The organism is Mesorhizobium mediterraneum (genome assembly GCF_002284565.1).
GTDB classification, from domain to species: domain Bacteria; phylum Pseudomonadota; class Alphaproteobacteria; order Rhizobiales; family Rhizobiaceae; genus Mesorhizobium; species Mesorhizobium mediterraneum.
The window spans coordinates 1-55836 of record NZ_NPKI01000039.1 but is presented as its reverse complement, the minus strand read 5'-3'; the positions used below and the strand labels follow the sequence as shown (position 1 = coordinate 55836).

Below are 55836 nucleotides of genomic sequence, written 5' to 3'. Positions count from 1 at the left end.
GCGGGTCGCGGTCCGGTGGCGAGGAGACGAGGTGCCACCCTTCGTCGCCGCGCTTGGCAGGCTGGGCTACGAGGCGCATCTGTTCACACCCGAGGTCGATGACAAGGACAAGACGCTTGCCGAACTGATCCGCGCCGTCGCTGTTGCCGGCTTTGCGGCGGGCAACATCATGCTGCTTTCGGTCTCTGTCTGGTCCGGCGCCGAAGGTGCTACCCGCGACCTGTTTCACTGGGTCTCGGCGCTGATCGCCATTCCTGCCCTCGCCTTCGCCGGCGGAATCTTCTTCCGTTCGGCCTGGAATGCTTTGCGCCATGGTCGCATGAATATGGACGTGCCCATCGCGGTCGGTGTTTCGCTCGCCTATGCCATGAGCCTCTATGAGACGATCAATCATGGCGACCACGCCTATTTCGACGCGTCGGTATCGCTGCTGTTCTTCCTTTTGATCGGGCGCACGCTGGATCATGTGATGCGGGAGCGTGCCCGGACTGCCGTGAAGGGCCTGTCTCAGCTGGCCGCGCGTGGCGCCATGGTGATGCGCGGCGACGGCGCGCGCGACTATCTGCCGGTCGGCGAGATCGAACCAGGCATGCGGTTGTTGATCGCGGCCGGTGAGAGGATCCCCGTCGACGGCAAGATCATCCAGGGAACGTCGGATCTCGACTGCTCGCTGGCCTCAGGCGAAAGCACGCCGAAAAACGTGGCGCCGGGCGAAGCAGTACAGGCCGGCGTGCTCAACCTTACCGGCCCGCTGACGATTGAGGCGACAGCCGCCGCAAAGGATTCGTTCCTCGCGGAAATGGTCCGGTTGATGGAGGCCGCCGAGGGCGGCCGCGCGCACTATCGCCGTATCGCCGACCGCGTTTCAGCGCTTTATGCCCCAGTGGTCCATCTCACCGCCTTTGTGACATTCCTGGGCTGGATGGCGGCGACCGGCGACTGGCATCGGGCGATGACGATCGCCATCGCCGTTCTCATCATCACATGCCCGTGCGCGCTTGGCCTCGCGGTGCCGATCGTGCAGGTGGTCGCGGCGCGGCGGCTTTTCGAGAGCGGCATCATGGTCAAGGACGGTTCGGCCATGGAGCGCCTCGCGGCGATCGATACTGCCGTGTTCGACAAGACCGGCACGCTCACGCTCGGCCAGCCCCGGCTGGTCAATGCGGACTCGATTGATCCGGCGATGCTGGCAATCGCCGCCGACATGGCTGCGCATTCCCGCCATCCGTTTTCAAAGGCCATAGCCGGTTTTGCCGCTCCTGGCGGGCAGCACAAATTCGATACTGTGACCGAGCATCCCGGGTTTGGAATCGAAGCCACTGACGCGGGAAGCACCTGGCGACTGGGTCGACGCGGATGGGCCGGCTGGAAGGCTCGAACTGGCGGTGAAGGCAAACACGGCTACGGCGGAACGGTCCTGACGAGAAACGGGATGATTGCCGCATCCTTCGTTTTCGAGGATGCGTTGCGCGCCGACGCTGGAGCGGGCATCCAACAGTTGAACGGTGACGGGGTGTCGATCGAAATGCTGTCGGGCGATACCGCCGCAGCCTGCGCCGAAGTGGCAAAGCTGCTGGATATCGACGACTTCGTTCCGTGCCTGCTGCCATCGGGCAAGGTCGAGCGCATCGAGACCCTCGCGAAAGTTGGGCACAAGGTTCTGATGGTTGGCGACGGCCTCAACGATACGCCGGCGCTGAGCGTGGCGCATGTCTCGATCGCACCGGCCACCGCCGTCGACATTGGCCGCAACGCGGCAGACTTCGTCTTCCTGCGCGAAAGCCTCCTGGCGGTGCCGCTCGCCCTGGGCGTCTCGCGCAAGGCAGGACACCTGATCCGGCAGAACATCGCAATCGCAATCGTCTACAATGCGGTGGCAGTACCAATCGCCATCCTCGGGCACGTCACGCCCTTGATAGCGGCGATTGCCATGTCTGCCTCATCGCTGCTTGTTATTGGAAACGCATTGCGCTTGCACGGCTTCATGGCGAATGCGACGGTGCAAGTTATTCAAAAAGTCAGACGCTCCGCAGTCAGCTATTCGGCACAATCCTCGTGACGACCTTACTCTATCTCATACCCGTGGCCCTTTTTCTGGGTGCATTGGGCCTGTCCGGCTTCGTCTGGGCATTGCGAAGCGGTCAATACGAAGATCTCGACGGAGCCGCCGAGCGGATACTAATTGATCGGGACGACAAACCGGAACGCTGATTTCAATCCGCTGTGCATAAGATGCGCGGATCGCGCTCGTCAGTCGAGCCGGCTCGGTCGGGAACAAGCTGTCCATGCTCCATGACCACCTTGACCTAAGCTGCGCACTACATCGATTTGTGAAAAGCCTCTGTCGTGCGAAGGACTGCCTCCCATTGCACCAATATGAGGCGGCTGATGCCACGAAAGTACCTCGCGTGGCCGACGAGAGCTTGGCAATGTGCGCACGGGTTCCAAAGTGGAACGTCGCGATCGATCACCCGACCGAGAACCGACAGTGCCGGTTGGTCATGTCTGGCTGATCCAGATCAGGGTCATACTCATCGGTGTGGTCTATAGACCAGTCTTCGAGGGAGAAATGCATGACTCACGGAAAGTTTGGTCGTCATTATCAGCACCTTCACGGTGCCGGGTTTTTCTGTCGTGTGGTCGGCTATGCCTTGTGCTTACGGCGCAGCCATTTACCTGACCAGGGTCGTGTGTATCTCGCTTGCTGGCTGGCCATCAGCGTGGCTGCGCGGAAACGGGGGCCGATCAACAGCTTTCGCCTTTGATGGGTTGTGTGCGTCGTTCCCGATCCATCCGGATTCCCGGCCCGCGCCTTGAGGCTATGCGACGGCACCGGAACTCAGCGTACGTCACGCGGTTCCGGGCGCGTGGTGTCCGCTCGTCACGACGATCAACGAACAAACGGCTGGAGTGCCATGAAAACCGTTCACATCATCGACTGCCACTACGCGAAAGACTACTACCACGACAAGCACGAGGGACCGATCCTGCAGCAGTTGTTAAAGGCTTTCAACATCCACTCGGACTATCGCATTACTTTGGACCGAAAGCATTTTCGTGAGGCTGTAGTCCAAGCGAACAAGGCGAAGTGCGACGTGCTTCACATCGCTGGGCACGGCAATGGAGACGGGATCGCTTCATCCAGTGGGCGAGGTAGCCTACTTTGGGCTGACTTCGTAGAAATGTTCCAGGGCTCGGATCCAGCGCCGAAGATCCTCGTGATGTCAACGTGCTGCGGAGCATCATCGGGGTTGGGACGTGCGTTTTCGAGATCGACCAACCGTCCGAAGTTGATCATTGGTTCGAGTGACGCGCGCTATTTCGACGACTATGTCGCCGCGTGGGCTTTGCTCTATCGGCGACTGAATTGCAAGGACATCGACATCGAAGCCATGCAGCAGGTTCTTGCGAAGATATGCGCGGTCGTGCATAAAAGTTTCCGCTACCTTGGCTGGGATGACGAGAGAGAGCGCTACGTTCGATACCCTAGCAAGAGAACCCGCTTCGACGTCGTGGAGCGTGAGTAGCTATGCGCACGGGTTCCAAGTCGAATGTGGCCATCGATGCGGCGCGGCCGTGGCTGACCAGCGTCGCGAGTGTCTCGCTTGCTGGCGGCGATCTGCGCGGCTGCGCGGCGAAAGGGCGGGTTCGGTTAGCCGCATCCACCTCTGAGCGGGTTGCGTGCTTCGTTGCCGATCCATGCGAATCCCGCGGCCCAGCGCCTTTAGGCAATGCGGCGGGCACGGAGCTCAGCGGAGGTCACTCGGCTCAGTTCCACCGTTACACGAGGATAGCCGACGGGATGGCGGCACGCTGATGGGCTCTGACGAGAATTTTGACATCGTTGTCGTTGGAGCCGGGCCGGTCGGCCTTTCGTTCGCTGCGTCGCTTGCCCAAAGCGAACTCAAGGTGGCAGTTGTTGAACAGAACACATTCTATAGTCTGGCGAATCCGGCTTTCGATGGTCGCGAAATCGCGCTGACCAACGCTTCGATCAGAACCCTTCGCGAGCTCGGCGCCTGGGATGTCATCCCGGCTTCGGACAAATCAGCACTTCAAGGCGCGCGCGTGCTCAACGGCTCGAGCGCATTCGCTCTTCGTTTCGATCCTCCCAGCAACTCTGGAGAACCGCTGGGGGTTTTGGTTCCAAATTGCCGGATCCGCGAGGCGCTGTTCAAAATCGTCCGCTTGCAGGATCGCGCCCGGCTGTTGTGCGGCCACTCGGTCGTCGATGCAACAAACAGCCAAGAAGGAGCAGTCGTAACGCTCTCTAATGGCGCGCGTTTAACTGCTCGGCTTGTTGTTGCCGCGGATTCGCGTTTGTCCGCCACGCGTGATCTGCTGGGCATCGGCGCCGATATCAACCGGCTTGGCCACTCGATGCTGATTTGCCGAGTGAGGCACGAGCGCGCCCACCACCAGATCGCCATCGAATGGTTCGATCACCATCAGACGATAGCGATATTGCCCCTCGCGGAAGGCGTGTCGTCGCTGCTGCTCACATTGCGCTCAAACGAGGCCTATAGACTGCTTGCCTTCGATGACGATTTGTTCCTGTCGGAGTTGACGAAACGGTGTCGAGGGCGCCTTGGAAAAATGACCTTGGCAAGCAAGCGCCATACCTATCCGCTGGTCACGACGTGGGCGCACAAATTCCGGGCCCCGAGCGCCGCACTCATCGGCGACGCTGCCATCGGCATGCACCCGGTGACCGCTCACGGATTCAACATCGGCCTCAGCAGCCAGAAGCAGCTCGCCCGTGGAATCATGACTGCGTGCCGCGACGGCCGCAATGTTGGCGACCCCGACATGCTGCACATATACGAAAGGCGGCTGCGCCTGTCGGCGGCGCCGCTCTACCATGCAACGAACATACTGGTTGGACTCTACTCCAGAGACCACCTGGCGGCACGGCTTGCAAGGCATCTGGGGCTTCGCTTTGCCCAACATGTTCCCCTTGTCCGGCATGGGATTTCGGCGGAGCTCCAGCGGTGATACTGCACCAGCAGTTGCATTTTTGCGCGATGTGCTGGGCGAGCGATGCGAGAGAGTGCATCATGCGCCGGAGTAATCCTGCTCCCGACGCTGATCTCCGATTGAAGAATTAACCCGTCCTTCAGGGGGGCTGCGTAGGCTGCGGACAAGCAGGAGTAAGCAAGCTGACCCGTCCAGCCCTGGAAAAAGAAGATCCGCTGGAGGCGAGAATCCTTCAGGACCAGCTCGCTGATCTGAGGGCAGGCCTTTTCGTCTCAATGCCGATAAGCATTGTGCTGTCCGGGCTGATTTTGACCGTGCAGGCCCTTTCCGGGAACGGTCTTGCTGGCGCGGCCTGGTTTTCGGTCGTTAATGCGATAAATGCCGCCCGCCTTGCACTCGCCCGTCATCAGCTGAAGGAACCCGGAGTCCAGGATGATCTGACACGGGTTTGGCTGCGGCTTCGCTGGTTTGGCAGGCTTGCTCTTCTGGCGGGATTCACCTGGTCATTCCTTGCCGTCCTAACGGCTGGGTACACTACGTCTCAAGCATCGCTGCATCTAATAATTCTGGCGGGCATTTCAGCTGGCGCGGTCACGTACGGCAGCTCATATGCTGCGGCAGCGATATACTTCATCACACCGCCACTCCTCATTGCCGCCGCATGCTTGCTGACGAAGGGAACCCTGGAAAACTACATTCTGGCTTTTGCCGTCCTGCTTTTCGAGGGCGGCCTGGTTCGAGCCTCGTTCGTTGGACAAGCGCGCTTCCGTGACGCGAGCCGCCTGAGACATCAAGCCGAGCGGCTTGCCGCGGAAATGGAGCGCAATTCCAGGGAGGACCATCTTACCGCGCTCCTCAACAGGCGCGGCCTCGAACATGCAATCGATCAGTTTGAGAACACTGATGGGCCCTTTGTCGCCATGCTGATTGATCTGGATGGGTTCAAATCTGTCAACGATACCTACGGTCACAGAACGGGTGACGAGCTGCTTGTCAGGATCGCCCGCCGAATAGAGGAAGAAGCACCGGAGGGCTCAACGCTCGCCCGCATCGGTGGGGATGAATTCGTGCTGATTTTTTCTTCGCGAAAGAATTCTCCTTCTCCCACCAATCTCGCGTCCAATCTCATAGCCAAGCTTGCTCGCCCCTATCCTGGGATCGCATCGGTCCGCATTGGAGCGTCTATAGGAATCTACTTGGCTGAAAACCCCGGACTAACGGAAATGTTGTTGCGGGCCGACATCGCCCTTTACACAGCTAAGCGCCGCGGCAGGAATGAATTTTGTCTGTTCGATGCCGAGCTAGCCCGGGAACTGCAACGCCGCCAGTCAATCGAACGCGATCTTCATTCGGCGATAACGATGAGAAGCTTGGTCCCTTGGTTCCAGCCAATCGTAAGACTCGAAACTGAAGCCGTCGTCGGTTTTGAAGCCTTGCTAAGGTGGTCTCACCCGCTTCACGGTCCCATTTCTCCGCCCGAGATCATGACAGCGGCACGCGAAACTGGAATGCTTCAGCTGCTAACTCAAACGGTATTCGCCGACTGTTGCGCTCTTATCGAGGGCTTGGTCAAAGCTGACTGTCGTGATGTTCGTGTGGCGATGAATGTTTCACCGCGCGAATTGGAAGCTGGCGATATTGACGACATGATTCTTAATGGTCTGGCGGCAAAAGACCTCCCTGCAACGATGTTCGATATCGAGATTACCGAAGAAGGCCCAGTGGATCCGGACAGAGTGGATGAAAAGCTCGGCCGGCTTTCACATGCTGGCATTTCTATCGCGCTCGATGACTTCGGCACCGGTTTTTCGACGTTGGCATCGCTCAAGGACAGTCGGATCAGGAAGGTGAAAATAGACCAGGGCTTCATTCGCGGCTTAGCCAAGTCCCGGGAGGATCGGCTGCTTGTCAAAGCGGTGATTGATCTTGGTAGGACGCTCGGGATCGAGGTCATGGCCGAGGGCGTTGAAACAGAGGCAGATCGGCAAACTCTGTACAAGCTTGGCTGCAGAACCGCGCAGGGCTTCCTGTTCTCTAAGGCAGTGCCTCTCCATCTGGCACTTGATTCGGTAGTAAAAGAGCACGCGAAGGAGTTGTGACCGGCCTCTCCGTCCGTGCTGCTCGCGGAACTTTCATGTGGGGTGGACCTGGCGCGCGAAAGCCGTTTCGGACGGTAGAGTTATTGCGGGGGCGGAACTGAGCACGTGGTTTGGATGCAGCAATCCGGTCCACCGGCGCACACGCAGCGGCTTGATACAAGCGTTCAAGTTGCGAGATGAGCTTGAGTGAACGACGTCGGAGAATTGCGTCCCTTGGACGCTCGTTTCGCGGTTCCCGTAGGATTCGAATACAGGCAAGCGTTCTTGGCCGCTTCTCGGCTCAGCGCTCATCCGGATGAACAACGTACCCGCGGTCAAGGTCTTCGCGACCTCAACGCAGTCACCATCCCGCAACTTCACGTCCAGAACAGCAGCGGCCGGGGGCTGTCCTTGATCAAGCGCTCAGCCTCAGCACAGGGGCTGGAGCAACGGTATAGCCGGCTTCGCAAAGAGCGCACTCTTGATCGAGTGGGATCAAAGCTTCGTCCGTCGACAACGAGAACCAGAGGCTTCTCAAACCCTGCCACGAGATCAATTGGCGCAGCGGTCACGACCGTCTCACGCCTGACGAATTGAAGAGCGCGGAAAACGTGTATCGGAATGCGCTGGCTCACCATAGCAAGCTGCCACGGCATGTCGAATGTCCGCAAGCGGTCGGACCGTTCCCTTGCATTTGTGTCGATGACGGGATCTCAAAGCTAAAGCCAGGGGAGCTCTATAAAATCGCACCCGATCGGGCTGCGCAACCACGACCAGCTGAGGCCCGATCGGGTGCTAAGGTCGTGCCAAAAAGACGCGTCACTGTCGCATTTCTAACTGGCTTGCGGTGTCGCGCCTCTAAATCGCTTTGACACACAGCGACCGGCTAAGGCTGGATGTGCGGTCGAACATATGGACGCCAGCGTAGCCATATCGCGTTTTCATCCCTTGACCGTACCCAATTCTATCCGCTCCTCGCAATTAGAGATTGCCTGTCGGCTACTCATATCGAGCGATGTTTGTCGCCTCGATTGCCTCGCCAATGCCGATCATGCAGCCTGCCGGATGAACGGACGAACATCCTCGAGTCGAATAAATGGACCAGACCGACGAGAGTTCAGAGTGGGGCGACAAGCGACGCGCTAGAGTTCTTCGGACGTCATCTCTTGGCGATCATGCCCCTTCTCTCAAGTGCGCTTAGCGGCGCCGATGGCGAATAGCGCAAGCTTTTCCATCCGTTTCTACTCCACTACCGAGACTCGTCACCAACCTCCTTTTATTCGCTTCCATATGGCCCATCCTGTTTCCAATCGAGGAGGAACGCGAACATGAGCCAAGCCGTAGAACGTCTCAGTCTCGGGAATTCTTCTGCTCGCCAAACTGCCGTTGTCGCCGGCACCAGGTTTGGCACGGTGACAGTGCACGACAAGATATCAGGCGTTCCTGTCTGGGCTGAACTTTTGAATTCGAGCCGGAGGGACGGGTGTTTCAAAATTTTTGTCGGTTTTAGGCAGAGCGGAATTGTCCCTCCGATGGCCTGCGCACCGGTCAAGCTTCGTGAGCACTTCAGGTTCGTCGATCAGGCATAGGTTTCTGTCACGATGCCACGTGCTGGCCGTTTGCCTAGTTCGGAAGCTTTCGAGAGGCGTTGCGCGCCTTGCTATGGCGTCGCCCCTTTTTCCGGTCCATCGGCCACGGAGCTCGAATGCTGTCTAGCTGTTGCGGCCTACTTGGTCATCCGTCATGGAGATGCCTATACACCGACCTTCGAAAGGCTGGAATACGAGGTCGAACAAATGCGGCGGAAGCTCGGAAATCGCGAGCGAGCGCAGCGCGTGCTGGCCACGCTCAACCTAAATGGCTCGGACAGCTGGAGCCGTGAGGTTGGTTCTCACGGCCTGGATGGCGCAATCACATTCGCCCGGGCGGGGTAAAAGCGATTTTTTGGAGCCACTCGCGCTTTTGCGCTAACGAAGGTCCCGCGCCGTATTTCGGCCGGATCCATTTGTGGCCCATCAGAGAGGCAATTACCTTCTCCGGCGCCTCAACTGCCGTCAGCCGGTCCTCGAAAGTGTGACGCAGGCTATAAAGACTATGCTCGGAAGTCGGCAGAAGTTCCTTGCTGGCGAGCACCTTGTTGACGAGCGCTGAAAGTGAGGCGGCCTTGTCGCGATAGCGAGGAAAGCCGCCCGGATGGAGCTTGATGGCTGCAAGTGCGCCGCCAACCAAGGGAATGTCACGGGCTGAATGACCGGTCTTCAAGCGACGGCCATTGGGGCGCACCCGCACATGCGGGATTTCTTGATCGAGGTGGATTGTTTCGGTGGTGAGGTTTGCCGCTTCAGAAAGCCTGAGTCCGGTATCGGCAATTACATAGATTAGATGGCGGGCTTCGTCATTGAGTCCGTCGAGCGCGCCTTCAGCGAGTATCTTCTCCTGAATGAACTCCGCTGGGAACGCAGCGCGTTGCCCGGGGACGGCGCCGGAAAGACGGAGGTTGCGAAAAACCGGCTCCAGCTTGAGCTGGTGAGTCAGATCGACGACGCGCAGCATTTTCGAAACATGGCCGATGTCCTTGTTGGCCGTACCGATATCAAGTCCGTCCTCAACGATCCGCTTTTGCCACCACTCGCGGAACGCGACTGCGTCGTCCCGAGTGAGGCTTGCGATCTCCTTGTCGCCAATGACTCCAACCAGATTGGCAACTGCGCGCTTTTTGGGGTTACGCCATTTCTTGATTTGGTTGGGCGACATAGTCAGCAAGTTCTGTTGCTCGATCGTCTCGAATTCCTTGATAAGACCGCTCAGGCGGACCGCTGGCCGCTTCTCCCCACCCATCACCGCCGAGACGTCCTCCGCGTCCTCGATCGATTTTTTGTCGAGAAGCAGCTTGATGCGGGCCATGAGTTCGTCGAGCGGCCCCGCTGCTAGTTCCTCGTTAGTGCGATAGGCCAATCCAAATGACCGCGCGCGCTTCCTCGCGGCTTCGAAACGCAGCCCCGCCTCGGCGGATTGGCCTTCCCGCAGTCTACGCCAATACGCCTCCAGCCCTGCGCCGAGGCTTTGCACTGCATCTCGCGCCCGTACACCGCGGGGATCGTCAGCCACGGCGACCCCCGTGGAAATGCGTACCAGGCAGCGGCGATCAAACGCCGCGAATTCCTTCGGCACCCTGCGAACGAGATACCAGATGCCTTCACGTTTATGCGGCCTTGGCGCTGCGGAACGTCGCATTATCTTTCTCTAATGTTACACAGTTTGTTACACAGTCTGAGATAGGTTTCGCTTCGCACTGGTCAAGCGCAACAAGGAAGTTTTTGAAAAGAAAGGATTTTTATGGAAGCTGGATGGCGGAGAGAGCGGGATTCGAACCCGCGTTACGGTTTCCCGTAAACACACTTTCCAGGCGTGCGCCTTCAACCACTCGGCCACCTCTCCGTCTTGGCATTTCGCGTCGGCCGGTTTCGCCGCGCGGGTTGGGGAGATGCGTCTCCCTTGGGGGATTCCGGCCCGGAACTCGGTACCGTGGGCGCCGTCAACCAACGGACACCCTTTCCCCGCACCTGAGCCGTCAAAGCAACAGGCGCGGGGCTCATCTAGTCGATCCGGCATCGAATGCCAAGCCATAACGGCACTCTATTCGCTTTGCCGGGTACAGATGGTTTTGTCGTGCTACCGACGCAATGCTCCCGATGCGGCGACTGTCGAACGACGTGCACGGGAAATGCCGAAAAAAACCTGCCGCGCTTGACTTCGCTGTTGGCCGCCTATCGAGTGTCCGTCAGCTTTGCGGGGGCGGCATGACATCGAGCAACGAGCAGCCGGCCAGCGGACGGCCGGCCAGGCGACCGGACAGCGGGCTGTCCTACATCCCGCCTGCCTGGCTCGCCTTGGTCATGGCCTGGTCTGTTTACGGCATGATCTCGGGATGGCCGCTGACCAGCGACTACGGCCTGCCGGACAGCGTTTACTATCTCATCTATGGCAGCCTCGCCGCCAGCATCGTCATCTTTCTGTGGGGGCTTTTTGTCCTCGGTCTCGCCTTCAACCGCTCGGGCGCGTTTTCCCAGGCATTTCACGCTTTGGCAGGTCGCCACCATACTGTGGCTGCTGGCGAGGCAGTGCTACATCCTGGTCACGCCGGACTTCGTTTTCTCGGCCAGAGGGCTGGCCATCACCGGCGCTGAAATCGCCATCGGCTTGCTCTGCATCTACCTTCTGCGCCGCGGCTCGGGCGCCGATGCAGTCTATGCCAATCCGGGAACCGAACGCCCGCTGGTGCTGGCCTCGATCATCGCCACCTTGCTCGGGGTCATTCTCGGCGCCGCGCTCGGCGCCTGCGCCGGGTTTTTCGGCGGCTTGATGGTCGCGAATCTCACCGACATGAGCTGCTTCGAGGGTGCCTGCGCCTATTTTGCCCTGTTCGTCGGGCTGGCCGGGCTGGTTGTCGGCGCGGTGGCGGGCGGTGTGCTCGCTGTCTGGCGCGTCAATCGGCGAAAGCTGAAACCGGCAGCGTAGCTTCAAATTCGCGTGTCGCGATTGCGAACAAAGCGCGCGCACACTATCTCTCTGTTCGAAACAGACGTTGCAGTCTGTCTGCTAAAGTCCTGGGGAGGAAAGGTCTGCATGTTTCGCTTTCTTTTCCGTCTCGCGGCAATGGTTGCGCTTTCGGTTTCCGTCATCATGGCGGTGCTCGATACGACACGCTCGGTGGCGGCCTCGGCGCTGGTCATGACCCCGCTCAACACAAGCTGGCTCGCCGTCTCGCCGGATACGCGAAGCGCCTTCGAAAGCTTCGTCCGCGACAAGGTCAGTCCGCTGCTGTGGGACGGCGCCGTCGCCTGGGTGCTCAACCAGCCCGGCTTCGCCGTGTTCGCGGTGCTTGCCTTCATTCTCTACATGATCGGCTACAGGCGGAAGCGGCCGACAGGGCGGTTCGCCCGGACTTGATGACTTGTTGCTGATGGCCTTCAGGCGTCCCCAAACGAAGAGAAATCCCAAATCAAAGAGAATCCCAAATCAAAGAGAAAGGGAGACCGCGCATGTTTTTTCTCAGCGACATGCTGAACAAGAAGCTCAATCTGCCGAAGCCTGCCGAGGCGCTGCCGGGTCGTGCCAAGCCTATCCCGACGGCATCCAAGCACTTTGTCTCGAAGCGGCCGCTCAAGGGGCCTTATCCCGAGGGGCTGGAGACAGCGATGTTCGGACTGGGCTGCTTCTGGGGCGCCGAGCGTATGTTCTGGCAGGTCGAGGGCGTATGGGTCACGGCTGTCGGTTATGCGGGTGGCGTCACCCCCAACCCGACCTACCAGGAAACCTGCACCGGCCTGACCGGCCACGCCGAAGTCGTGCTCGTCGTCTACGACCCGAAGATCGTGTCCTATGCACAGCTTCTGAAGCTGTTCTGGGAAAGCCATGACCCGACGCAGGGCATGCGCCAGGGCAACGATGTCGGCACCACCTACCGCTCGGCGATCTACACGTTCGGCGATGCGCAATACCAGGCGGCGATCGCCTCGCGCGACGCCTATGAAGCCTCGTTGCGCGGTGCCGGCCGCGGCAAGATCACCACCGAGATCGCGCCGGCGCCAGAATTCTACTTCGCCGAGGAAGACCACCAGCAATATCTGGCGAAGAATCCCTACGGCTATTGCAATCTGCAGGGCACCGGCGTTGCCTGCGCCATCCCGGCTGCCGTCTCCGCCTGAGGCCGTTGTCGAGGCGATGATCCGTGGCGCCGGGATGCGGCGCCACGCTTTTCCAAAAGGTCAAAATTCCGCGTGAATTTTGTTTCGGGCCGTGCCAGATTGGCCCGAAGCGGGAGGAAGACACTCCTGTCTGATGTCGCATGCCTGCCGGAGAACCGGGCGGGCAGGCGGTGCGTAACGGAAAAAATAACCGACAGGGTGTGGATCACATGAAACGTATCGTTCTCGGCCTCCTGGCCGCAACTGCGATGGTTCTTCCGGCCTTCGCCGCGGACATTCAGCCCGCGCTTCTCTACGATCTCGGCGGCAAATTCGACAAGTCGTTCAACGAAGCGTCCTTCAATGGCGCCGAAAAGTTCAAGGCCGAAACCGGTATCGCTTATGTGGAATTCGAGGTCAGCAACGCGACCCAGCGCGAGCAGGCGCTGCGCCGTTTCGCCGAGGATGGCCGCAATCCGATCGCCATGGCGGGCTTCTCCTGGGCGGATGCGCTGGAGAAGATCGCCGTCGAGTTTCCCGACACCAAATTCGCCATCATCGACATGGTCGTCGACAAGCCCAATGTCCGCTCCGTCGTCTACAAGGAGCAGGAAGGCTCCTACCTCGTCGGCGTGATGGCGGCGATGGCCTCGAAGTCGAAGAAGGTCGGCTTCATCGGCGGCATGGACATTCCGCTGATCCGCAGATTCGGCTGCGGCTATGTCGGCGGCGCCAAGGCAGCCGGCGCGACCGATGTCATCCAGAACATGACCGGCGATACGCCGGCAGCCTGGAACGATCCGGCCAAGGGCGGCGAGATCGCCAAGACGCAGATCGACCAGGGCGCCGACGTGATCTATGCGGCGGCAGGCGGAACCGGTGTTGGCGTGCTGCAGGCAGCGGCGGATGCCGGAAAGCTCGGCATCGGCGTCGATTCCAACCAGAACGGACTGCAGCCCGGCAAGGTGCTGACCTCCATGGTCAAGCGCGTCGACGTTGCCGTCTACAACACCTTCATGGACGCCAAGAACGACAAGTTCACCGGCGGCATCAACGACCTCGGCCTCAAGGAAGGCGGTGTCGACTACGCCATGGACGACAACAACAAGGCGCTTGTCGATGACGCGATGAAGGCGGCGGTCGAAAAGGCCAAGGCCGACATCATCGCCGGCACCGTCAAGGTGCACGACTACATGTCGGACAACGCCTGCCCTTATTGATCGACCGACATCGCGGATCTGATCAAAGCCGCCGGGGTGAAAACCCGGCGGTTTTGCGTTATGGATGGCGGACCGCAAAAATAATATCCGGCAAGAGGAGGTAACGGCCGATGGCAACGGTGACGGGAATAGGCGGCTTCTTCTTTCGCGCCAGCGACCCGCAAGCGCTGACCGCCTGGTACGAGAAGCATCTGGGCATTGTCGACATCGCCAAGACCGTCTGGAAACAGGAGGCTGGCCCGACCGTCTTCGCACCGTTCCGTCGAGAGAGCGACTATTTCGGTCGCATGGATCAGCAGTGGATGATCAATTTCCGCGTCGATGACATCGATGCGACCGTGGCCGATCTCAAGGCGGCGGGCATCGCCGTCGAAACTCGCGCCGAATGGGATTCAGAGGCCGGCCGCTTCTGCCGCATTCATGATCCCGAAGGCAATCCGATCGAACTTTGGCAGCCGTCGAAAGCCGCTGCCTGACCTGAGAACCGCGTGGGCCGGCTGCACGTATTCGCGGCCGTCCGGCTATGCGGTCGCTTTCACCGGCCACGCTCGTTGCTCTTCCTCAGTCGCTCACCAATGCGGCGGCTTGGTCACCGGCACGTCCGGTGCGGCCTGTTCCTCCAACGCCAGGAAGCGGTCGGTGAGCGCATCGAGCTTGCGCTGCATGCGCTCGATCACCTTCCACTGCTCGGCGATCTGGCCGGACAGTTCCTCGATGGTCTTCTCCTGCTCGGCGGCGCGTATTTCCAGCGTTGTCAGCCGGTCGGCGGGCATGGTCATTTGAAAAACCTCGGGTTCTTGCTGCGCAACTCCCAAGAGATGCGAATTTTCTGGGTCTGCCACATTAGAGCGACGGGCGTCCAATTGGACGCACAAACTACGCTCTGACACTTACAATCTTCGCATCGTGCTTTCCGAAAATCGAATCCGGTTTTCCGGCCGATGCGACAGCGAATGTGAAGGCTGCGGCCACGTTCGAAATTGACAAGCGCGCGGGGATTTGTCGAGAGTGAACGCTGCTCCGGCCAATTGGCACAGACGGGGCGTCATGCTAGGCGTTTTGACCAAGCGATAAAAAAATAAGAGTGGGACAGGCTGCATGGCGCAAGCCGCAATCGAGCTGATCGGCATCAACAAGAGTTTTGGCGCCGTGCGCGCCAACCGCGACATCAATCTGGAGATCGTGCGCGGCACCATCCACGGCATTGTCGGCGAGAACGGCGCCGGCAAGTCGACACTGATGTCGATCCTCTATGGCTTCTACCAGGCCGACAGCGGTGAGATCCGCGTCGGCGGCCAGCCGGCGTCGATCAAGTCGCCAAACGACGCCATCGCGCTCGGCATCGGCATGGTGCATCAGCACTTCATGCTGGTCGACAATTTCACGGTGCTGGAAAACGTCATTCTCGGCGCCGAAAGCGATGCGCTGCTGAAGAAGAGCATCGCCAAGGCGCGGTCCGAACTGGAACGGCTCGAGCGCGAATACGGGCTGGAAGTCGATCCCGATGCGATCATCGAAGAGTTGCCGGTCGGCCTGCAGCAGCGTGTCGAAATCCTCAAGGCGCTGTATCGCGGCGCCGAGATCCTGATCCTCGACGAGCCGACGGGCGTGCTGACGCCCGCAGAAGCCGACCATCTGTTCCGCATCCTCAAGCAGCTGAAGGAGCAGGGCAAGACGATCCTGCTGATCACCCATAAGCTGCGCGAGATCATGGCGATCACCGACACGGTCTCGGTCATGCGCCAGGGCACGATGGTGGCGACCAGGGAGACCAAGAAGACGACAGTCGAGGAGCTGGCCGAGCTGATGGTCGGGCGCCGTGTGCTGCTCAGGGTCGAGAAGGGCGAGGCGGAAGCCGGCGGCGTCAAGCTCGCGGTCAAGAACCTGACGGTGAAGGATTCCCGCGGCGTCACCATGGTCGACGACATCTCCTTCGATGTGCGCGCCGGCGAGATCGTCGGCATCGCCGGCGTCGCCGGCAACGGGCAATCCGAAATGCTCGAGGCGATTTCCGGCATCAGGCGCGCCGTCTCGGGCTCCGTCATGCTCGACGGCAAGCCGATCGATCTCACCGGGGCCGCCGATCCCGGCGAGCTGCGCGACCGCGGTCTCGCCCATGTGCCGGAAGACCGTCATCATGTCGGGCTGGTGCTGGCCTTCGAGGAGAACGAGAATTCGATCCTCGGCTATCACGACGATCCGCGCTACCTGAAGGGGCCGTTCCTCAACATCGACGCCATCCGCGACGACGCCAAGGACAGAATAGCCAAATACGACATCCGCCCGGCGGACTGCCGGCTCAAGACCGCCAATTTCTCCGGCGGCAACCAGCAGAAGATCGTGCTGGCGCGGGAAATGGAACAAGACCCAGGCGTGCTCATCGTCGGCCAGCCGACGCGCGGCGTCGATGTCGGCGCCATCGAATTCATCCACAAGCGCCTCATCGCCATGCGCGACCAGGGCAAGGCGGTGCTGGTGGTGTCGGTCGAACTCGACGAGATCCGTTCGCTGTCCGACCGCATCCTAGTGATGTTTGCCGGCCGCATCGTCGGCGAGCGCGGCCCGGAGGCGACCGAGGGCGAGCTCGGCCTGCTGATGGCCGGCGTCGAGCGTCAGGAGGCGGCGGAATGAGCACTCCCTACGCCAAGCTGCCGGCCTGGGCCGATTACGGGCTGATTCCGGTGATCAATCTCGCCGTTGCCTTCGTCGTCGCCGGCTTCGTCGTGCTTCTGGTTGGCGAAAATCCGTTCCGCGCGGCCGCCGTCCTGGTCGAGGGCGCCTTCGGCCGTGGGCAAGGCATTGCGTTCACGCTTTTCTACGCCACCACCTTCATCTTCAGCGGGCTTTCGGTGGCGGTTGCGGCGCATTGCGGCCTGTTCAACATCGGTGGCGAGGGCCAGGGCTATATCGCCGGTCTCGGCATCGGCATCGTCTGCCTGGCCTTCGACAGCGTGCTGCCATGGTGGCTCACCTTCCCGCTGGCGATCATCGCCGCCGCGGCAATGGGGGCGCTGTGGGCGCTGATCCCGGCCTATCTGCAGGCCAAGCGCGGTTCGCACATCGTCATCACCACCATCATGTTCAATTTCATCGCCGCCAGCGTCATGGTCTACGCACTGGTCGGATTCTTGAAGCCGGCCAATTCGATGGCGCCGCAGACACGCACCTTCCTCGACGGCGCGCAACTGCCGAAGCTCAACTGGGTCATCGAGCTGTTCGGCGCCAAGATACGCTCGGCGCCGTTCAACATCAGCTTCCTGCTGGCGCTGGCCATGGCCTTTCTGGTCTGGGTGCTGATCTGGCGCACCAAGCTCGGTTACGAGATGCGCACCTACGGCCACAGCCCGAAAGCGGCGCGCTATGCCGGCATTTCGGAGACCCGCATCATCATCGTCGCCATGATGATCTCGGGCGCGCTGGCCGGCATGATGGCGCTTAATCCGACGATGGGCGACCAGCACAATGTCGCGCTCGAATTCGTTTCGGGCGCCGGTTTCGTGGGCATCGCCGTGGCGCTGATGGGGCGCCTGCACCCGGTCGGCATCGTGCTCGCCGCAATACTATTCGGCATGCTCTACCAGGGCGGCGCCGAGCTCGCCTTCGAGATGCCGGCCATCAGCCGCGATATGATCGTCATCATCCAGGGCCTGGTCATCCTGTTCGCCGGCGCGCTCGAGCACATGTTCCGGCCCTATGTCCAGGCGCTGTTCGCCTCGTTCAGCCCGAGATCCGTCGGCATGGAAGCGATCAAGGGGAAGGGCGCCTGAGATGGATTTGTTCAACGCCATCGTCCAGGTTCTGGACTCGACCATCCGCCTGTCGGTGCCCTTGCTGCTCGCTTGCCTCGCCGGCCTCTATTCGGAGCGGGCCGGCATTTTCGATATCGGGCTCGAGGGCAAGATGCTGGTCGGCGCCTTCGCCGGTGCCGCCGCAGCCTCCGTCTTCCACTCCGCCTATCTCGGCCTCGGCATGGCCATCCTGATCTCGGTCGCCTTCGCCATGATCCACGGCTTTGCCTCGATCACTCATCGCGGCAACCAGATCGTCTCCGGCGTCGCGATCAATTTCATCGCCGCGGGATCGACGATCATGCTTGGCCAGGCCTGGTTCCAGCAAGGTGGGCGCACTCCGGCACTTGCGCCCGGCGAGCGGTTCGGGGCGATCATCTGGCCTGGCGCGGACGCGCTCAGGGGCGTGCCGATCCTCGGTCCGATATATTCGGAACTCATCTCCGGCCATTCCGTGCTGGTCTATATCGCGTTCCTCGCCGTGCCGTTCACCTGGTGGGTGCTGTTCCGCACCCGTTTCGGCTTGCGGATGCGCGCGGTCGGCGAGAATCCGGCCGCGGTCGACACGGCCGGCATCTCGGTCGCCTGGCTGCGCTACCGGGCGCTGATCTGCACCGGGGTGCTCACCGGCATTGCCGGCGCCTACCTGTCGATGGTGCAGAACGGCGGCTTCGTAAAGGACATGACCGCCGGCAAGGGTTATATCGCGCTGGCCGCGCTGATCTTCGCCAAGTGGAAGCCGGTCAACGCCATGTTCGCCTGCCTGTTGTTCGGCTTCCTCGACGCGCTGTCGATCCGCCTGCAGGGCACGCCGCTGCCAGTGATCGGCAAGGTGCCGGTGCAACTCATGCAGGCGCTGCCCTATATCCTCACCGTCATCCTTCTCGCCGGCTTCATCGGCAAGGCGATCCCGCCGCGCGCCGGCGGCGTGCCCTATGTCAAGGAACGCTGAGCATGGCCCCAAAAAGTGGAAGCCGGTTTTCGGACCGGCCATGCGAAAAGGAAAATATGAGCATGGCCCCGAAAAGTGGAAGCCGGTTTTCGGACCGGGCCATGCGAAAAGGAAAATATGAGCATGGCCGCGAAAAAGTGGAAGCCGGTTTTCGGACAGATCATTCTAGGGAAAAACTAAATGTCGCATGACCTGTTCGAAGCGGCCAAGGCCGCCATGGCCAAGGCCTATGCGCCCTATTCGAAATTCCCGGTCGGGGCGGCACTGCGCACCGAGGACGGCCGCGTCTTTGCCGGCGCCAACATCGAGGTCGCGTCCTATCCGGAAGGCTGGTGCGCCGAAACCACCGCGCTCGGCCACTACATCATGGGCGGCGGCGGCAGGATCACGGAGATCGCCGTGATTGCCGAGCGCATGGCGAAATGCTCGCCCTGTGGTGGCTGCCGGCAGCGGCTGGCCGAATTCTGTCGGCCGGAAACCAAGCTTTATCTCTGCGACAATGGCGGTGTGGTCGAGACTGTGACCATGGGCGAGATGCTGCCCTACGGCTTCCAGGGCGATATTTTGAAATGAAGGAAGCGCTCGATCATCTCGTCGAAAGGCTGGACGGGCTGGCGCCCGCCACCGCGCTCGTGCTGGGTTCGGGCCTCGGCGGGCTGGTCGACCAGGTCGAGGACGCCGTCCGCATTTCCTATGCCGAATTGCCGGGCTTTCCCAGAAGCGGCGTCACCGGCCATGCCGGCGAGGTGGTGGCGGGACGTTTTGCCAGCACACCAGTGCTGATGCTGTCCGGCCGCGCGCATTATTACGAGCACGGCAACGCGGCGGCGATGCGGCCGGCGCTGGAGGTGCTCGCCGGCCTCGGCATCTCGAAACTGATCCTCACCAATGCCGCCGGCTCGGTCGACCCGGACATGGGGCCGGGCTCGGTGATGCTGATCACCGACCACATCAACTTCTCGGGCTCCAACCCGCTGATCGGCGAGCCAAGCGACCGCCGCTTCGTCGGTCTGACCGAAGCCTATGATGCGGGCCTTCGCTCGGCGATCGAGACGGCCGCGAAGGCGACGGATACCGCGCTGCACAAGGGTGTCTATATGTGGTTTTCCGGGCCCTGCTTCGAGACGCCCGCCGAGATCCGCATGGCGCGCGTCATGGGCGCCAATGCCGTCGGCATGTCGACCGTGCCGGAAGTCATTCTCGCCCGCTTCCTCGGCCTGCGCGTCGCTGCCTGCTCGGTCATCACCAACCTTGCAGCAGGGATGACCGGGGCGGAGCTTTCGCACCAGGAGACCAAGGACATGGCGCCGGTTGGCGGCGCGCGGCTGGCGACCATTCTCCAGCGTGTGTTCGAAGACGGGCTGCCGGAGAGTAAGGTCTCGGCCTGATGCTTCCCCAGGAAATCATCCGCAGCAAGCGCGACGGCCATAAGCTGTCGGCGCAGGAGATCGCCAGCTTCATCGAGGGCGTGACCACCGGCACCGTCTCGGACGGGCAGGTCGGGGCGTTCGCCATGGCGGTGTTCTTCAACGGCATGAGCCGCGACGAGGCGGTGGCGCTGACGCTGGCCATGCGCGATTCCGGCGACGTGCTCGACTGGTCGGACCTGCCGGGCCCGGTCACCGACAAGCATTCGACAGGCGGCGTCGGCGACAATGTCTCGCTGATGGTGGCGCCGATCGTCGCCGCCTGCGGCGCCTATGTGCCGATGATTTCCGGCCGCGGCCTCGGCCATACCGGCGGCACGCTGGACAAGATGGATGCCATCCCCGGCTATATCAGCCAGCCGGATGTTACGCGCTTCCGCAAGGTGGTGCTCGAAACCGGCTGCGCCATCATCGGCCAGACCGCCGATCTCGCGCCCGCCGACCGCAGGCTCTATGCGATCCGCGACGTGTCGGGCACCGTCGAATCGGTGCCGCTGATCACCGCCTCGATCCTGTCGAAGAAGTTGGCCGCCGGCCTGCAATCACTGGTGCTCGACGTGAAGGTCGGCAACGGCGCCTTCATGGAAAAGTCGCGCGACGCAGCGGCACTGGCGAACAGCCTGGTCGAAATCGCCAACGGCGCAGGCCTGAAGGCCTCGGCGCTGGTCACCGGCATGAACGAGCCGCTGGCATCGGCTGCCGGCAACGCGGTCGAGGTGCAAAATGCCGTCGACTTTCTCACCGGCCGCGTCCGCGATCGGCGCCTGGAGGATGTGACGCTGGCATTGGCCGCAGACATGCTTCAGTCGGCGGGGCTGGTATCGTCCAACCAGGACGGCATGCGGCGCGCCGCCGAGACGCTTGCCGGTGGCCGCGCGGCGGCCGTCTTCGCGCGCATGGTGGCGGCGCTCGGCGGTCCGGCCGACTTCATCGAGAATCCGGAAAAATACCTGCCGAAGGCGGCGACCGAGTTTGCGGTCAAGGCGACCGAAAACGGCTTTGTCACCGGCATCGCCACCCGCGACATCGGTCTTGCCGTCGTCGGGCTTGGCGGCGGGCGCATACGGCCGGACGACAGCATCGATCATGCGGTCGGCATCACCAGGCTATTGCAGGTCGGTGCGGAGGTACGCGCCGGCGAGGCGCTGGCGCTGGTCCATGCCCGCAACGCCTCCGATGCCGAGGCGGCCGCGGCCGCCGTGCTTTCGGCCTATACGATCGGCGCTTCGAAGCCGCCTGCGGAAAAAGCCGTCATCCGGCGGATCCTGCCGCGCGGGTGATCACTGGACGAGCAACAGCGCGCCGTTTTCGACCTGATATTTTTCAAGCCGCTGGAGAAAACTCAGACCGATCAAATTGGTGCGCAGTGCCTTGTCGTCGAGCACCACCGCCTGGACGCCGTCGACCGTGATCTTGCCGATCTGCAGGCGATCGACGGTCACCAGGGCAGCCTTGATCGCCCCGTTGGCGGTGTTGACCGTGTGGCGGAAGTCCGACGCGTTCAGCGAAATGCCGATCCTGCGTGCCGTCGAACTGTTGATGGCGACGAGCGTGGCGCCGGTGTCGATCATGCCGTCAACCTGACGGCCGTTGAGCTTGAATGCCGACGTGAAATGCCCGCGCGCATCCGCCGTGACCACGACCTTGCGGCCGAGCGGCTGCGGCGTCGCCGGCATGTCGGGAACCGCGGCCAGGTTCAGGTCCGTTTGCGTTTCGACCGTGGGCCTCGCCCTGACCGCCGATTTCAGCAGGCCATCGAGCATCTGCGGATTCGATTGATAGAGGATCGGGAACGACGCCGATGTTACGGCGAGCACGCCTAGGATGAGAAGATTGCGCAGCATGGACCGGCCTTCGTGAAGGTCCATGCTTATCGCGACATGGTGTTTGCAGCTTTAACAGATGCGGAAAGCGGCCGTTTGCGTAAACGATCGGTAAACGAGTGGCACGGTCATTTCGTGCCGTACATGCGGTCGCCGGCATCACCGAGGCCGGGCATGATGTAGCCTTTCTCGTTGAGCTGGCGATCGATGGACGCGGTGAATACCGGGACATCGGGATGCGCCTTGATGAAGCGCTCGAGGCCTTCTGGCGCAGCCAGCAGGCAGAGGAAGCGGATGTTAGTGGCGCCGCGCCCTTTTAGCTTGTCGATCGCCGCGATCGCCGAATTGGCGGTCGCCAGCATCGGGTCGACGACGATCACCAACCGGTCGGCGAGATCGCTCGGCGCCTTGAAGAAATATTCGACCGCTTCCAGCGTCTCATGATCGCGGTAGAGACCGATATGGGCGACGCGCGCCGCCGGCACCAGGTCAAGCAGGCCCTCGAGCAAGCCGTTGCCGGCGCGCAGCACTGAGGCGAAGACCAGCTTCTTGCCCTCCAGCGTTGGCGCTTCCATCGTCTCGATCGGCGTTTCGATCGTTGTCGTCGTCAGTTCGAGGTTGCGAGTGACCTCGTAGCCGAGCAGCAGCGAGATCTCCCGCAACAACCGCCGGAAGCCGGCCGTCGAGGTTTCCTTCTTTCGCATGATGGTCAGCTTGTGCTGGACAAGCGGGTGGTCGACGACGGTGACGCCCTTCATGGTGTTCTCCTGAAATTCCGGCTGCTTACGTGAACCCTATCGACAATGCGCCGGCCAAGGAACTGCTTGCGATCACCTACCACAGTTTTTGCAGGAGGAGAGAGTTAGCGGGCGGCGTTAAGGCGTGCGAGAAGCGCCGTCCTGGTCTTCTTATCGACGAAGGCGGCCTCGATTGCGGTTCTGGTGACGGCGGCGAGCGCCTTGTCGTCCATCGAAAAATGCTCTGCGGCAATGTCGTATTCGCGCTTCAGCGACGTCCAGAAATAGGGCGGGTCGTCGGAGTTTAGCGTCACCTTGCAGCCCGCCGCCTGCAGCGCCGGAAAAGGGTGATCGGCGAAACTGTCGAAGACCTTCAGCGCGATGTTGGAGCCGGGACAGCATTCGAGCACGACGCCTTCGTCGGCTATGCGCCGGACAAGGTCGGGATTTTCGATGGCGCGCACGCCATGGCCGATACGGGCGGGGCGGATATGGTCGAGCGCCGCCTTGACGCTTTCCCAGCCCATCAGCTCGCCGGCGTGGACGGTGATGCCGAGGCCGGCCTCGCGCGCGATCTCGAAGGCCCTGACATAGTCCTCCAGATCGCCCATCCGCTCGTCGCCGGCGACGCCGAAGCCGGTGACCAGCGGATGTCCGCAGCGGGCCGCGAAGCGCGCCGCCTGCTCGATCGAATAGACGCCGGCGTTGCGCACGCCGGTGACGATCATGCGGCCCTCGATGCCGGTCTTGGCCTTGGCACGCGCCATGCCTTCGCCGAGCGCGTCCGTATAGGCCTTGGGCGACAGGCCGGCCTTGCCGGCATGGTCCGGCGAGGTGAAGATCTCGGAATAGATGGCGCCGTCGCGGGCGAGACTGGTCAGGTAATGATCGGCCAGCCGCGCATAGTCTTCTTCCGTGCGGAACAGGTCGGAGGAGAAATCATAGGCGGCGAGGAAGGAGGTGAAATCGTGCCAGACGAAGGAGCCGTCCTGAATGTAGGGCGAGGTGTCCTTGCCGTATTTCTGCGCCTGGCGGATGACGAGTTCGGGCGCCGCTGCCCCTTCGATATGGCAGTGCAGTTCCGCTTTCAAAGGCATGCAGTCATCCCGTCAGGTCAGCCCAGTTCGCGGAGCCATAAGCATGATTCCACGACCGAGAAGCGCGGCCGAACACCGCGCCTTAAACAATAGCGTCGGCACCATCGATCGGCTATGGTCCCGCCGGTTTTATGGCGGATCAAAAATAATGTCGGTTGAGAGAACCACGGCCGTTGGCGGCATGGAGACCTCCTATGGTTTCAAGCGTGTAGGGGCAGGCGAGAAGCAGTCCCTGGTCAATGACGTTTTCCACAAGGTCGCGAACCGCTACGATCTGATGAACGACCTGATGTCGGCCGGCCTGCACCGGCTGTGGAAGGACGCTATGGTCACATGGCTCAATCCACCGAAACGACCGCGCTGGAGCGTTCTCGACGTTGCCGGCGGCACCGGCGACATCGCCTTCCGCATCGTCGAGGCGAGCGGCAGGAACGCCCATGCCACCGTTCTCGACATCAACGGCTCGATGCTCGCCGTCGGCCGCGACCGGGCCGAGAAAAAGGGACTGACTGATAACACCGATTTCGTCGAAGCCAATGCCGAGGAGCTGCCCTTCGCTGAGGCCACGTTCGACGCCTACACGATCGCTTTCGGCATTCGCAACGTGCCGCGTATCGATGTGGCGCTTGCGGAAGCCTATCGCGTGCTGAAGCCCGGCGGACGCTTTCTCTGTCTCGAATTTTCCGAGGTCGACATGCCGTTGCTCGACAAGGTCTATGAGGCGTGGTCGTTCAACGCCATCCCCAGGATCGGCAAGGCGGTGACCGGTGACGGCGAGCCCTATTCCTATCTGGTCGAATCAATCCGCAAGTTTCCCAATCAGCAGAATTTTGCGGCGATGATTTCCCGCGCCGGCTTCGACCGCGCTTCTTTTCGCAATTATTCCGGCGGCATTGCTGCGCTTCATTCGGGCTGGAAGCTTTGAGGCTAGCGCAGTCATGAGCAGGGTCGGCGCTGGTTTCAGGCTCGTGCGGGCCGGCTGGGTGCTGGTCCGCGAAGGCGTCGTGGCGGCCTTGCCGGGCGACGAGCTTTCCGGCCTGCCGAAACTCGGCTGGCGGATGGCACGGCTGTTCACCCGCCGCCGCGCGCTTGCCTATGAGCGTGGCGACCGGCTGGCCAAGGCGGTCGTCCGGCTCGGGCCATCCTATGTCAAGCTCGGGCAGTTCCTGGCGACACGGCCCGATGTCGTCGGCAACGACATGGCGCTCGACCTCGCCATGCTGCAGGACAAGATGCAGACCTTTCCGCAGACCGAGGCCATTGCGGCGATAGAGGCTTCGCTCGGGCGCAAGGTCGGCGACCTCTACGCCAGTTTCGGCGATGCCGTTGCCGCGGCTTCGATCGCTCAGGTCCATATCGCAGAAACCCTGCACGACGGCGTCGGTTCGCGGGTGGCGGTCAAGGTCATCCGGCCAGGCGTGCGCCGCCTCTTCTTTCGTGATCTCGAGAGCTATTTTCTCGCTGCCCGCCTGCAGGAGAAGTACATCCCGTCGTCGCGCCGGCTGCGGCCGGTCGAAGTGACCGAGACGCTGGCGCAGACCACCAAGATCGAAATGGATCTGAGGCTCGAGGCGGCAGCGCTTTCGGAGCTCGGCGAGAACACCAAGGACGATCCCGGCTTTCGCGTGCCGATGGTCGACTGGGAGCGCACCGGCCGCGACGTTCTGACCATGGAATGGGTCGACGGCATCAAGATGAACGACATTGCCGGCCTCGCTGCTGCCGGCCACGATCTGAAGGCGATCGCCGCCAATCTGATCCAGTCGTTCCTGCGTCAAACGCTGCGCGACGGCTTCTTTCATGCGGACATGCATCCGGGAAACCTGTTCGTCGAGGCCGACGGCACCATCGTTGCCGTTGATCTCGGCATTGCCGGCCGGCTCGGCAAGAAGGAGCGCCGTTTCCTCGCCGAAATCCTCTATGGCTTCATCACCCGTGACTATCTGCGCGTCGCCGAAGTGCATTTCGAGGCCGGCTACGTGCCGCGCCAGCACAATGTCGCGGCGTTCGCCCAGGCGATCCGGGCGATCGGCGAGCCGATCCACGGCCAGCCGGCCGATACCATCTCGATGGCCAAGCTCTTGACGCTTCTGTTCGAGGTGACCGACCTCTTCGACATGGCGACGCGTTCCGAACTGGTGCTGCTGCAGAAGACCATGGTGGTGGTCGAGGGCGTCGCCCGCACCCTCGACCCGGCCTTCAACATGTGGAAGACGTCCGAACCGGTGGTCAGCGGCTGGATATCGGGCAACCTCGGCCCGCGTGCTCTGCTGGCCGACGCGCGCGACGGCGCAAGCGCGCTGCTGGCGCTGGCCCGCCAGGCGCCGGACCTCGCCGCCCGCACCGAGCGGCTGTCGCGCGAGATCGATTTGATGGCCGAACATGGGTTGCGCTTCGACGAAAGGACAGCGCACGCGATCGGCAAGGCCGAGGCGCGCCACACCCGATCCGGCCGGCTGGCGCTGTGGGTGATCGCGGTGACGCTAGTCTATATCGCTTGGAAGCTGCTTTGAATGCAAGCAATGACAGCAGTGCTGTCGGCGCTGTCATTGAAAGCATTCCTTTCATCAACTATGTTGGATGAGAAGGAGCAATGCCATGGGTACGCTCACCATCCGCAATCTTGACGACAGCGTGAAGCAGGCCCTTCGCGAGCGCGCCGCCGCGCGAGGTGTTTCGATGGAGCAGGAGGCTCGGGAAGTTCTTGCGCGAGAGGTTAAAAGCCCTGCACGACGAAGGATCGACGTTGACAAGGTTCTGGCGCTTGGCGTGAAACCAGCGGAGCCTTTCGACCTGAAGAAACTCGCAGATGAAATGTGGGACGAAGGCCTCCGGTGAGCGCTCTTGTCGTCGACACGTCGGCATTGATTTCCATTCTGGGGCGGGAATCAGACAACGTGTTGTTCGCCAACGCCATCGCCCGATCGGAGCTGCCGTCGATCAGTTCTGGCACGCTATATGAAGCATATTGCGTCGCCTTGCGAGGCAGATATCCGGAGGGAGCTGCCCGACTTGAAGCGATAGTTTCGGAGCTTCAACTCGAAATTCTAGCCTTCGATTTGGTGCAGCTTTCTGCAGCTCGCCTTGCCTATTCAACCTATGGCCGCGGCACCGGCCACCCGGCCAACCTCAACATGGGCGACTGCTTCGCCTACGCTCTCGCCAAGACCCGAGATCTGCCATTGCTTTTCAAGGGCGATGATTTCATCCATACCGATATCACGCCGGTACTGAAGCCGGCATGACTTTGGACAAGGACTGGTCTCGGGCATGATCCTTTCCGGCAAGCGCATCCTGCTGATCATCGGCGGCGGCATCGCCGCCTATAAGGCGCTCGACCTGATCCGCCGGCTGCGCGAGCGGGGCGCTGCGGTGCGTGTCGTCATGACCGCTGCGGCGCAGGAATTCGTGACCACGCTGTCGGTTGGAGCGCTGGCTGCCGACCACGTCTTCACCGATTTGTTCGACCGCAATGACGAGCACGATGTCGGCCACATCCGCTTGTCGCGCGAGGCCGACCTTGTCGTCGTGGCGCCGGCCACCGCCGACCTGATGGCGAAGCTCGCCAACGGCCACGCCAATGACCTTGCCTCCACTGTGCTCATTGCCACCGACAAGCAGGTTTTGATGGCGCCCGCCATGAACCCGAAAATGTGGTCGCACCCGGCGACCCGGCGAAACCGCGCGACGTTGCAGAAGGACGGCATCGCATTCATCGGCCCGGCGAAGGGCGAGATGGCAGAGAGCAACGAGGCAGGCGAGGGCCGCATGGCCGAGCCGCTGGAGATCGTCGCCGCGATCGAGGCGCTGCTCGACATCAGGCCGAAGCCGCTGGCAGGCAGAAAGATCATCGTCACCTCAGGGCCGACGCATGAGCCGATCGACCCGGTGCGCTACATCGCCAATCGCTCGTCCGGCAAGCAGGGCCATGCCATCGCGGCGGCGTTGGCAAGGCTCGGCGCCGATGTGCGCCTCGTCTCCGGTCCGGTCGGTATTGCCGATCCGGCCGGGGTCACCACGCTGCATGTCGAAACCGCAAACGAGATGAAGGACGCGGTCGAACAGCTGCTGCCGGCGGACGCGGCCGTGTTCGTGGCTGCCGTTGCCGACTGGCGTAGTGAGACTTCGGCCGGCGAGAAGTTCAAGAAAGTGGCAGGCGAGGGGCCGCCAGCGCTGCAGATGATCGAAAACCCCGATATTCTTGCCGGTGTCGGTCATCACAAAAGGCGGCCCAGCCTGGTCGTCGGCTTTGCCGCTGAGACGCAGGACCTCGTCAAGAACGCCGAGGCCAAGCTCAGGAAGAAGGGCGCCGATTTCATCGTCGCCAACGACGTGTCCCGCGTAGGCGGCGTGATGGGCGGCGATCGCAACCGGGTGCGGATCGTCTCGAAGGCCGGTGTCGACGAATGGCCCGAGATGAGCAAGGACGAGGTGGCGACGCGGCTTGCGGCACTGATCGCCGAGCGGCTGAAGACAATTACTGTCTAGCCCGTTGCTTCCTGTGGCCGGGCTGCCGGCCCCGAGATCCTCAGGGCTGCAAGGCATCCCAGAAGGCCGAGTGGCACGAAGGCAAGGAACAACCAGGTGGCGACATTCGCTGCCGCCTCTCGGTTCAGGCCTTCGGAAAAACCGCTGGCGTTGGCGACGATGCCGGTCAGCGCTGCACCGACCGCATAGCCGATGCGCTGCATGGTCGGCACGGCGGCAGAGGCGATCGTCTGCTCACCATCCCTGGCCGATGCCACGATCACGCGGGTGACGAAGGGCCAGGCAATGCCGAAGCCGCCGCCTTGCAGCAAGGCGCAGAACAGGATCAGCGGAATCGAACCCGCCGGCACGGCATAGGCGAAACCAGCGATGCCCATCGCGATCATCAGCGCGCCGCCGGTGATGATCAGCCTCTCGCGCTCCGGCGGCGCATTGGCGACGAGGATCGACAGGATCGACCAGGCGATCGATTCGGCGGCGATGATGTAGCCGGTGGTCAGGATCGGAATGCCGTGCAGGCTGGTCAGAAGCAGCGGCCCGTAAACGGCGAAGGAACAGGTCGCCACGGAGAACGCGGCGACCATAGTCATGCCTGCGCCGACCGGCGAGCGCCAAGAGAACAGCCGCGACGGGAACAGCCGCGAGCGCGGCTTCAGCGCATCGATGCGGACAAACAGCGCAAGCCCAACCAGGCCGAGGGCCAGCAGCAGGGAGGAACGCAGGAGGGCAATGTCGACCCCGGCCGTGGCAATCAGCACGACGCTGACGGCAAGGCAGCCGAGCGCAGCAAAGGGGAAGGGCGGCGCCGTCCCAGTGATCGCCTGCGGCCTGGTCGCCTCAGGCGTGTCGAGCACGATGAAGCTCGCCAACGCCATGGCCGTGCCGCCGAGCGTGAAGACGCCGAAAGCCCAGCGCCAGGAGAGCAACTCGGTCATCAACGCACCCAGCACCGGCCCGCTGAAGGCGGCGACGCCCCAGATCGCCGACATGACGCCGAAAAGCTGCGGCCAGATGGCGCGTGGAAATAACCGCTCGACCGAGACGAAGGCCAGCGACACCAGCGCGCCGCCGCCAAACCCCTCGATCAGGCGCCCGGCCAGGAACAGCGGCATGGAGGGCGCGATGGCGCAGACCAGTGCGCCGGCCGCATAAAGCAGGGCGGCGACCACCATGTTGGTGCGCAGCGCGACATAGCTCACCAGCCGTCCGGCGGCGGCGCCGGCGACGATGGCACCGAGCTCGTAGATTGCCAGCGACCAGCCGACCAGCTGAACGCCGGCGAGTTCGCCGACCATGGCCGGCATCACCGTTGCCACCATGGTTTCGTTGGTGGCGTGCAGCAGGATGCCGAGGCTGATGAAGCAGAAGCGCGCCAGATCGCCGCTCGCCCACAGCGCGCGCCAATCGACCCTGTTTGTGCTGGTTTCGGTCACCCCGCCCTCCGAACGTTCTTATACGCCGATTCAAAAAATGGTGGAGCGCCCTTCGTCTCCAAAGGGCAAGCGGCGCTTCGGGGTTGTAAAACCTCAACTGCAGTTGAGCTCAAGCGGTTTTTTGCGGGTGCGCTGAGAATGCTGATGAAGGCGGGAAGTCAAAATGATCGTGCGTCCCGGCTCCATCGATCCGCCGTGCTGCGCATCTGGTACTGCTGACGCCGATGGCGATGTTGACGCCGCTCTACCGAATCGATTTAGCGGCACGTCAACCGGTGGATGTAGATATTTGTTGCCAACTTCCGCAGGTACGGTTAATATATTAGCAATAGCGAATATTATCCTGCTTGCGGTCGTACTGGAGCGCGACAATGAGCGTTGCCGATTTGCACAGGCCAAGTATCGCGGCGGTTCTACGCGCCGCAGAGGGACCTTCACCCGAAAGAGTCTTGGGAGGCCCGGCGGCGTAACCCGCTACTGGCGGCCTCATAACTTCCGCATCTCCCACAGCATAATCGATCGAGCCGGATCGAGGGCTCTCTTGCGCCCTCATGCTGCCGACCAGTGCCAGAGATGGCCTGCGCAGCACCCTCTAGCTCTGGCAAATTCGGAGGAGAACATGATTGTTGGACATAGTGGTTTAAAGGTAGCCGCGGCTGCGGCTTTCTGGGGTGGGACACTGTTGCTTGGAGCAGGCGGCGCGCTAGCGCAGAACGCCTGTCCTGGCGTGTCGGCGACGCAGTGCACAGACTTCTGCGGCGCCGCTGGCGTGGCTACTTGCACAAAGACAGGGTCGGTTCCGGACTGCCAATGCAATGAGACCACGAAGGATGTGAGTGGCAATGCGTTCGGCACGGCAACGCAGGACACGGCTGAAGGCAAGGGCAACATCGACAACAAGACCGAAACAGCCTGCGAGGGCAATCCGGGGCAATGCAAGCAGTAAGATCCGGAACGTTCGAATCGATCTCTGTGCGGTTTGCTGTGATGGATTTCTTCAATAGGTGAAATGAGTTCCTCTACGGCATTGCCGATCACAGATTAAAGAGCTGGAAGGGATTACCTTTCCCTTCCGGCTCGGAGGTGGTCAGAAAATGATGCGCAGCGTTCTGTTCGTTACGGCAATCCTCGGCGCCGCGGTGACGCCAGGGAGTTCGATGGGACCGACGCCATCGGCGACTTCCGGCCAGGTTTTGTCGGCCTTCAATAACCTCTCAGCTCTCCTCAAGCCGTCCTCGATCCGGCCCGATACCCCCGCCTATCGCTCGCAAGCCGTGGAGCGCGGCGATATCATCACAACAGTTCAGGCGGCTGGCACGCTGAACGCACTGGTTATGGTGGAAGTCGGTTCTCAGCTCTCGGGTCGGGTGAAGGAACTCTATGTCGACTTCAACTCCAAGGTCACCAAGGGTCAGGTCATCGCCCGGGTTGACCCGGAGATTTACGAAGCAAGACTGGCGCAAACCCTTGCCGAACGGGAGATGGCCCAAACGCAGGTTTCCGTACAGCGAGCCCAAATCGAGCGGGCCAGGGCAGAGATGGAGACCGCCGCGGCCAGATATGATTCTGCCGCAGCACAGACTGCACGCGCCGAAATCGCGCTCGATGGTGCGGCGCAGGAAGTGAACCGCAAACGCTCGCTGGCTAAGCAGAAGATCATCGCGCAGGGTGAATGGGAGCGGGACAACACTGCGCATAACTCTGCCAAGGCGCAGGCGACTGCTGCCCAAGCGGAGGAACTGTCGCAATCGGCAGCCGTTCGAGCCGCCAAGGCGACACTCAATATGGCCGAAGCCGAGCTCGCCAACACGCTTGCCCAGGTGAAGCAGAAGGAAGCGGTGCTTCAGCAGGCCCAAATCGATCTTGACCGCACGTATGTACGCGCGCCGGTCACCGGCACAGTGGTCAATCGCGCCGTTAGTGGTGGTCAGACCCTCGCGGCTAGCCTGCAGACACCGATCCTGTTCACCATAGCTCAGGACCTGACTGAGATGCAGGTGGAGGCTTCGGTGGTGGAAGCCGATATTAGCCGTTTTGCGCTTGGCCAGCCAGTTACTTTCACCGCCGATGCCTATCCCGACCGAATCTTCACCGGCACGGTAAAGCAGATCCGCAAGGCACCGCAGGTCGTCCAAAATGTCGTCACATACATAGTGGTGGTCGGTACCGAAAATTCCGATGAGCTGCTGTTGCCCGGCATGACCGCCAATCTGAGTGTGGTAGTGGCCAAGCGACAGGGCGTCTTGAAAGTGCCGAACGCTGCCCTGCGTTTCCGGCCGCCGAATGATACCGGGGACAAGGCGCGTTCAACCGCGCCGGCCATTGCCGAAACGGGCGCAGAGGCAGGAAGCCCGGGCGAGGTCTTTGTAGTTGGGCCAGACCGCGAGCCGAAGCTGGTTTCGCTCCGGCTTGGAATCACCGACGGTCGTACAACAGAGTTGCTGGCAGGCGACCTGACCGAGGGGCAGCAGGTCATTACAGGGCTTGCCACTGCTCCGCGTCGGGACGATGACGCGTCTTCCGTCCTGGTCAAGTTCCGGTTGCGGTGAGGCATCCATGGCCCTGATCGAAGTCGATCGGCTGCGCCATTGCTACCGTGTTGGCGGAGGACCGGTGTGGGCGCTCGAAGGGGTGACCATGACGATTCAAAGAGGCGAATTCGTCGCGGTGATCGGACCTTCTGGGTCAGGCAAATCTACCTTCATGAACGTACTGGGCTGCCTCGACAGTCCCAGCGAAGGCCGCTACCGCCTGAACGGGGTTTACGTCGGTGGTCTCCATCACGATGAGCTCGCTGCAATCCGCAATCGCAACATCGGTTTCGTGTTTCAGTCGTTCAATCTGCTGCCGCGGGCCAGCGCACTAGAAAATGTGGAGCTGCCGCTTGTCTATCGCCGCATGTGGGCTGGAGAGCGGCGGCGCGCAGCCCTGGCGATGCTGGCCAGGGTAGGGCTCGCCGATCGGGCCAGACATACGCCTGCCGAACTCTCGGGCGGACAACAGCAGCGCGTTGCGATTGCCCGTGCTCTGGTGACGGAGCCTTTGCTTCTGCTCGCCGATGAACCCACTGGTGCGCTCGACAGCCAGACCGGGCTGGAGATCATGGCGATTTTCCGCCGCCTCAATGTAGAGGGCCTGACCATTGTGCTGGTCACCCATGAGGCGCAGATTGCTGCCCATGCCGATCGCATTGTGGCCTTTCGAGATGGTCGCGTTGTGTCCGACACCCCTGTCGCGCAACAGGCACGGTCTCTAGGTAACGCTCGCCATCTATCGCTGGCTTACAACAATGTCCGGTAGCACAAGAACTGCCCTGCGATCATTACGCTCCCATCATTTGCGCAGCGCGCTCACCATGTTGGGCATCATCATCGGTGTGGCCGCTGTCGTGGTGATGATCGCGATCGGGGTTGGTGCGCGCGAACGCATCGCAGCTCAGATCCGCAGCCTTGGCGCCAATCTCATCAGCATCAGTCCGGGCAGTGCGAAGATGGGCAGCGTCCGGCTTGGGGCCGGTGGCGCGCCGCGGCTGAGTGAAGAGGACGCGGCGGCGATCGGAATGGAAATCCCCGGCGTCGTGGTGGCGGCGCCACTCCTCCACGCACGCGAGCAGTTCACGATCGGTTCCAGCAATTGGCAAGGCGTGGTGCGCGGCGTGACGCCGGAATATTTCTCGGCGCGCGAATGGCGGGTTATCGTCGGGCAGGAGATGACCCCGGAGGACGACAAGCGCGTCGCCAATGTGGTGCTCCTCGGAACAACGATGCGGGAGAAATTGTTCGGAAGAGCCGATCCGGTAGGCGCCGCGATTCGCATCCGCGACGTGCCGTTCACGGTGATCGGACTGCTGGAGCGGAAGGGTCAGAGCGTATGGGGCGATGACCAGGACGATGTGGCACTTGTGCCGCTAAAGACGGTGCGACGTCAGTTCATCGGCACGAGCCGCGCCAATCCGACCTTCGTACACAGCATCACGGTCAAGTTCGCCAATTGGGCCTCGGCAGAGGACACGATGGCAGCTATCCGCAACCTTCTGTGGCAGCGCCACCGGTTGCGGACGGGTCAGGAAGACAGCTTCGTGGTGAGCAACCTCGCCGAAGCTGCGAATGTCGAGGGTTCGACCACGCGCGTGGTGTCGCTGCTGCTTTCGGCGGTGGCCTCAATTTCGCTGGTGGTGGGCGGGATCGGCATCATGAACATCATGCTGGTGACGGTGACGGAGCGGGTCCGTGAGATCGGACTGCGGCTTGCGGTCGGCGCGCGACGGCGAGATATCCTTGCCCAGTTTCTCGTTGAGGCAGCAACGCTGGCCTTGCTCGGCGGTATTCTGGGTGCCGCTATTGGGATTGCTGCGGCAATCGCCGTTGGCTCTATCGCCCAATGGCCGGTGATCATCGACCTCAGCGCCGTCCTGCTGGCTATCGGCTTTGCGGCGGCTGTAGGCGTCTTCTTCGGCTATTATCCCGCCCGCAAGGCTGCAAGGCTACAGCCAATCGAAGCGCTGCGCACAGAATGAGGTTTGGCGCCACCGCGCGATAATCGGTTAATTTCGAAGCCGCAAAGCGCCTAATCAAAAGGCTACCACGCGCCGGGGACCACGCGGCGCGGAACAGTTCAATCCTGTTCCGCGCCGCAGAGCCACGCTATGCCGCTTATTTGAAAGAGTGGATCAGCTCCAGCGAGGTAACGGCGACTGCCAGATTGACGCCGGTCTGCGCCTGTACGTTGAGAGGCTGCAGCGAGAAGGCGCTGTTCAGTCCGCCGACCAGAAGGTTGGCGCCGCCGCCGGTCACCAGGCTGGCCTCGGCGTTGACGCCATAATAGCTGCCGGCAAGATCGCCGGAATTACGATCGCGAGTGGCCGCCAGAACAGCCCATATCAATTCGCCCTGGTGCGTCTTGCCGACGTCGACGCCGAGCTTGGAAATGACCCCGGTATAGGCTTCGGGCGGGCCGCCATGATGAGGGCGAAAGGTGCAGGCCACGCCTTTGTTGGATGTGACGATATAGCCGGTGCCGCCATCGATGGTGCAGTCGAGCACGCCGAGCTCCAGCCTGCCCGCGCTGGCAGGGGCAGCGAGCACCGTGGCGGCGAGGGCGGCGGCACAGGCGAGTTTCTTGATCATGGGAGGGTCCTTTCGCGAATAGCCTTGAACAACGGCTGAGCATCGCGAGCGTTCCGCCGAAAACTTGGCGCGATCAAGGCGGGCGTTAACGCACAGTGATTGAAGGCTTCGAAGGCATGCCAAACGGCAGGCCTGCCATATCAGGCCCAACGTCGCCGTCGGTCAGCCGGCGCTGGTGCGCGCCAGGCCGTCCTTGGCCGGCTGGTAGGTGGGATTAAGACGCACTGCCTCGCGGTAGGATTTCGCCGCCTTGGCCTTGTCGCCGCGCCGCTCGTAGATCAGCGCCTGGTTGGACCAGGCCTCGGCATTCTTGCCGTCGAGCTTGATCGCCATGTTGATGTCGGCGAAGGCATTATCCTCGTCGTTCATGGCGAGGTAGGAGAGGCCGCGGCCATTGTAGGGTTCGGCGGCGTCCGGCGCCAGCGAGATGGCGGTCGAGAAATCCTCGATGGCGAAAGCGTGCTGGCCCTGGCTCTGATAGATCAGGCCGCGATTGTGGTAGGCGCGCGCATCGGTCGTGTCGAGCTGGATCGCCTTCTGGAAATCGTTGAACGCTTCCTGGGTGCGGCCGGCTTTGCGGTAGAGATTGCCGCGGCCGATATAGGCGGCGTCATAGTCGGGATTGATCTGGATCGAGCGGTTGTAGTCGGTAAGCGCGGCTGCCTGGTCGCCGAGGAAGCGCTGGATGAGAGCACGGTTCGAATAGGCCTGGTAGAAATTCGGATTGAGCTGGATGGCGGTGTTGAAGTCCTTGAGCGCCGCCTGATACTGGCCGCCGCGACCATAGGCCGAGCCACGCACATTGTAGCCTTCCGGATCCTGGGGACTGCGCTGGATAACGGCCGACAGCGAGGAGATGTTCTCGGCCGACCCTTGTGCCTTGTCGATGTTGGTGAATTCGCCGGTCGGGGCTGTCTGGCAGCCGGCGAGCGCCAGCCCGGAAAGCAAGGTTGCCGTCAGTGCAAAGCCGCGCAATGCGGTTCTGCGCTCCACGCTTATTGCGTTCATGTCTGCTCTGTCCTCACTGCCCGCCGCGCCGTCAGGTCTGTTCCCCCTCCGAACCGGCCTCGCGAACCGGCCTCTCCGAATCGAGGAATTCAAAATAAAAAGGTGGCGGCGATTACGCATCGCGCCACCTTGGATATCCTTCGAAAAGGACGAAAAATTGGCGTCAGAACCGCGGCGGACGCGGAGCGCCGGCGCCAGCAGCACCACCAGCCGCCACCGGGCGCGGCGTCATCGGCAGCAGGCCTTCGCGCTGGGCGCGCTTGCGGGCCAGCTTGCGGGCGCGACGAACGGCTTCCGCCTTTTCGCGGGCGCGCTTCTCGGACGGCTTCTCGTAATGTCCGCGCATCTTCATTTCGCGGAAGATGCCTTCGCGCTGCATCTTTTTCTTGAGCGCGCGAAGCGCCTGGTCAACATTGTTGTCGCGGACGAGTACCTGCACGGGCAATCCTGTCTTTCGTGTTTGATATCAACAGGCAAGCGGCCATAGCCACTAGCCTCCGCAGCGATTTACACCACGAATTGTGGCGGCTGATAGCAGAATCATGCCGCTCTGTCCACTGCCGAAACGAAAAACCCGCCTCGGCGGCGGGTCGTCGGCGCAAATCAGCACCATGCCAAAATACCTAGCATAACTGCCGTCAAAAAGCAAGAATCGCGACCTCGGGCGGTGTGTCGGCCTTCTCGATAGGGGTCCCTGTCGCGCGGATGAGCGATCGTTGGCATTTCTCCGCCACCGATAAATTTCTGCTGCCTCAATCCGACAAAAACGGCCCGCCTGGCTTTATCGATGAAGGAACCAACTTCGCTCCCCGGTGGTTGTTGCGGCGACGCAAGCAGAGGAGAAAACCGATGTCAGACACCCGTGAATGGCTTATCCAGTGGCTCAGGGACGCGCATGCGATGGAGGAGCAGGCCGAAACCATGCTGAATGGACAGCTGAGCCGGCTGGAGAGCTATCCCGAGCTCAGTAAGCGCATCAGCCAGCACGTCGACGAGACGAAGGGGCAGGCCGCACGCCTCAGAACTTGCCTGGAAAGTTTGGACGAGGATACATCCACGCTGAAGGACGCCGGCGGCAAGCTGATGGCGGCGGCGCAGTCCCTGAGCGGCGTCTTCGCAGGGGACGAGGTGATGAAAGGCTCACTCGCGAGCTACACTTTCGAGCATATGGAGATTGCCTCCTACAGGATCCGCCGAATCTCTTGGCGAAACAGAGGTCGCCCGCGTCTGCGAGCAAAACCTGCGGGAAGAGGAGGCGATGGCCGAGTGGCTGAAAAACAACCTGCCCGCGACCACGGAGCAGTTCCTGGCTCGCACGGCGTCGGACAGCGACGATGCCAAGCGGTGAGGACAGCAGGCCGTCGGGCAAAGTGAAGCCATCTTCGGTGTGGCGGGCTTACAGCTATGCCTGGATTACCCTCGGCTTCTTCATCATCTCGCTTGTCGGCCACTGGGTTTTCGGCTGGTTCGCCTATCTTGACGAGCAGCGAGCGCTTGGCCAACCGCCCGAGTTCGGCGGCTATCTGATCGAGATGAGCCGCGACACGCTCGAAAACTGGCAATCGGAATTCCTGCAACTGCTTTGGCAGGTCGGTGGCCTGGCGTTCCTGCTCTTCGTCGGCTCGCCGCAATCGAAGGAGGGTACCGACCGGATGGAGGCCAAGATCGACGCGCTTCTCACCCTGGTCGATCCGCAGAAAGGCCAGGAGGCAATTCGCGAGTTGGACCTGCAGTATGACGGCCGGCATACCGACGAGCCGCACGCCCACCGGAACTAAAGCTGGGGGCTGGAAATTTGGCCCGGAGCCGATCATCGCTCCGGGTTTTCTTCAACGACGCAACCAGATCGCTATGACGCCGTGGCCAAATGAAGCCGCTCGAAATCCTCGAAGAACTCACCGTAGTCGCAGGTTATTTCCTCGCCCGCCGCTATGTCGCGGATCGCGGTTGCCCCGCCATGCTGCGAAAAGTCCGTGTTCGGCCGTTCGGCGTGGTTCATAAAGCGGCCATTGTCGACTTCATAGACCATGAATCCGGGCCGGTCCGGACTTGGATAGGCATATCTGTCGAGCAATTCCTGGAGGTGCGGCGGCGCCGCCTCATATTTTTCCATCGGGATCAGGCGGTCGAAGTCCGGATCGAGCTGCCAGATCGACGTCCCTTTCCGGACCGGCTCGGCGGCAAAGACGCCGACGCCTTCGATTGCGCTCGCGGCGATGTAGGTCCTGATCAGCAGCATGTTTTAGGCCCGTCTTCGAACAGCAGTGTCCGAAGAAATCGCCAAATCGCGCTGGAAAGCAAGACCGCCTTTGCGACATTGCGGCTCGCTCGCCCACGCGGGAAATGCCTCACGTCCGGTTGATCGAGACACCGCCGTCTGCGAACAGCGCAGTTCCGGTGGTGAAGCTCGACGCATCCGATGCCAGGTAGAGCGCCGAGCGGGCGATCTCATCCGGCTGCGCCATTCGTTTCAGGGCGTGAAGGCCTTCGACGAAAGCCCGGGCCTCGGGTGTGGTCGTCGTCGCGCCCGGCGTGTCGGTGCCGCCGGGCAGCAGCGCGTTGACGCGCAACCCTTGTGCTCCGTATTCGGCCGCCAGAACCTGCGTCAAACCGATCAGCCCGGCCTTGGCCGCAGCGTAAGCGGCCATGCCCGGCATGCCGGCGGTGCGACCGACGAAGCTGGAGGTGAAGATCAGCGAGCCGCCGCCGCGTTCCAGCAGCGCCGGCACCTGGTATTTTGCACCGATAAAGGCGCCGGTCAGATTGATGTCGATGGTCTCGTGCCACATCTTCAGCGACATGTCGGGAACCGGTCCCATCTGGCCGACGGAGCCAGCGTTGTTGAAGGCGATGTCGAGACCGCCGAACCTGTCCACCGCAAGATCCACAAGGGCATTGGCATAGGCTTCGTCTCGGACATCGCCAGCAAGGGCGATCGCGGTGCCGTCGGCTTCCTCGATTTCAGCGACGAGCGCGTCCAGCTCTGCCTGGCGACGGGCAGCGACGACCACCTTGGCGCCTGCCTCGGCAAAGAGTTTTGCCGTGGCGCGGCCGATGCCGGAACTGGCGCCGGTGACGATGGCGACCTTGTTGGTGAGTGCGAACATTTTTTTGCATCCTTTTTTCGCGCCAGCTTGGCCGGCAATCGGGGTGTTGATCGCAGGTCGAGGCGGCGCGAGCCACCCGATACCTGCGAAGGTGCCCGGATGCATCGTCGTTCGGCCCGCCGCTTCGGACCGGTCTTTTTTGTCGCGGCGCAAAACGGCAAGCGCCGTCGCAAACAGCGCAAGGCTGGCAGCGCTGTTTCGCTAGTGATACACCTCGCGCGCCGGCGCTCGATTGGATGCCCGGCCGCTATCTGCGAGGCTGGAACGTTGAAGAAATACTCGGTATTCGCCATCGCCCGTGAGGCCATGCGCGGCCACAAGGGCTGGGAGGAACAGTGGTCCTCGCCAGAGCCGAAGAAGGAGTACGACGTCATCATCGTCGGCGCCGGCGGCCATGGCCTGGCCACCGCCTACTACCTCGCCACGGTGCACGGCATCACCAATGTCGCGGTGCTGGAAAAGGGCTGGCTCGGCGGCGGCAATACCGGCCGCAACACCACCATCATCCGCTCCAACTATCTCTATGACGAGAGCGCCGGCATCTACGACCATGCGCTGAAGCTGTGGGACGGGCTCAGCCAGGAACTCAACTACAACGTCATGTATTCGCCACGCGGCGTCATGATGCTGGCGCATAATGTCCACGACATCCAGGTGCTGAAGCGCCATGTCCACGCCAACCGGCTGAACGGCATCGACAATGAGTGGCTGACGCCGGAAGCGGCGAAGGAATTCTGCCCGCCGCTCAACATTTCGCGCGATGCCCGCTATCCGGTGATGGGCGCGACGCTGCAGCGTCGCGGCGGCACCGCCCGTCACGATGCCGTTGCCTGGGGCTATGCGCGCGGCGCTTCGGCGCGCGGCGTCCACATCATCCAGAATTGCGAGGTCACCGGCGTCAAGCGGGCGCCGAACGGTGCGGTCATGGGTGTCGAGACGACGCGCGGTTTCATCGGCGCCAGGAAGGTCGGCGTCGTTGCCGCCGGCCATTCGTCCGTCATCATGAACATGGCCGGCGTGCGCATGCCGCTGGAAAGCTATCCGCTGCAGGCGCTGGTGTCGGAGCCGGTCAAGCCGGTATTCCCCTGCGTGGTGATGTCGAACACCGTGCATGCCTATATCTCGCAGTCCGACAAGGGCGAGCTGGTCATCGGCGCCGGCACCGACCAGTATATTTCCTATTCGCAGACCGGCGGCCTGCACATCCTGCAGCACACGCTCGACGCCATCTGCGAGATGTTCCCGATGTTCACCCGCATGAAGATGCTGCGTTCGTGGGGCGGCATCGTCGACGTGACGCCCGACCGCTCGCCGATCCTGGCCAAGACGCCGGTGCCCGGTCTCTATGTCAATTGCGGCTGGGGCACGGGCGGCTTCAAGGCAACGCCCGGATCGGGCCATGTCTTTGCCCACACCATCGCCAGGGACGATCCGCATCCGATCAATGCGCCTTTCACCATCGAGCGCTTCCGCACCGGTCGCCTGATCGACGAGGCGGCTGCGGCGGCGGTGGCGCACTGATGATGGCCGAGATGGCTGTCGCCATGCCGCTGATGCTCGCGGGAGAGCAAGGCCTGTTTCATTTTCCGTCGCCGGACGAGGTGCGCGTGCAGCCGATCAGTCGCGCCGAAAACGAGGCGGAATGGCCGTTTGCTGTCGATGACGGCGTTCTGGCCTGCGTCTGGAGCGGCGGGCAAAGAATCGTTTCCTTCTTTGAAGGCCGGCCATCCGATCTGGACGAGGACGAGCCATTCGAGCCGCGCGGCCTCATCGTCACCACCGATCCGATCCAGCTCACTATCGGCAACATGGCGAACCGCGCGCTTTTTCGCCCCGCGGCAAGCATCGAGGAGCGCATCCGGCTCGTCGCTCCTTTCGTGACGTTGGGCCAGAGGCTTTGCGATCAACCTGCCGGCGCTCGCGTCGGCCACGGCGAATTGTAGGAACAATCATGCTTCTCATCCGCTGCCCCTATTGCGAGGAAGAGCGTCCGGAACTCGAATTCCGCAACGCCGGCGAGGCGCATATTGCACGTTCGTCAGATATGGCCGCGACAAGCGATGACGACTTCGAAAAGTTCTTCTTCATCCGCTCGAATCCCAAAGGCATCATCTATGAGCGCTGGCGGCACATGCATGGCTGCGCGCGGTTCTTCAATGCCGTGCGCGATACCGTCAGCGACAGGTTCCTGATGACCTACAAGGCCGGCGAGCCGAAGCCCGCGAAGCTGCCGGGAGCCTCCAAATGATCGCAGCGTTCCGCATTCCCGGCGCTGGGCGCCTCAAGCAGGCAGAGACGGCCAGCTTCAGCTTCGACGGCCGGCCCTATGCCGGTGTCGAGGGCGATACGCTGGCCTCGGCGCTGCTTGCCAACGGCGTCCATCTGGTCGGCCGTTCGTTCAAATACCACCGGCCGCGCGGCTTCCTGTCCGCCGGGGCGGAAGAGCCCAACGCGCTGGTTGAAGTCAAGCGCGACGCAGCGCGCAAGACGCCGAATGTCCGCGCCACCGTGCAGGAGCTCTATGACGGGCTGACGGCACAGTCGCAGAACCGCTGGCCGTCGCTTTCCTTCGACGTCAGCGCGGTCGGCGACATCGCCTCGCCGCTGCTTTCGGCGGGCTTCTACTACAAGACCTTCATGTGGCCGAAGTCCGCCTGGAAGAACCTCTACGAGCCCAAGATCAGGGCTGCGGCCGGCCTCGGCGTCGCCCCCGACCAGCCGGATCCCGACCACTATTCGGCGCGCTATGCCCATTGCGACGTGCTGGTGGTGGGCGGTGGCGCTGCCGGCATCGCCGCCGCACTTGCCGCGGCCGAAACCGGCGTGCGCGTCATCCTTGCCGACGAACAGGCGGATTTCGGCGGCAGCCTTCGTTTCGAGAGTGGCGCCAGGATCGACGGCCAGGATGGTTTTGCCTGGGCGCAAGGTGCAGTCGCCAAGCTCAAGGCCATGGACAATGTCCGCGTGCTGTCCCGCACGACGGCCTTCGGCTATTACGCGCAGAATTTCGTCGGGCTGGTCGAGCGCGTCAGCGATCATCTGCAGAGCCCCGGCCGCGACCTGCCGCGCGAGCGGCTGTGGCAGGTCCGCGCCAGCCGCGTGGTGCTGGCAACCGGCGCCATCGAGCGGCACATGGTGTTTGCCGACAACGACCGGCCCGGCATCATGCTGGCGTCGGCGGCGCGGACCTATCTCAACCATTACGGCGTCGCGGTCGGCAGGAATGTCGGCGTCTATACGGCCAATGATTCCGCCTATGCGGCGGCGATCGACCTGAAGAAGGCCGGCGTCGGCGTGGCGGCCATCGTAGATCTGCGCGACAACCCGACCGGACCGGTGATCGATGAGGCGAGGGCGCTCGGCATCGAGGTCAATTTCGGCCGTGCGGTGATCCGCGCCGGCGGCAAATTGCGCGTCTCATCGATGACCGTGCAGCCGAAGAATGGCGGTGGCGAGCGCACCATCCCGGTCGACGCGATCCTGATGTCGGCCGGCTGGACGCCGTCGGTGCATCTGTTCTCGCAGTCGCGCGGCAAGGTTGCCTTCAACGACGAGACCAAGCGCTTCGTGCCCGGCGCCTATGCGCAGGACTGCGTCTCCGTCGGCGCCTGCAACGGCACGGACGGGCTGTCGGCGACGATCGACGAGGCCTATGCGGCGGGCGCCAAGGCGGCCAAGGATGCGGGCGTCAAGAATGCCGGCGCCGACACCGTCAAGGGAGCCAAGCCGAAGGTCGACGCCAGCGAGAGCTGGTCGCGCGGCATGCTGGGTGCGGCGCCCGGCGCCGGTGCGGACACGACGGTAAAGGCCTTCGTCGATTTCCAGAACGACGTCACCGCCAAGGACATCCGCCAGGCGGTGCATGAAGGCATGCGCTCGATCGAGCACGTCAAGCGCTTCACCACCAACGGCATGGCGACCGACCAGGGCAAGACCTCCAACATGCACGGCCTGGCCATCGCAGCCGAGACGCTGGGCAAGCCGATCCCGCAAGTCGGCCTGACGACGTTCCGCGCGCCCTACACGCCGGTCACCTTCGGCTCGATCGTCGGACACGCGCGGGGTCCGCTCTTCGACCCGACCCGCAAGACGGCGATTCATCCCTGGGCCGAGCGCCAAGGTGCCGTGTTCGAGGATGTTGGCCAATGGAAGCGCGCCTGGTATTTTCCCAAAGCGGGCGAAGACATGCATGCCGCCGTCGATCGCGAGTGTGTCACCGTGCGCAAGACCGCCGGCCTGTTCGATGCCTCGACGCTGGGCAAGATCGAGGTGGTCGGGCCGGATGCGGCCAAGTTCATGGAACTGCTCTACACCAATCCGTGGGAGAAGTTGGAGCCCGGCCGCTGCCGCTATGGCATCATGCTGCGCGAGGACGGCTTCATCTATGACGACGGTGTCGTTGGAAGACTGGCGCCGGACCGTTTCCATGTGACGACGACGACGGGCGGCGCGCCGCGGGTGATGAACCATATGGAGGATTACCTCCAGACCGAGTTCCCGCATCTCAACGTCTGGCTGACCTCGATCACCGAGCAGTGGGCGGTGATCGCCGTGCAGGGACCGAAGTCTCGGGACATCATCGCGCCGCTGGTCGAAGGCATCGACATGTCGGACGACGCGCTGCCGCATATGTCGGTGCGCGAAGGCAAGATCTGCGGCGTGCCGACGAGGCTGTTCCGCATGTCGTTCACCGGCGAGCGCGGTTTCGAGGTCAACGTGCCGGCCGACCACGGCCAGGCCGTCTGGGAAGCGCTGTGGGCCGAGGGCCAGAAGCATGGCGCCTGCGCTTACGGCACCGAGGCGATGCACGTGCTGCGCGCCGAAAAAGGCTACATCATCGTCGGCCAGGACACCGACGGCACGGTGACGCCTGGCGATGCCGGTCTCGACTGGGCGGTCGGCAAGAAGAAGACCGATTTCGTCGGTATCAGGGGCATGGCGCGGCCGGATCTTGTCGCCAAGGGCCGCAAGCAGCTTGTCGGCCTGAAGACCAAGGACCCCAAGGTGGTGCTGGAAGAAGGCGCGCAGATCGTCGGCGATCCGAAGCAGGCGATCCCGATGACCATGATCGGCCATGTCACCTCCAGCTATTGGTCGCAAAATTGCGGCCGCTCGATCGCCCTGGCTCTGTTTGCCGGAGGCCGTGATCGGATGGGCGAGACGCTTTACGTGCCGATGCCAAACGGGACGATCGAGGTGGAGGTCACCGGCATGGTGTTCTTCGACGAGAAGGGGGAGCGCCTCAATGGCTAAGGCCGCCGCGAAGAAAACTGCCGCCACTGCGCCATCGGTCGAACGCCGCCCGGCGCTCGCCGGCCAGGAATTTTCCGCCACCGGCGTCACGCTTGCTGTGTTGCCGCCGGCGGAGCGCATTTCGCTGCGCGCGCCGGAGGCCTCGGTCGCGGCGCTTTCGAAGGCGCTCGGCGTGACCCTGCCGCGAAAGCCCAAAACCTCGGCGGCAAAGGCCGGGCGCACTGCATTGTGGCTAGGGCCGGACGAATGGCTGGTCATCGACGAGGCGGCAAAAGATCCGCTCGCCGACTGTGCCAAGTTGACAGTGCTGCATTCGGCGGTCGGCATCTCGCATCGCAACGTCGCCATATCGGTCACCGGCCCGGCAGCCGCGGCAACAATCAATTCAGGCTGCCCGCAGGATCTGTCGCCTGACGCCTTTCCGGTAGGCGCGGCGTCGCGCACTATTCTCGGCAAGGTCGAGATCATGCTGTTGCGCACCGCGGCCGATGCGTTCCGGGTCGAATGCTGGCGTTCCTTCTCCGATTATGTCTTTACTTTCCTGTCGGAGGCGGCAGGCGACGCAGCGGCTTAGGAACATTCGCTGCGCTCGACCGTTTGCCGGAGCAAGTCGAGGGAGAATGTCGATGCCGTCGAAATCCGCGCCGAATCCACCGGTCCAGAAGACGTCGGCCGTGCGCTCTCTCGAACACGAGAAGCACGAAGAATCAAACATTGAAGAGGAGCTCGAGGAAGGTCTCGAGGACACGTTTCCTGCCAGCGATCCGGTGTCGATCACCGGGACTTCGATTTCCGGCGCTCCCGCAAGGCCCGGCAAGGCCAAGATCGTGGCCGGAATGAAGAAGCGCAGGAAATAGCTTCCATCAGGCTCCAGCGGAGCCGGGCTGAAATGGCCACGAAAACGGGCGGTTAGGATTTCCTGCCGCCTATTTGTTTTGAACCTCAGAATGTGCTGGGCACGATCCACGGATCGATGTCGATGCCAAGCCGCGGGCCCTTGCTTTCAGTGGAGCCATCGCGAGTGGCCGAGCCTGCCTTTTCCACCGATCCGGTCGCGCCGCAATCGAGCTTGATGTTGGTGTCGGCGCAGGCGGCTGGCGCCTGCTTGCCGGGCTGACTCTGGCCGGCGAGGGCCGCACCCGACAATGCCAGGACGGCCGCGAGGGTGAGGATTGTCTTTTTCATCGTCTATCTCCGGTTCAACCGCTGAATCTTTTCCGTACATGTACGGTATGACGTACATATACGCCCGACAATCGTGGGGTTCAAGCGAGAAGTCGTACATGTACGAAAGATTTTATTTGAATGTTAGGAATCACACTGCGCCGGCGCGCGCCGAGTTGCGCACGCGGCGCCGTTCACCCGTGCCTTACGAGATATTCAGGTCTTCGAAACCGAAGGAACCCTTCAGCAATTGGCCGGTGTTTCGGTCAGCGGCGGCACGTCCTGCGTGGCCAGCCCGGCAAGCGTGAAGTCGCACATCCGCTTCACGAAAGCCTGCTGATCGCCGAACGGATAAAATGGAAAGGTGATCAGCAGCGAGATCGTGCCGTGGCCGACCGCCCACAGCATGGTGGCGATGGCGCGTGGGTCGCCCTTGAGCCTGCCGGCGGCAACGCAGGCCTCGACTCTGCTGATGAGCACCTTCATCAACGGGTTGCCCTCTTGCATCTCGGCGAAGGTCCTACCTTCCGGCGGTCTGGTCTTTTCCGTCATGAACACCGTGCGGTATTCGTTGGGATTGCCGAGGCCGAAGGCCGCGTATTCGGTCATGATCACCTGCAGCGCCTCGATCGGATCGTCGGCCGGGTGATCCTCGATACGCTTGGCCAGAGTCTCGAAGGCATCCTCGGCCAGCGCGAACAATATGTCCTGCTTGTCGGCGAAATAGGAATAGACCGACATTGGCGCATAGCCGACGCGCTTGGCCAGCTTGCGGATGGTGAGGCCTTCATAGCCTTCCTCCTGCACGAGCTTGTGCGCCGCATCGACAAGCTCGGAGCGCAGTTCGGCCTTTTGTTTCTCGCGGCGTGTCTGGACGCTGAGCTGCAATTTGCCTGCCTTTATCCGTTGGCGGTTGGCTAAATTATATACGCTGTACGGAAACCGACAAGGCGCTGTCAAAACCAGCTTGAGCGTTCCGACATGCCCGTTTTCTTCTCACGTGAGGTGTTACCCTGGCCCAGACGGGCAACATCGGGCCGTTACAACCGACCGTTCGCGGCTCTGCAAAAATTTCCGTTTTGGGGAGGCCAACATGGCCACGACTGAGCTTTCGTCCGGCGTGTCGGACGTGGATCCACTTTCTCATGGCGCCAGGCTGGCACTCAGGCGAGTCGTCATGGTTGCACGGTTGGCGACCGCACTCGGCTTCGCCATGGAGGCCCTTATTCTGGCTGGCAGATTTGCAGCAGGCTCCCACCCGGCTACCACCCAGGTCCTGATCGAATTGGCGCAAGGCGTGACATGGGCGTTCTTCGTCTGCGCCGGCGTCAGCCTCGGCACGGCGCTCGCCAAGGTGCGAGCCTCGCTCGGCGGCTTGATCAGCGCGATCTCGGCGCCACTGGCGATGGGCATCGCCAAGGGGACGCAAAAGGTCATGGTAAGTGCGCTCGATGCGGCCGCAAAGCCGGCCATCCTCTCGCTCACGACGTTGGGAGTGCTGCGGGCGATCGAATACGGCCTGCTCGGCTGGATACTGGCCTCGATGGCGTCGAAGGAAGAACCCCGTCCGCTCCATTTCGCGCTGGCAGGCGCCTTGGTAGGCGCGGTGTTCGGCGGCGGAATCACGGTGCTGACGATCGAGACGGCCGCGGCGAAGGACGTTGTCCTCGCACTGCCGCAGGCTATCGCAACCGGCCTCAACGAGATCGTGTTTCCGATCGGTTGCTCACTGGTCGTCTACATCGCCCTGCAGATCGGCCGGCACATGAAGTTCATCTCCAGCGACGCTCGCTGAGCCGTCTATGCCGCTTCTGGCTGGCGCTCTATCAGTGTCAGCGTCAGCCAGCGGGCGGTCAGGGCCGGCTTTTTCGAACCCTCGATCTCGATGGTCACGTCATGCGCCGTCTGCACCCAGCCCGACGGCCTGACCTTGACGTCGGCCAGCACGAAACGGGTGCGGATGCGCGCGCCGGTCTTCACCGGCGCCAGGAAGCGCAGCGAATCGAAGCCATGATTGACGCCCATCTTGCTGTTTTCGAGCGGCGGCATGGTCTCGAAGGTCATCGCCGACAGCAACGAAAGCGACAGGAAGCCGTGCGCGATGGTGCCGCCGAACGGCGTCTCGCGCTTGGCCCGCTCCGGATCGCAGTGGATGAACTGGTGGTCGTCGGTGGCATCGGCAAACTGGTCGATCATGCGCTGCGAGACCACCCGCCACGGCGACACGCCGACTTCCTTGCCGACGCTGGCCAGAAGCACATCGAGACTGATCGGTTCCACGCTGATGTCCTCCATTTCAACCGTCCGGAGCGCGAGCGGCTTCATTCCTTGAACAGTGTCAGCCCATGCTGCACCGACTGCCCGCCATCGATCGGCAGGACGGCGCCGGTGACATAGCTGCCGGCACGGCTGCACAAATAGAGCGTTGCGCCGGCAATGTCATCCGGCGCGCCGATGCGACGAAGCGGAACATGGCCGCCGACATGGTTGGCCTGTTCCTCGGTCGCGGTGGCGAAGGCGGTCATCCGGCTCTGAAAGGGCCCGGGGGCGAAGGCGTTGACGGTAATGCGACGGGCGGCGAACTCGATCGCAAGCGTGCGCGTCAGATGGTGAACCGCAGCCTTGGAGGCAGAGTAGGAATAAGCGTCGTCGGCCAGCGGCTGCGTGCCCATCACCGAACCCAGATTGATCACCCGGGCAGGATCGGCATCGCTGGCGGCGGCGTCGAGCAGCGGCAGAAGCTCGCGCGTCAGATGGAAGACGGCGGTGACGTTGACCCCGAACACCCTGGCCCAGGCATGGTAGGGGAAGCTTTCCAGCGGCGCGCCCCAGGAAACGCCGGCATTGTTGATCAGGATATTCAGCCGCTCCGTCCGTGCCTTGACCTCGGCGACCAGCGCCGCGATGCCGGCCTCGCTGGAGACATCGCCGGCAAAGCCCTCGGCCCGGCCGGAGCCGCCGAGGCCGTTCAATTCGCCGGCAACGCTGATGCAATCCTCGCCCTTGCGCGAGGCGATCATCACGGTGGCGCCAGCCCTGACCAAAGCGGTCGCCGCCATGCGGCCGATGCCGGTCGCAGCCCCGGTCACCAGCGCGGTTTTTCCGGCGACAGAAAACAGCTCGTCCAGATAGCTCATTGTAGGGTCTCCGCGCCTTTGCTTCGCGGCCCCGGGGGACGGCGTCGCGTTGACAAGACTATTCGAACTACGATCATCCTTGTCACGGGTAAAGGGCCAGAGCCGAGGCGATGGAGTGCGTGCCGGCTGAACTGGTCAAGCCCAACGGCAAGGTGGAGGCGATCCAGGAAAGCGTGGAAGTTCCGCAGGCATAGTCCTAGACTATGATGCTGAAGGCCACATCGTCGGGATGGAGGTGCTGGATACCCGAGAACACCTTCGCGGCGATGCTGAAGGCGGCCTGACCCGATCCTACTCCGCCGGCTCGACATTGGTGTAGGCGGCTTCCTCGAGCTCGCGCTTCAGCCGTGATGCTTCTTCCACCTTCGGCGTGACGAAGCGGCCGAGCAAGAGATAGGCGACCGGGGTCAGGAACAGCGTCGAGACGGTGGCCAGGCCCAACCCGCCGACGATCACCCAGCCGAGCGCGATGCGCGCCTCGGCGCCGGCGCCGCTCGCCAGCACCAACGGCACGCCGCCGAGCACGGTGCAGATCATCGTCATCATCACCGGCCGCAGCCGGATGGTGGAGGCCTGCTCGATCGCCTCGCGCACGCCAAGCCCGCGGTCGCGCAACTGATTGGCGAACTCGACGATCAGGATGCCGTTCTTGGCCATCACGCCGACCAGCAGCACTAGGCCGATCTGGCTGTAGGCGTTGAGGCTGGTGCCGCTGAGCAAAAGGGCAAAGATCGCGCAGGCGAGGCCGAGCGGCACTGTCGCCATGATGATGACCGCGCTGACGAAGCTCTCGAACTGGGCGGCGAGCACCAAAAGGATGATGACCAGCGAGAAACCGAAGATGGTGATCATGGCACTGTTGGTTTCGCCCAGCGTCGCCGCCTCGGCCAAGGGGACGATGCGGCTGCCCGGCGGCAGGAGCGGCGTGGCGATTGCCTCGGCGCGGGTGAGCGCCTGGCCGAGCGCGAAATCGCCGCTGAGGTTGGAGGTGATCGCCACCGACGGCTGTTGCTGCTCGCGGGTCAGCGAAGGCGGCACGGCGCGCTCGGTCAGCGTGGCAATGGTCGACATCGGCACGAAGCGGCCGTCGGCCGTCTTCAGGAAGATATTCTCCAGGTCGGTTGGATCGTTGATCGGGTTGGTCGTCGAGACGAGCTTCACCCCGTAGCTGCGGTCGGCGATATAGACGTCGACGACATCATTGCCGTCGAGCATGGCCTGGAAAGTGTCGGCAAGCCCGGTGATGTCGATGCCGAGGTCCGAAGCGCGCTCGCGTTCGATGGCCACGGAAAGCTGGGGTTGCGTCGGGTCGACGGAGAGCCGGGGCGACTGGAAGCGGGGATCCTTCTGCATCTCGGCGATGATCTTCACCGCAGCGTCGCCGAGCGCCGCGCGGTTGTTGCCGACCAGCGCGAACTGCAGGCCGTTGCCAGCGCCGCGAATGCCGAGGCTGTTGGGCTGCATCGGAAAGACGCGCACGCTCGGCACCTGCCGGGTGAGCCGGCTGATGTCGGCCATGATCTGCTGCTGGCTGCGCGTGCGCTCGTCCCAAGGCGCCAGCGTCATGACCATGAAGCCGGCATTGTAGGCGCCGTTCCGGCCGGCGCTCTCGAACGTGTTGCGGATTTCGCCGGAATCGCGCAGCGGCTGGATCAGTTTTTCGATCTTCTCCATCTGCTGCGTCGTGTAGTCGAGGCTGACCCCTTGCGGTGCGTCGACGCGCATGAGCACGACGGCTCGGTCCTCGGTCGGCGTCAGTTCCTGGCGGATCGTGCCAAACAGCGTGAAGGCGGTGGCTGCAAACAGCAGCGCGACCAGAAGCACGATCCACGGCGCGTCGAGGCAGAGGCGCAGGCAGCGCCGGTAGAGCATGTTCAGCGCGCCGCCGATGCGGGCGCCGATGCCGCTGCCGCCTTCGTGGTGAAGCGGCGCGGCCGACAGCATGCGTGAGGCAAGCATCGGACAAAGGGTCAGCGCCACGACGGCGGACAGAAGCACCGATATGGCGAGAACGAAGCCGAATTCGCGGAACAGGCCGCCGGTCTGCCCCGGCAGGAAGGAGATCGGCACGAAGACGGCGACCAGCGTCAGCGTGGTGGCGATGACGGCGAAGAACACTTCCTGGGCGCCGAGCACGGCTGCGGCGCGTGGTCCCATGCCTTGGTTGCGTCGTCGCACGATGTTTTCCAGAACAACGATGGCGTCGTCGACGACCAAGCCCGTCGCCAGCACAAGGGCGAGCAGCGTCAGTATGTTGACCGAGAAGCCGGCGAGATAGATGGCGGCGATCGTCCCGATCATGGCGACCGGCATAGCCAGCCCCGGAATGAGCGTCGCGCGCCAGTCGAGGAGAAACACGTAGATGACGATCAGCACGATGGAGACGGACAGGCCGAGGGCGATCTCGACCTCATGCACCGCGCCGTTGACGAAGACCGCATCGTCGCTGGTGACCTTGATCGACATGCCCTGAGGCAAATCTGCCTGCAGTTTGTCGACGGCGGCCCTGACGCCGGTCGAAATATCCAGCGTGTTCGATTCCGCCTGGCGGATAATGCCGAGACCGATGCCGGTCTTGCCGTTCGAACGCAATGTGGTCTGGCCGATGTCGGGACCAATCGTGACGGTGGCGACGTCGCGGATGCGAGTCGTGCCGCCGATGATGATGTTTTCGAACTCCTCCGGCGTGGTCACGTCCGCCGTCGTGCGCACGATGAGGTCCTGGTTGGTCGTAGTGATCGAGCCGGCCGGCGAATCGAAAGCGACCGAGGCCAGCGCTGCCCTCAGGTCGGCGACGGTGAAGCCCAGGCTGGCGAGCTTGTTCTGGTCGACATCGATGCGAAAGATCTTGTCGCGGTCGCCATAGACCTGGACGTCGGCGACGCCGGGCACGGCGGCAAGCTCGTCCTCGATCTGGTCTTGGACCAGCACTGTCATGTCCTGCACCGACATGGTGTCGGAGGTGACCGCCAGCCGCATCACCGGCTCGGAATTGGCATCGGCCTTGACGATGCGCGGCGCATCCGCCGTGTCCGGCATCTGGTCGGCGACGCGGCCGACGCCATCGCGCACATCGGAGGCGGCGACGTCGAGGTCGACGCCGTCGTTGAATTCGATGGTGACGCGGCTCGTGCCGAAGGACGAGGTGGACGAGATCGACTTCACACCGGAGACGCGGGCGACCGCGCCCTCAATCACGTCGGTCAATTCGCGGTCGACGGTCTCGGCCGCCGCGCCTTCAAAGGTCGTGTTAACGGTGACGACGGCGCGATCGACATCCGGCAGCTCGCGGATTTCGACGCCGTAAAAGGCGGCAAGGCCGGCGACCGCGATCAGTGTGTTCAAGACGAACGCCATCACCGGCCTGCGGATGAATAGCGCGGTAAAGCCTGTGTCGCTGGCGGCGTTGTTGGAAGCGGTCATCAGCCGTCAGCGTCCGCGGCGCGCTGTTCTTCGCCGGCGATGGCGACCTCGCCGCCTTCGCTGACGCTCTGGGTGCCTTCGGTCACCACCATGTCGCCGCTGACGATCGGGGCGTCGATCAGCACGGTCTCGGTGTTGCGCTGGATGATGCGGACGGCCACCCGCTTGGCCTTGCCGTGCGCGATGGCCCAGACATAGGCACCATCAGAGCCCCACTGGATCGCCAGCGGGCTGACCGCCGGATAGCTGTCGCCGGGGAACTTCATGGCGATCCGGAAGGACATGCCGGCACGCAGCGAATCGGCCGGATTGGCGATCTTTGCCTTGACCAGAAGGGTGCGGCTGGCTTCGTCGATGTGGTTGTCGATGGCGGCAACCGTTCCGGTATAGGCCTTGTTGGGGTTGGCGATCGGCGTCGCCGACAATTGTGCGCCGACCTTGACGGCGGCGGCGAAGCGCTCCGGCACCCAGAATTCGACCAGTATGCTGGAGCGGTCGTCGAGGGTGGCGACCGCCGACTGGCTGGTCACATAGTTGCCGGCTGATATCGGCAGGATGCCGACGACGCCGGCGATCGGCGCGACGATCGAACGGCGCTGCGAGGCCAGTTCCGCATCGCGAAGCGCCAGCTTGGCATTGGCCAGCACCACTTCGGCATCGGCAACGGCGACCGCCGTCGCGGCGTTGGATGCGCGCAGCGATTTGACCCGGACGAGCTTGGCCTGCGCGTCCTGCAAAGCAAGCTTGGCGCGGTCCTGTGCGATCACCTCGGTGTCGGAATCGAGGGTGGCAATGACCTGCCCCTTTTCGACATGGGCGCCAGACTCGACCACGAATTCAACGAGGCGGCCGGAACTGTAGGGATTGACCGTCACCGAGGCGTTGGCGCGGCCGGTGCCGATTGCCTGCAGGCGATCGTTGATGATGGCCGCGGCCGCCGGCAACGCGACGATGGTCACCCTCTGGCCGGCGGCGTTGCCGCTGCCTGCTTGCCCGGCCTTATCGACGGCGCCCGTTGGTGGCGTTGCGGCATAAGCCCAGTCGATGCCCCAGCGCGCCAGCACATCCGGCGCGCCTGGAAAAAAGCGAACCCAGGCGGCCGCGGCCGCGACGAGGATCACAAGTGCAAAAACGATCTGTTTCCAGGTGGCCATCGGCGCTCCGGTTGGCAAATATACCGTCTACGGCTCCCAAGGTGAAGTAGACGCGACGGCACACTCCGACACGCAGGATGACTCGTCGATATCAAAGCTTTATGGCAATTCTCCCACTCGCTTGCACATTAAATCGGTGTAACCTTGATAAGGGCTACGCTTGGGTCAAATTGGATCGGCCGGCTGCCGCCGGCTTCAGATGTGGCTCCCTTTGCTATCAATCTTCTTCAAGTCGAGCCGCGGAATGAGAAAGTCCAAGAATGCTTTAACCTTGGGGGGCTGAACGCCGCCGCCTGGCTGGATCGCATAGAGGGTCGGCTCGGGCCCTGCCCACTCGGGCAGGACACGGACCAGTCTTCCAGCGGCAACGTCCGACTTGACGCGCACATGGTTGGTCATGAACAGGCCAACTCCTTCCAGCAGGAACCCGTGAAGGGCCTCTGGATCGCTGGCGACGGCCACTGCTCGTACTTTGAACTGGGACCGCTCGCCGCCGCTCGATAGGGGCCATTCTACCGCCGGACGATTGAAATAGAACTCTGTCAACAGACAGGCATGTTCCGCCAGCTCCGAAGGATGCTGTGGCATTCCTGCACGTTCCAGGTAGGCCGGGGCTCCATAGATGCCCATCGGCAATGCGCCGAGCCGCCGAGCCGTGAGCGTGGAATCGGGCAGGGTGCCTTCCTGGAGCCGGAAAGCGATGTCGATGTCCTTGGCGACGAGATCGACGACCTCGTGCCCAAGCAGCAATTGCGGGAACGCCTCTGGATAGAAGCGGCGAAACTCGGTGAGCAGCGGCGCGAGGACGCGCGTTGTCAGCCAGTACGGGGGCTGTAATCCGAAGCCACCCGCGCGGATGTTGCTGCAACTCCGCCACTGCGTTCTCCGCATCCTCCAGATTCTTCACCACTCGCTCGCAGTGCTGGAAATAAACCGCTCCCGCTTCAGTCAGCTTAAGGCTGCGCGTTGTCCGATTGAGCAGTTGTGTGTGCAGTCTGGATTCCAGCTCCTGCACCTTCCGGCTGACCCGTGTCTTCGGCACCTTGAGCACGCGTGCCGCCGCTGTGAAGCTCCCTTCCTGCACCACCTTTACGAAAGCGACCGTATCGCTGAAGTCGCGAAGCATATGGGGCCTCCAGCAAATTCGGATTGTCTCTCATTTTTAGACATTGATGTCCGAATCCGCTCGATAAACAAGCGACATCCTTTCAGGGTAGATCATGATTGTCCTATCAACAGCAAAGTCCAACTGGAGAACTACCATGATCAAATCCCTAGCGATCGCCGTCGGCGCACTGACGCTTTCGGCAACTGCTGCCGACGCACAGAGCGCGCCGCTCCGCAACATCGTTCTCGTCCACGGCGCGTTTGCCGACGGAGCTGGATGGCGAGGCGTCTACGACCAACTGACAAGCCGTGGCTATAAAGTCTCGATCGTCCAGAATCCGCTTACGTCGTTGGAAGACGACGTTGCCGCAACGCGTCGCGTTCTCGCCCGGCAGGACGGGCCAGCCATTCTCGTTGGCCATTCCTACGGTGGCACCGTGATTACAGAAGCCGGCGACACTGCCAATGTTGCGGGCCTCGTCTATGTCGCCGCTTTCGCTCCAGAGGTCGGACAATCAACGCTGGACCAATATGCCGAGGTCCCCCCGCCGCCGAACTTTCAGCCCGACGTGCAGCCCGACGGCTTCGCGTTCCTGAAGTCTGAGACGTTCAAGGACGGCTTTGCTGGGGACACCAACAATTCCGACGCCGCATTCCTGCGCGACTCCCAGGTGCCGATCGCTATGAGGGCGCTTGAGGCCAAGGTGACGACGACGGCATGGAAGACCAAGCCGAGCTGGTACGTTGTCGCGACTGAGGACGGCGCTATTGCGCCGGAATTGCTTCGGAGCACCGCCGATCGTATTGGGGCGGTCACGACCGAGGTCAAAGGCAGCCATGTGGTGTTCCTTACCCAGCCAGAGGCTGTAGCCGACGTGATCGAACAGGCTGCCAAGGGTGTGGTGCTGGGCGATACCGCGGTGGCACCGAACTGACATCGCCCAACCGTAGCTCTGAGCCACGGCCAAGAGCGCAAGCGGAAAACGCGCAAGATGCTAGTGCATCCCCGGGGGCGTCATCGACGCTCCCGGCATATGACAGGAAGGTCGGATTAGGACCCGGTCGAGTCGTCGCTTTTGGTGCTCTTTGAGACGCGGCAGCGCTAGAGCGGCGGAGTTTCAAACCGACTCGTACCGCTGCTCTATTGTGAGCGTCGGACTTCTCAAAGCCGGTGCTCACCCCCGGGCCCGAGGGCAGGCTTCTGGTGCGAGCCGCTGAACTCAGTCCGATCCCGCCTGCCGGTCGTCGAGCGAGATGTCTGGAGGACTTGTTGAGGGCCTCAAGTCTGTTGCGCTGCGACGCCCGCTCGGCGGTCCCGTTCTTCGCTGATGGAACCAGCAGCCGGGACGAATGGTTCCAGCCGTTCGGCCGCGCCGCCATGCAGATCCGCCGAAACCGTCGGGCTCCAGTCCCCGTTTGCCATGAATACGCGTTGCAGACCGGGCACGGGGCGCGTGATCCTTGAAGTTTCCTGTTTTGTTCCCATATAGAAGGACAGGATTGGAGACGGTTCCGCCGCATGGGGACAGGCCAGCCCCTGGCTTTGCGCGGCTAACAGTTCTCCGCAAAAAAGATTGAAATGGTTGTTGACAGTTTGGACGGGCGCCGACTATATACGCCTCACCAACGAGGGCGGCGCGCCGCTGGCGA

52 protein-coding genes, 1 tRNA gene and 3 pseudogenes (1 of these 56 only partly in view) are annotated in these 55836 nt (G+C 62.5%); 36 read left to right on the top strand and 20 right to left on the bottom strand.

The annotated features are described in order from the left end of the window. The 5 genes from CIT25_RS28450 to CIT25_RS28430 form a co-directional block, all read left to right on the top strand. Positions 1–2059 carry the 3' portion of a cation-translocating P-type ATPase gene (locus tag CIT25_RS28450; RefSeq protein ID WP_095488534.1) on the top strand. The gene continues 230 nt to the left of window position 1, outside the view, so only the last 2059 of its 2289 coding nucleotides appear in the window; the start codon falls outside the window, past its left edge; the stop codon is at positions 2057–2059. After that, positions 2056–2211 carry a cbb3-type cytochrome oxidase assembly protein CcoS gene (ccoS, locus tag CIT25_RS28445; protein ID WP_095488533.1) on the top strand — a complete coding sequence of 52 codons (156 nt, stop codon included), beginning with the start codon at positions 2056–2058 and terminating at the stop codon, positions 2209–2211. Before CIT25_RS28450 ends, ccoS begins: the two co-directional genes overlap by 4 nt. 704 nt (positions 2212–2915) lie before the next feature. After that, entirely contained in the window at positions 2916–3527 is a 612-nt protein-coding gene (locus tag CIT25_RS28440) for a hypothetical protein (protein WP_095488532.1), read from the top strand. Positions 3528–3816: 289 nt separating this feature from the next. After that, positions 3817–4995, top strand: a complete 1179-nt coding sequence (ubiM, locus tag CIT25_RS28435) for a 5-demethoxyubiquinol-8 5-hydroxylase UbiM (protein ID WP_095488531.1) — start codon at positions 3817–3819, stop codon at positions 4993–4995. Between the two features lie 257 nt (positions 4996–5252). Further along, a complete protein-coding gene (locus tag CIT25_RS28430; RefSeq protein WP_245330026.1) occupies positions 5253–7076 on the top strand; it encodes a putative bifunctional diguanylate cyclase/phosphodiesterase in 1824 nt (607 codons plus the stop codon). A gap of 1890 nt (positions 7077–8966) precedes the next feature. Here the strand turns inward: CIT25_RS28430 and CIT25_RS28425 are convergent. Together CIT25_RS28425 and CIT25_RS28420 are read right to left on the bottom strand one after the other, a co-directional pair. Then, positions 8967–10289 carry a site-specific integrase gene (locus CIT25_RS28425; protein WP_095488529.1) on the bottom strand — a complete coding sequence of 441 codons (1323 nt, stop codon included), beginning with the start codon at positions 10287–10289 and terminating at the stop codon, positions 8967–8969. Between the two features lie 114 nt (positions 10290–10403). After that, positions 10404–10493: transfer RNA gene (locus CIT25_RS28420), tRNA-Ser, on the bottom strand. A gap of 362 nt (positions 10494–10855) precedes the next feature. Between CIT25_RS28420 and CIT25_RS37785 the strand changes: the two genes are divergently transcribed. The 6 genes from CIT25_RS37785 (at position 10856) to CIT25_RS28395 (ending at position 14438) form a co-directional block, all read left to right on the top strand. Then, positions 10856–11242 (top strand): hypothetical protein, encoded by a 387-nt coding sequence (locus CIT25_RS37785; protein WP_245330025.1) that lies wholly within the window; start codon positions 10856–10858, stop codon positions 11240–11242. Positions 11243–11255: 13 nt separating this feature from the next. Continuing rightward, positions 11256–11573 (top strand): hypothetical protein, encoded by a 318-nt coding sequence (locus CIT25_RS37780; protein WP_245330024.1) that lies wholly within the window; start codon positions 11256–11258, stop codon positions 11571–11573. Positions 11574–11681: 108 nt separating this feature from the next. Further along, positions 11682–12005: a hypothetical protein gene (locus CIT25_RS28410; protein ID WP_095488528.1), complete on the top strand. Its 324-nt coding sequence runs from the start codon at positions 11682–11684 to the stop codon at positions 12003–12005. Positions 12006–12097: 92 nt separating this feature from the next. After that, complete coding sequence (gene msrA / locus CIT25_RS28405; RefSeq protein WP_095488527.1) at positions 12098–12763, top strand: peptide-methionine (S)-S-oxide reductase MsrA; 666 nt, start codon at positions 12098–12100, stop codon at positions 12761–12763. 209 nt (positions 12764–12972) lie between these two features. Continuing rightward, complete coding sequence (locus CIT25_RS28400; RefSeq protein ID WP_095488526.1) at positions 12973–13962, top strand: BMP family lipoprotein; 990 nt, start codon at positions 12973–12975, stop codon at positions 13960–13962. A gap of 110 nt (positions 13963–14072) precedes the next feature. Beyond that, positions 14073–14438: a VOC family protein gene (locus CIT25_RS28395; RefSeq protein ID WP_095488525.1), complete on the top strand. Its 366-nt coding sequence runs from the start codon at positions 14073–14075 to the stop codon at positions 14436–14438. 93 nt (positions 14439–14531) lie between these two features. Here CIT25_RS28395 and CIT25_RS28390 read toward each other — a convergent pair whose 3' ends face one another. Further along, on the bottom strand, positions 14532–14741 hold the full coding sequence (locus tag CIT25_RS28390; protein ID WP_095488524.1) for a SlyX family protein: 210 nt from the start codon (positions 14739–14741) through the stop codon (positions 14532–14534). Between the two features lie 319 nt (positions 14742–15060). On the opposite strand from CIT25_RS28390, the gene CIT25_RS28385 reads away from it, so the two are divergent. The 6 genes from CIT25_RS28385 to deoA all read left to right on the top strand — a co-directional run bounded on the left by CIT25_RS28385 (position 15061) and on the right by deoA (position 21409). Further along, a complete protein-coding gene (locus tag CIT25_RS28385) occupies positions 15061–16593 on the top strand; it encodes an ABC transporter ATP-binding protein (protein WP_095488523.1) in 1533 nt (510 codons plus the stop codon). Beyond that, entirely contained in the window at positions 16590–17729 is a 1140-nt protein-coding gene (locus CIT25_RS28380) for an ABC transporter permease (protein ID WP_095488522.1), read from the top strand. Before CIT25_RS28385 ends, CIT25_RS28380 begins: the two co-directional genes overlap by 4 nt. A gap of 1 nt (position 17730) precedes the next feature. Continuing rightward, positions 17731–18702: an ABC transporter permease gene (locus tag CIT25_RS28375; protein WP_095488521.1), complete on the top strand. Its 972-nt coding sequence runs from the start codon at positions 17731–17733 to the stop codon at positions 18700–18702. A gap of 180 nt (positions 18703–18882) precedes the next feature. Next, positions 18883–19275: a cytidine deaminase gene (gene cdd, locus CIT25_RS28370; RefSeq protein WP_095488520.1), complete on the top strand. Its 393-nt coding sequence runs from the start codon at positions 18883–18885 to the stop codon at positions 19273–19275. Then, a complete protein-coding gene (locus tag CIT25_RS28365; protein ID WP_095488519.1) occupies positions 19272–20090 on the top strand; it encodes a purine-nucleoside phosphorylase in 819 nt (272 codons plus the stop codon). Before cdd ends, CIT25_RS28365 begins: the two co-directional genes overlap by 4 nt. Further along, on the top strand, positions 20090–21409 hold the full coding sequence (gene deoA / locus CIT25_RS28360; protein ID WP_095488518.1) for a thymidine phosphorylase: 1320 nt from the start codon (positions 20090–20092) through the stop codon (positions 21407–21409). The genes CIT25_RS28365 and deoA overlap by 1 nt, the downstream gene beginning before the upstream one ends. On the opposite strand, the gene CIT25_RS28355 is transcribed toward deoA, so the two are convergent. The 3 genes from CIT25_RS28355 to CIT25_RS28345 all read right to left on the bottom strand — a co-directional run bounded on the left by CIT25_RS28355 (position 21410) and on the right by CIT25_RS28345 (position 23786). Then, complete coding sequence (locus tag CIT25_RS28355; protein WP_095488559.1) at positions 21410–21973, bottom strand: TIGR02281 family clan AA aspartic protease; 564 nt, start codon at positions 21971–21973, stop codon at positions 21410–21412. Positions 21974–22080: 107 nt separating this feature from the next. After that, positions 22081–22710, bottom strand: a complete 630-nt coding sequence (gene upp, locus CIT25_RS28350) for a uracil phosphoribosyltransferase (protein ID WP_095488517.1) — start codon at positions 22708–22710, stop codon at positions 22081–22083. A 104-nt stretch (positions 22711–22814) separates the two neighbouring features. Further along, the gene (locus CIT25_RS28345) at positions 22815–23786 is read right to left on the bottom strand and encodes an adenosine deaminase (protein WP_095488516.1); all 972 of its coding nucleotides are present in this window, start codon (positions 23784–23786) and stop codon (positions 22815–22817) included. A gap of 148 nt (positions 23787–23934) precedes the next feature. On the opposite strand from CIT25_RS28345, the gene ubiE reads away from it, so the two are divergent. The 5 genes from ubiE to coaBC all read left to right on the top strand — a co-directional run bounded on the left by ubiE (position 23935) and on the right by coaBC (position 28274). After that, on the top strand, positions 23935–24711 hold the full coding sequence (gene ubiE / locus CIT25_RS28340) for a bifunctional demethylmenaquinone methyltransferase/2-methoxy-6-polyprenyl-1,4-benzoquinol methylase UbiE (RefSeq protein ID WP_095488515.1): 777 nt from the start codon (positions 23935–23937) through the stop codon (positions 24709–24711). Between the two features lie 13 nt (positions 24712–24724). Beyond that, positions 24725–26299, top strand: a complete 1575-nt coding sequence (gene ubiB / locus CIT25_RS28335; protein ID WP_095488514.1) for a 2-polyprenylphenol 6-hydroxylase — start codon at positions 24725–24727, stop codon at positions 26297–26299. A gap of 85 nt (positions 26300–26384) precedes the next feature. After that, complete coding sequence (locus CIT25_RS28330; RefSeq protein WP_095488558.1) at positions 26385–26624, top strand: FitA-like ribbon-helix-helix domain-containing protein; 240 nt, start codon at positions 26385–26387, stop codon at positions 26622–26624. Next, positions 26603–27031 (top strand): type II toxin-antitoxin system VapC family toxin, encoded by a 429-nt coding sequence (locus CIT25_RS28325; RefSeq protein WP_342587120.1) that lies wholly within the window; start codon positions 26603–26605, stop codon positions 27029–27031. Before CIT25_RS28330 ends, CIT25_RS28325 begins: the two co-directional genes overlap by 22 nt. Before the next feature lie 25 nt (positions 27032–27056). After that, the gene (coaBC, locus tag CIT25_RS28320; protein ID WP_095488512.1) at positions 27057–28274 is read left to right on the top strand and encodes a bifunctional phosphopantothenoylcysteine decarboxylase/phosphopantothenate--cysteine ligase CoaBC; all 1218 of its coding nucleotides are present in this window, start codon (positions 27057–27059) and stop codon (positions 28272–28274) included. Here coaBC and CIT25_RS28315 read toward each other — a convergent pair. Beyond that, positions 28271–29707, bottom strand: coding sequence for an MFS transporter (locus CIT25_RS28315; RefSeq protein ID WP_095488511.1), 1437 nt, complete (start codon positions 29705–29707; stop codon positions 28271–28273). The two genes, coaBC and CIT25_RS28315, sit on opposite strands and share 4 nt — an antisense overlap. Before the next feature lie 1094 nt (positions 29708–30801). Between CIT25_RS28315 and CIT25_RS28310 the strand changes: the two genes are divergently transcribed. Genes CIT25_RS28310 through CIT25_RS28300 form a run of 3 tightly spaced genes read left to right on the top strand, consistent with a single transcriptional unit; the run spans position 30802 to position 34223 of the window. After that, on the top strand, positions 30802–32256 hold the full coding sequence (locus tag CIT25_RS28310) for an efflux RND transporter periplasmic adaptor subunit (protein WP_095488510.1): 1455 nt from the start codon (positions 30802–30804) through the stop codon (positions 32254–32256). A 7-nt stretch (positions 32257–32263) separates the two neighbouring features. Then, positions 32264–33007 (top strand): ABC transporter ATP-binding protein, encoded by a 744-nt coding sequence (locus CIT25_RS28305; protein ID WP_095488509.1) that lies wholly within the window; start codon positions 32264–32266, stop codon positions 33005–33007. A gap of 55 nt (positions 33008–33062) precedes the next feature. Continuing rightward, positions 33063–34223: an ABC transporter permease gene (locus CIT25_RS28300; RefSeq protein ID WP_245330022.1), complete on the top strand. Its 1161-nt coding sequence runs from the start codon at positions 33063–33065 to the stop codon at positions 34221–34223. A gap of 136 nt (positions 34224–34359) precedes the next feature. Here CIT25_RS28300 and CIT25_RS28295 read toward each other — a convergent pair whose 3' ends face one another. The 3 genes from CIT25_RS28295 to rpsU form a co-directional block, all read right to left on the bottom strand. Next, positions 34360–34833, bottom strand: a complete 474-nt coding sequence (locus CIT25_RS28295; protein WP_095488507.1) for a DUF992 domain-containing protein — start codon at positions 34831–34833, stop codon at positions 34360–34362. 162 nt (positions 34834–34995) lie between these two features. Further along, positions 34996–35841, bottom strand: coding sequence for a tetratricopeptide repeat protein (locus CIT25_RS28290; protein ID WP_095488506.1), 846 nt, complete (start codon positions 35839–35841; stop codon positions 34996–34998). A gap of 163 nt (positions 35842–36004) precedes the next feature. Next, positions 36005–36280, bottom strand: coding sequence for a 30S ribosomal protein S21 (rpsU, locus tag CIT25_RS28285; protein WP_095488505.1), 276 nt, complete (start codon positions 36278–36280; stop codon positions 36005–36007). A 410-nt stretch (positions 36281–36690) separates the two neighbouring features. Between rpsU and CIT25_RS28280 the strand changes: the two are divergent. Continuing rightward, positions 36691–37189: pseudogene (locus tag CIT25_RS28280) on the top strand (ferritin-like domain-containing protein). After that, positions 37176–37619, top strand: coding sequence for a DUF6766 family protein (locus CIT25_RS28275; RefSeq protein WP_095488504.1), 444 nt, complete (start codon positions 37176–37178; stop codon positions 37617–37619). Before CIT25_RS28280 ends, CIT25_RS28275 begins: the two are co-directional and overlap by 14 nt. 71 nt (positions 37620–37690) lie before the next feature. On the opposite strand, the gene CIT25_RS28270 is transcribed toward CIT25_RS28275, so the two are convergent. Both CIT25_RS28270 and CIT25_RS28265 read right to left on the bottom strand, forming a co-directional pair. Next, a complete protein-coding gene (locus CIT25_RS28270; RefSeq protein WP_095488503.1) occupies positions 37691–38080 on the bottom strand; it encodes an SET domain-containing protein in 390 nt (129 codons plus the stop codon). Between the two features lie 109 nt (positions 38081–38189). After that, positions 38190–38948 (bottom strand): SDR family oxidoreductase, encoded by a 759-nt coding sequence (locus CIT25_RS28265; RefSeq protein WP_095488557.1) that lies wholly within the window; start codon positions 38946–38948, stop codon positions 38190–38192. A gap of 267 nt (positions 38949–39215) precedes the next feature. On the opposite strand from CIT25_RS28265, the gene CIT25_RS28260 reads away from it, so the two are divergent. From CIT25_RS28260 to CIT25_RS28235, 6 genes are read left to right on the top strand one after another with little or no spacing between them, the layout of a single operon-like run. Beyond that, a complete protein-coding gene (locus CIT25_RS28260) occupies positions 39216–40469 on the top strand; it encodes a sarcosine oxidase subunit beta (RefSeq protein WP_095488502.1) in 1254 nt (417 codons plus the stop codon). After that, positions 40469–40891, top strand: a complete 423-nt coding sequence (locus CIT25_RS28255) for a hypothetical protein (RefSeq protein ID WP_095488501.1) — start codon at positions 40469–40471, stop codon at positions 40889–40891. Before CIT25_RS28260 ends, CIT25_RS28255 begins: the two co-directional genes overlap by 1 nt. Before the next feature lie 8 nt (positions 40892–40899). After that, positions 40900–41196, top strand: a complete 297-nt coding sequence (locus tag CIT25_RS28250) for a sarcosine oxidase subunit delta (protein WP_095488500.1) — start codon at positions 40900–40902, stop codon at positions 41194–41196. Beyond that, complete coding sequence (locus CIT25_RS28245) at positions 41193–44201, top strand: sarcosine oxidase subunit alpha (protein ID WP_095488499.1); 3009 nt, start codon at positions 41193–41195, stop codon at positions 44199–44201. The genes CIT25_RS28250 and CIT25_RS28245 overlap by 4 nt, the downstream gene beginning before the upstream one ends. Then, on the top strand, positions 44194–44775 hold the full coding sequence (locus CIT25_RS28240; RefSeq protein WP_095488498.1) for a sarcosine oxidase subunit gamma: 582 nt from the start codon (positions 44194–44196) through the stop codon (positions 44773–44775). The genes CIT25_RS28245 and CIT25_RS28240 overlap by 8 nt, the downstream gene beginning before the upstream one ends. A 52-nt stretch (positions 44776–44827) precedes the next feature. Then, positions 44828–45058 carry a hypothetical protein gene (locus CIT25_RS28235; RefSeq protein WP_095488556.1) on the top strand — a complete coding sequence of 77 codons (231 nt, stop codon included), beginning with the start codon at positions 44828–44830 and terminating at the stop codon, positions 45056–45058. An 85-nt stretch (positions 45059–45143) separates the two neighbouring features. Here CIT25_RS28235 and CIT25_RS28230 read toward each other — a convergent pair whose 3' ends face one another. After that, positions 45144–45386, bottom strand: a complete 243-nt coding sequence (locus CIT25_RS28230) for a DUF680 domain-containing protein (RefSeq protein WP_095488497.1) — start codon at positions 45384–45386, stop codon at positions 45144–45146. 222 nt (positions 45387–45608) lie between these two features. Further along, positions 45609–46253 (bottom strand): TetR/AcrR family transcriptional regulator, encoded by a 645-nt coding sequence (locus CIT25_RS28225; protein ID WP_095488496.1) that lies wholly within the window; start codon positions 46251–46253, stop codon positions 45609–45611. 205 nt (positions 46254–46458) lie between these two features. On the opposite strand from CIT25_RS28225, the gene CIT25_RS28220 reads away from it, so the two are divergent. Next, a complete protein-coding gene (locus CIT25_RS28220; RefSeq protein ID WP_095488495.1) occupies positions 46459–47160 on the top strand; it encodes a hypothetical protein in 702 nt (233 codons plus the stop codon). A gap of 5 nt (positions 47161–47165) precedes the next feature. On the opposite strand, the gene CIT25_RS28215 is transcribed toward CIT25_RS28220, so the two are convergent. After that, positions 47166–47660: a MaoC family dehydratase gene (locus tag CIT25_RS28215; protein WP_029348059.1), complete on the bottom strand. Its 495-nt coding sequence runs from the start codon at positions 47658–47660 to the stop codon at positions 47166–47168. 26 nt (positions 47661–47686) lie between these two features. Beyond that, positions 47687–48502, bottom strand: coding sequence for an SDR family oxidoreductase (locus tag CIT25_RS28210; RefSeq protein WP_095488494.1), 816 nt, complete (start codon positions 48500–48502; stop codon positions 47687–47689). Between the two features lie 187 nt (positions 48503–48689). On the opposite strand from CIT25_RS28210, the pseudogene CIT25_RS38325 reads away from it, so the two are divergent. Beyond that, positions 48690–48821, top strand: a pseudogene (locus tag CIT25_RS38325) (DUF2283 domain-containing protein); the annotation flags it as partial. Here the strand turns inward: CIT25_RS38325 and CIT25_RS28200 are convergent. The 4 genes and pseudogenes from CIT25_RS28200 to CIT25_RS37775 all read right to left on the bottom strand — a co-directional run. Continuing rightward, positions 48794–51925, bottom strand: a complete 3132-nt coding sequence (locus CIT25_RS28200) for an efflux RND transporter permease subunit (protein ID WP_095488492.1) — start codon at positions 51923–51925, stop codon at positions 48794–48796. The pseudogene CIT25_RS38325 and the gene CIT25_RS28200 sit on opposite strands and share 28 nt — an antisense overlap. Then, positions 51925–53079 (bottom strand): efflux RND transporter periplasmic adaptor subunit, encoded by a 1155-nt coding sequence (locus CIT25_RS28195; RefSeq protein WP_095488491.1) that lies wholly within the window; start codon positions 53077–53079, stop codon positions 51925–51927. Before CIT25_RS28195 ends, CIT25_RS28200 begins: the two co-directional genes overlap by 1 nt. Before the next feature lie 195 nt (positions 53080–53274). Next, the gene (locus tag CIT25_RS28190) at positions 53275–53970 is read right to left on the bottom strand and encodes a substrate binding domain-containing protein (RefSeq protein WP_245330021.1); all 696 of its coding nucleotides are present in this window, start codon (positions 53968–53970) and stop codon (positions 53275–53277) included. A 106-nt stretch (positions 53971–54076) separates the two neighbouring features. Then, positions 54077–54205, bottom strand: a pseudogene (locus CIT25_RS37775) (LysR family transcriptional regulator); the annotation flags it as partial. Between the two features lie 136 nt (positions 54206–54341). Here CIT25_RS37775 and CIT25_RS28185 point away from each other — a divergent pair. Continuing rightward, entirely contained in the window at positions 54342–55121 is a 780-nt protein-coding gene (locus CIT25_RS28185) for an alpha/beta fold hydrolase (RefSeq protein ID WP_095488490.1), read from the top strand. The last annotated feature ends 715 nt before the right edge of the window (positions 55122–55836 follow it).

Excerpts from the sequence above, each read along its gene's own strand:
- CIT25_RS28430 (WP_245330026.1), top strand. The coding sequence starts at position 5,253 with ATGCCGATAAGCATTGTGCTGTCCGGGCTGATTTTGACCGTGCAGGCC.
- CIT25_RS37785 (WP_245330025.1), top strand. The coding sequence starts at position 10,856 with ATGACATCGAGCAACGAGCAGCCGGCCAGCGGACGGCCGGCCAGGCGA.
- CIT25_RS28300 (WP_245330022.1), top strand. The coding sequence starts at position 33,063 with ATGTTGGGCATCATCATCGGTGTGGCCGCTGTCGTGGTGATGATCGCG.
- CIT25_RS28250 (WP_095488500.1), top strand. The coding sequence starts at position 40,900 with ATGCTTCTCATCCGCTGCCCCTATTGCGAGGAAGAGCGTCCGGAACTC.
- upp (WP_095488517.1), bottom strand. The coding sequence starts at position 22,710 with ATGAAGGGCGTCACCGTCGTCGACCACCCGCTTGTCCAGCACAAGCTG.
- CIT25_RS28265 (WP_095488557.1), bottom strand. The coding sequence starts at position 38,948 with ATGTTCGCACTCACCAACAAGGTCGCCATCGTCACCGGCGCCAGTTCC.
- CIT25_RS28235 (WP_095488556.1), top strand. The coding sequence starts at position 44,828 with ATGCCGTCGAAATCCGCGCCGAATCCACCGGTCCAGAAGACGTCGGCC.
- CIT25_RS28410 (WP_095488528.1), top strand. The coding sequence starts at position 11,682 with ATGTTTCGCTTTCTTTTCCGTCTCGCGGCAATGGTTGCGCTTTCGGTT.
- CIT25_RS28245 (WP_095488499.1), top strand. The coding sequence starts at position 41,193 with ATGATCGCAGCGTTCCGCATTCCCGGCGCTGGGCGCCTCAAGCAGGCA.
- CIT25_RS28240 (WP_095488498.1), top strand. The coding sequence starts at position 44,194 with ATGGCTAAGGCCGCCGCGAAGAAAACTGCCGCCACTGCGCCATCGGTC.
- msrA (WP_095488527.1), top strand. The coding sequence starts at position 12,098 with ATGTTTTTTCTCAGCGACATGCTGAACAAGAAGCTCAATCTGCCGAAG.
- CIT25_RS28365 (WP_095488519.1), top strand. The coding sequence starts at position 19,272 with ATGAAGGAAGCGCTCGATCATCTCGTCGAAAGGCTGGACGGGCTGGCG.
- CIT25_RS28290 (WP_095488506.1), bottom strand. The coding sequence starts at position 35,841 with ATGAACGCAATAAGCGTGGAGCGCAGAACCGCATTGCGCGGCTTTGCA.
- CIT25_RS28380 (WP_095488522.1), top strand. The coding sequence starts at position 16,590 with ATGAGCACTCCCTACGCCAAGCTGCCGGCCTGGGCCGATTACGGGCTG.
- CIT25_RS28295 (WP_095488507.1), bottom strand. The coding sequence starts at position 34,833 with ATGATCAAGAAACTCGCCTGTGCCGCCGCCCTCGCCGCCACGGTGCTC.
- CIT25_RS28220 (WP_095488495.1), top strand. The coding sequence starts at position 46,459 with ATGGCCACGACTGAGCTTTCGTCCGGCGTGTCGGACGTGGATCCACTT.
- cdd (WP_095488520.1), top strand. The coding sequence starts at position 18,883 with ATGTCGCATGACCTGTTCGAAGCGGCCAAGGCCGCCATGGCCAAGGCC.
- CIT25_RS28305 (WP_095488509.1), top strand. The coding sequence starts at position 32,264 with ATGGCCCTGATCGAAGTCGATCGGCTGCGCCATTGCTACCGTGTTGGC.
- CIT25_RS28195 (WP_095488491.1), bottom strand. The coding sequence starts at position 53,079 with ATGGCCACCTGGAAACAGATCGTTTTTGCACTTGTGATCCTCGTCGCG.
- ubiB (WP_095488514.1), top strand. The coding sequence starts at position 24,725 with ATGAGCAGGGTCGGCGCTGGTTTCAGGCTCGTGCGGGCCGGCTGGGTG.
- CIT25_RS28330 (WP_095488558.1), top strand. The coding sequence starts at position 26,385 with ATGGGTACGCTCACCATCCGCAATCTTGACGACAGCGTGAAGCAGGCC.
- CIT25_RS28185 (WP_095488490.1), top strand. The coding sequence starts at position 54,342 with ATGATCAAATCCCTAGCGATCGCCGTCGGCGCACTGACGCTTTCGGCA.
- CIT25_RS28255 (WP_095488501.1), top strand. The coding sequence starts at position 40,469 with ATGATGGCCGAGATGGCTGTCGCCATGCCGCTGATGCTCGCGGGAGAG.
- CIT25_RS28190 (WP_245330021.1), bottom strand. The coding sequence starts at position 53,970 with ATGCGGAGAACGCAGTGGCGGAGTTGCAGCAACATCCGCGCGGGTGGC.
- CIT25_RS28355 (WP_095488559.1), bottom strand. The coding sequence starts at position 21,973 with ATGCTGCGCAATCTTCTCATCCTAGGCGTGCTCGCCGTAACATCGGCG.
- CIT25_RS28210 (WP_095488494.1), bottom strand. The coding sequence starts at position 48,502 with ATGAGCTATCTGGACGAGCTGTTTTCTGTCGCCGGAAAAACCGCGCTG.
- ubiE (WP_095488515.1), top strand. The coding sequence starts at position 23,935 with ATGTCGGTTGAGAGAACCACGGCCGTTGGCGGCATGGAGACCTCCTAT.
- CIT25_RS28425 (WP_095488529.1), bottom strand. The coding sequence starts at position 10,289 with ATGCGACGTTCCGCAGCGCCAAGGCCGCATAAACGTGAAGGCATCTGG.
- deoA (WP_095488518.1), top strand. The coding sequence starts at position 20,090 with ATGCTTCCCCAGGAAATCATCCGCAGCAAGCGCGACGGCCATAAGCTG.
- CIT25_RS28440 (WP_095488532.1), top strand. The coding sequence starts at position 2,916 with ATGAAAACCGTTCACATCATCGACTGCCACTACGCGAAAGACTACTAC.
- CIT25_RS28310 (WP_095488510.1), top strand. The coding sequence starts at position 30,802 with ATGATGCGCAGCGTTCTGTTCGTTACGGCAATCCTCGGCGCCGCGGTG.
- CIT25_RS28270 (WP_095488503.1), bottom strand. The coding sequence starts at position 38,080 with ATGCTGCTGATCAGGACCTACATCGCCGCGAGCGCAATCGAAGGCGTC.
- CIT25_RS28385 (WP_095488523.1), top strand. The coding sequence starts at position 15,061 with ATGGCGCAAGCCGCAATCGAGCTGATCGGCATCAACAAGAGTTTTGGC.
- CIT25_RS28200 (WP_095488492.1), bottom strand. The coding sequence starts at position 51,925 with ATGACCGCTTCCAACAACGCCGCCAGCGACACAGGCTTTACCGCGCTA.
- ubiM (WP_095488531.1), top strand. The coding sequence starts at position 3,817 with ATGGGCTCTGACGAGAATTTTGACATCGTTGTCGTTGGAGCCGGGCCG.
- CIT25_RS28215 (WP_029348059.1), bottom strand. The coding sequence starts at position 47,660 with ATGGAGGACATCAGCGTGGAACCGATCAGTCTCGATGTGCTTCTGGCC.
- CIT25_RS28345 (WP_095488516.1), bottom strand. The coding sequence starts at position 23,786 with ATGCCTTTGAAAGCGGAACTGCACTGCCATATCGAAGGGGCAGCGGCG.
- CIT25_RS28230 (WP_095488497.1), bottom strand. The coding sequence starts at position 45,386 with ATGAAAAAGACAATCCTCACCCTCGCGGCCGTCCTGGCATTGTCGGGT.
- CIT25_RS28275 (WP_095488504.1), top strand. The coding sequence starts at position 37,176 with ATGCCAAGCGGTGAGGACAGCAGGCCGTCGGGCAAAGTGAAGCCATCT.
- CIT25_RS28390 (WP_095488524.1), bottom strand. The coding sequence starts at position 14,741 with ATGACCATGCCCGCCGACCGGCTGACAACGCTGGAAATACGCGCCGCC.
- coaBC (WP_095488512.1), top strand. The coding sequence starts at position 27,057 with ATGATCCTTTCCGGCAAGCGCATCCTGCTGATCATCGGCGGCGGCATC.
- CIT25_RS28400 (WP_095488526.1), top strand. The coding sequence starts at position 12,973 with ATGAAACGTATCGTTCTCGGCCTCCTGGCCGCAACTGCGATGGTTCTT.
- CIT25_RS28395 (WP_095488525.1), top strand. The coding sequence starts at position 14,073 with ATGGCAACGGTGACGGGAATAGGCGGCTTCTTCTTTCGCGCCAGCGAC.
- CIT25_RS28375 (WP_095488521.1), top strand. The coding sequence starts at position 17,731 with ATGGATTTGTTCAACGCCATCGTCCAGGTTCTGGACTCGACCATCCGC.